Origin of the sequence: Bacillus sp. PS217, from assembly GCF_037963535.1 — a bacterium.
GTDB classification, from domain to species: Bacteria; Bacillota; Bacilli; order Bacillales; family Bacillaceae; genus Bacillus; species Bacillus subtilis.
In genome coordinates this window covers 3,822,781-3,880,451 of the sequence record NZ_CP150157.1, presented here as the reverse complement: position 1 = coordinate 3,880,451, position 57,671 = coordinate 3,822,781, and the positions used below count along the sequence as shown (strand labels likewise).

The window sequence follows — 57,671 nt, the reverse complement described above, 5'->3', positions numbered from 1 at the left end:
GTTCATTGGACGGTGCCGACCGAATATGGCGAACTGGAAATGACTATTAACCTATCAAAGCCTGAAAAGGACCCGAAAGCGATTGCGGCTGCAAAAGAGCAGGAACAGACAAATTATCCGATGTGTTTGCTGTGTAAAGAAAATGTCGGGTTCGAGGGAAGCGTAAATCATCCAGCCCGGCAAAATCACAGAATCATTCCGGTCATCCTTGAGGACGAACAATGGTTCCTGCAATTCTCGCCATATGTCTATTATCCAGAGCACTGCATTGTCTTAAAAGGTGAACATGAACCGATGGAGATCAGCAAAAAAACATTTGAAAGGCTGCTGTCATTTCTCGGGCAGTATCCGCATTATTTTATCGGTTCAAACGCGGATCTGCCGATTGTCGGCGGTAGCATCCTAAGCCATGATCATTTCCAAGGCGGCGCGCATGATTTTCCAATGGCACGTGCAGAAGCAGAAGACGTTTATGAATTAAATGATTATCCCGGCGTGTCGCTAGGCTTAGTGAAGTGGCCGATGTCTGTACTCAGGCTCCAAGGAGACGAACCGGGTCATGTCGCCGAAGCTGCTGACCATATCTTCCGCACGTGGCAGACGTATTCCGATGAAAAAGCCGGTATTGCCGCCTATACAGGCGATACGCCCCATAATACGGTCACACCGATTGCGCGGCGCAGGGGAGACTTGTACGAACTCGATATCGTACTGAGGAACAACCGGACGGATGAGGAGCATCCATTAGGAATATTTCATCCTCATCAAGAAGTCCACCATATTAAAAAAGAAAATATCGGCCTGATTGAGGTCATGGGATTGGCGATATTGCCGGGCCGCTTACAGGAGGAAATGAAAGAAACGGCAGCGGCGCTATGCTCTGCTAATCCAAAAACAGCCTTAGAACAAAATCCGCTCACGGCAAAGCATAGTGAATGGGCTCTTCGGATGATGGAAAAAAGAACCATAACAAAAGAGAATGCAGATCTAGTCATAAAAGAAGAGCTGGGACATGTATTCGCTCGCATTCTTGAACACGCCGGTGTATTTAAGCAGACAGCAGAGGGAAAACAGGCCTTCAGAAGGTTCATCGATCAGTTGGGCGCCAAACCAGTCAAAAGCCTCAACCGCTAGGGTTGAGGCTTTTTCGATTTTTATGGCAAAACAAACACCCAAAGCGCTGACGCTTCGGGTGCTGCTGCTTTTATCCTCTTTTTCTGGTTAACAGGCTTACTAAAAAGACAACAATGGCTGCGCCGATTACCGCTGGAATAATGGCAAATCCGGCTAGGTGCGGCCCCCATGTTCCAAGCAGCCCGTGTCCGATCCAGGCGCCAATAAGACCTGCGATCATAGACCCGATAATTCCTCCGGGCATATCTCCTTTTACAAACAGGCTTCCAAGCCATCCGATAATAATAGCGACGATAAGTGAAATAAGAAAACTCATCATGCAACACATCCTATTTTTTATTTATTTGCTTATATCATTCCTCTTTTTTGTATAAGATAAACAACTGGATGCTCTCATAAAAAATACGGACAATTCAGAGCATATTGGCTCTTCATTGCGCCTTTTCTTTCAATATTTGATGCGTTAAAATGGTAACCGTGTGAAAAGATGCTAGACGAGGAAAAAATAATTCCTATCTAGAAAGTTTAACAAAATGAAATTTTTGATTGACCTAAGTTTTTTATTGTGGTAAACCTTAATTTGTCAGAATTAGTTCTTCATCATCTTTCTTTACTTTATATGCGGAAATAACTAGAAACTTTTCATCTTAAGCGATAGATGTGAATAAAGTTGGAGCAATTTTTGTCGATTTTATGACATTTAAGCGAAAATGGGATGAAGTTTATAAAAAAATAAAGCTAATAAGTGAAGTTTTTGATAGCATAACAAAGTAGAGAAAAGATTTTGAGGAAGTATGCACTTCAGATTTATTACATCAATAGGAAGGATGGTGATCTTCTTGTTCAGAGCATTAAAACCGTTGCTTGTATTAGCGCTGTTAACTGTGGTTTTCGTCCTTGGGGGATGCAGCAATGCTTCAGTACTAGATCCGAAAGGACCTGTAGCTGAACAGCAAAGTGATTTAATCCTGTTATCTATCGGATTTATGCTGTTTATCGTCGGGGTCGTCTTTGTTCTATTTACCATTATTTTAGTAAAATACCGCGACCGTAAAGGCAAAGATAATGGATCTTATAACCCAGAAATTCACGGTAACACGTTTTTAGAAGTAGTCTGGACAGTGATCCCAATTTTAATCGTCATTGCACTTTCTGTGCCAACAGTACAGACGATATATTCGTTAGAAAAAGCTCCTGAAGCAACAAAAGACAAAGAGCCTCTTGTTGTTTATGCTACTTCGGTAGACTGGAAATGGGTATTCAGCTACCCTGAACAGGATATTGAAACGGTCAACTACTTAAACATTCCTGTCGACCGCCCGATCTTGTTCAAAATCTCATCTGCAGATTCAATGGCTTCGCTATGGATTCCTCAGCTTGGAGGGCAAAAATATGCGATGGCAGGAATGCTGATGGATCAATACTTACAGGCTGACAAAGTGGGTACTTACGAAGGCCGCAACGCGAACTTCACAGGTGAACATTTTGCAGACCAAGAGTTTGATGTGAATGCAGTCACAGAAAAAGACTTTAACAGCTGGGTGAAAAAGACTCAGAACGAGGCTCCTAAGCTGACAAAAGAGAAGTATGATGAATTGATGCTTCCTGAAAATGTGGACGAATTAACGTTCTCTTCTACTCACTTGAAATACGTTGATCACGGACAAGACGCTGAGTACGCGATGGAGGCGCGCAAACGCCTTGGCTATCAAGCCGTTTCACCGCACTCTAAAACAGATCCGTTTGAAAACGTAAAGAAAAACGAATTTAAGAAGTCTGATGATACAGAAGAATGATATTGATCAGGAAAGGAGGAAGCCTGCATGAAATTCAAATGGGACGAATTTTTCGTAACTGGTGACCCATTAATTCTGGGCGCACAAGTTTCCATTGCGCTTTCAACCATTGCCATTATTTTTGTACTGACTTACTTCAAAAAGTGGAAATGGCTGTGGTCTGAATGGATAACTACTGTTGACCATAAAAAACTCGGAATCATGTACATTATATCTGCTGTAATTATGTTATTCCGCGGCGGTGTCGACGGTCTGATGATGCGTGCCCAGCTAGCGCTTCCGAATAACAGTTTTTTAGACTCAAACCACTATAATGAAATTTTTACAACTCACGGTACAATCATGATCATCTTCATGGCGATGCCGTTCTTAATCGGTCTTATCAACGTTGTTGTACCTCTTCAAATCGGTGCCCGCGACGTTGCGTTCCCTTACTTGAACAACCTGAGCTTCTGGACGTTCTTTGTAGGGGCGATGCTTTTCAATATTTCTTTCGTTATCGGAGGTTCTCCGAACGCAGGCTGGACGAGTTATATGCCGCTTGCAAGTAACGACATGAGCCCTGGGCCGGGTGAGAACTACTACCTCCTCGGACTTCAGATTGCCGGTATCGGTACCCTGATGACAGGGATCAACTTTATGGTAACAATCTTAAAAATGAGAACAAAAGGCATGACATTAATGCGTATGCCAATGTTCACATGGACAACACTGATCACAATGGTTATTATCGTGTTTGCTTTCCCTGTACTTACAGTAGCATTAGCACTTTTATCATTTGATCGTTTGTTCGGCGCTCACTTTTTCACATTGGAAGCAGGCGGTATGCCGATGCTTTGGGCTAACTTGTTCTGGATTTGGGGACATCCTGAAGTATATATCGTTATTCTTCCGGCGTTTGGTATTTTCTCAGAAATCATCTCAAGCTTTGCAAGAAAACAATTGTTTGGTTACAAAGCGATGGTTGGTTCTATTATCGCCATCTCTGTATTGAGTTTCTTAGTTTGGACTCACCACTTCTTCACAATGGGGAACAGTGCGTCCGTTAACTCATTCTTCTCAATTACGACAATGGCAATCTCAATCCCAACCGGGGTTAAAATCTTTAACTGGCTCTTTACAATGTATAAAGGCCGAATCAGCTTTACAACACCTATGCTGTGGGCGCTTGCGTTCATTCCTAACTTCGTTATCGGCGGGGTTACAGGGGTTATGCTTGCGATGGCAGCAGCGGATTATCAATACCATAATACGTACTTCCTTGTATCTCACTTCCACTATGTGCTGATCGCGGGTACTGTATTTGCTTGTTTCGCCGGATTTATTTTCTGGTATCCAAAAATGTTCGGCCACAAGCTGAACGAAAGAATCGGAAAATGGTTCTTCTGGATCTTTATGATCGGGTTCAATATTTGTTTCTTCCCGCAATATTTCTTGGGGCTTCAAGGCATGCCTCGCCGTATTTACACATACGGACCGAATGACGGCTGGACAACATTGAACTTTATCTCAACAGTCGGAGCTTTCATGATGGGTGTAGGATTCTTAATCCTTTGCTATAACATCTACTACAGCTTCCGTTACTCTACTCGTGAAATCAGCGGAGATTCATGGGGTGTGGGACGTACGCTTGATTGGGCGACTTCTTCTGCGATTCCGCCGCATTACAACTTTGCGGTGCTTCCTGAAGTCAAATCTCAAGATGCATTCCTGCATATGAAAGAAGAAAAAACTGAATTATACCCTGAAAGTAAATTCAAGAAAATCCATATGCCAAGCAACTCAGGCAGACCGTTCTTTATGTCTGTTGCCTTCGGTCTTGCAGGCTTTGGACTTGTCTTTGAATGGTACTGGATGGGCGTAGTCGGATTGATCGGAGTCCTGCTCTGCATGGTTCTGCGTTCATTCGAATACGACAACGGCTACTACATTAGTGTTGATGAAATAAAAGAGACGGAAAGAAAGATTTCCGAATAAGGAGGCGTGAGTTATGGAACATGCAGAACACGGCAATTCTAACGCGCCTATGGAATATCAATCTGAAACCGGCAGACTTAATATTCTCGGGTTTTGGATCTTTTTAGGGGCAGAAATTGTGTTGTTCTCAACACTATTTGCAACCTTCTTCGTTCTTAAAAACAGAACAGCTGGAGGTGTCTTGCCAGACGAACTATTTGAAGTCAATCTGGTAATGATTATGACGTTCTTGCTGCTGATCAGCAGCTTTACCTGCGGGATCGCTGTTCATGAAATGCGCCGCGGAAGTTTAAAAGGCGTAGTCATTTGGACAATTATCACTCTTCTTCTCGGTGCCGGCTTCGTCGGATGCGAGATCAACGAGTTTGTTCACTATGTACATGAAGGAGCGGCTCTCAGTACAAGTGCGTTCTGGTCTGGATTCTTTGTTTTACTTGGAACTCACGGAACTCACGTAACAATCGGGATTTTCTGGATCACAGGAATTCTGATTCAGTTGAAGAAACGCGGCTTAACTCCGCAAACTTCATCTAAAATCTTTATCTCAAGCTTGTACTGGCACTTCTTAGATGTTGTATGGATTTTCATCTTTACAGGTGTCTATCTCATGGGATTGGGGGGTCTGTAAAATGGCAAACAAATCTGCTGAACACAGTCACTTTCCATGGAAACACATTGTAGGTTTTATCCTGTCTATCGTTTTGACCCTGCTGGCTCTATGGGTTGCAGTGTATACTGACCTGAGCTCATCAGCAAAACTTTGGATTATCTTCGGCTTCGCCTTCATTCAGGCGGCGCTGCAGCTTCTCATGTTTATGCATATGACAGAGAGCGAAAACGGCACGATCCAAGTCGGAAACACGCTGTTCGGATTCTTTGGCGCGATCGTTATCGTACTTGGATCCATCTGGATTTTCGCGGCTCACTATCACCATGGTGACCATATGGACGGAAATCCTCCTGGAGGCGCTGAACACTCAGAGCATTCAGGCCATAACGAATAATACAAAAACCCTCTTCATTGGAAGAGGGTTTTTTGCTGTCTTCAGCTGCTTCGCTTTCTGCGAAGATACGGAAGGCCGTAAATGATAAATGCGGCGATATGAGCGACAATGACGTTAACGGCAAACAAGATAATCATGAGAGTGTGTCCAAGTGGAGAAAGGCTTTCTGTTGCGTAAAAGAAGAAGAATACCCACATTAAAATGATTGGCGGAATAGCTGAGAGTGCGACTTTTTTGTTATCAAGCCAAATAAAGAGAGGCGTTGCGCTGGCAACCAATAAGTAAGCAAAAAACATGTCCATCATACCCGTCTCCTTTCATTTTGTGATAACGTTTACAAAAATGAAATAGAGGAACTGAGTTGTGTCTGTTTTGTGATTGTTTTTTGAACATTCTGTTACAATTATTATACCATGTTTTCCAGAAATTGATACGTGTTTTTGCAGAAATGGACTGGATCTATCGTCTTATTTTTTTCGTTTAATGTGCTAGGAGAATGTATGGGCATGGGGCTCTGAATTTTTAGCTATTTCTATATGAGGTATCACATTATTTGGGAACATAACACATTATCGCATTCGTTTTTTAACAAATTCTTTTGGTATGGCGTTTTTTTCATTTGAAAAGTTTTGTGTCAATCGAAACATTTCGGTTTATGATACGTCATATTTCGTGTAGCTGAAAAAGCGCCGCAAATGCTGAAAAAACATAAAAGGAAGCGAGCTTCACGTGTCATCTTGAACGTGGTTCATGTATAATAAACATTAGTGATTTTCCGATGAAAATGTAAGGCGGGATAGAATGAGTCGATATAAGAAACAGCAAAGCCCCTTTTATCAGGGGGATTTGATTTTTATATTTGGTGTGTTTTTTATTATAAGCGTAGTATCAATTTATGCTGCCGGTCAGTTTGGGCAGTATGGGAACACGGATTGGATTCAGCAAATTGTGTTTTATTTTTTGGGGGCTGTTGCCATTACAGTTCTTTTGTACTTTGATTTAGAACAGCTTGAAAAGTTAAGTTTATATATTTTTATCATTGGTATTTTATCTTTGATTATTCTTAAAATCAGTCCCGAGTCTATTGCACCTGTTATTAAAGGGGCAAAAAGTTGGTTTAGGATCGGTAGAATAACAATACAGCCGTCAGAGTTTATGAAGGTTGGTTTAATTATGATGCTTGCTTCAGTTATTGGAAAAGCTAATCCTAAAGGAGTTCGGACGCTTAGGGATGATATCCACTTGTTATTAAAGATTGCGGGTGTCGCAGTTATTCCTGTAGGTCTTATCCTGATGCAGGATGCTGGGACTGCGGGAATATGTATGTTTATCGTTCTTGTAATGGTTTTTATGTCAGGTATAAATTGGAAATTGATTGCGATCATAGCTGGTTCAGGTATCTTACTCATTTCATTAATTTTATTAGTAATGATAAACTTTCCTGACGTTGCTAAATCAGTTGGAATACAGGATTATCAAATTAAGCGGGTCACTTCTTGGGTGTCTGCTTCAAATGAGACACAGGAAGATTCAAATGACAGCTGGCAAGTTGACCAGGCCATCATGGCAATAGGATCTGGTGGTATTTTAGGTAATGGTATTTCTAATTTGAAGGTTTATGTTCCAGAGAGTACGACTGACTTTATCTTTTCTATAATAGGTGAGTCATTTGGCTTTATAGGCTGTGCAATTGTTGTCATCATGTTCTTCTTTTTAATCTACAGGCTTGTCGTTCTGATAGACAAAATACATCCGTTTAACCGTTTCGCTTCTTTCTTTTGCGTTGGCTATACGGCGTTAATTGTGATCCACACATTCCAGAATATCGGAATGAACATCGGCATTATGCCTGTTACCGGGATTCCGCTGCTGTTTGTCAGCTATGGGGGAAGCTCGACACTTTCCACGTTAATCGGATTTGGGATTGTATATAATGCAAGTGTGCAGCTGACGAAATACAGAAGTTATCTTTTTAATTCTTAATATGCAGACAGCCTTTACAGAGGCTGTCTTTTTTTGTTCAGAGCATTTCGCTTTTGAGATCACTTTTTTTCGGATATGATAAAAAGTGATAAGGAGGTTTTTGTGATGAATAACACAATCGAAACCATTTTGAATCATCGGTCAATCCGGTCTTTTACTGATCAGCTTTTGACAGCTGAAGAAATTGATACATTAGTGAAAAGTGCGCAGGCTGCGTCTACATCCAGCTATGTGCAGGCATATTCGATTATCGGGGTTTCTGATCCTGAGAAAAAACGTGAGCTGTCCGTGCTTGCTGGGAATCAGCCTTACGTTGAGAAGAACGGACACTTTTTTGTATTTTGTGCGGATTTGTACCGCCATCAAAAACTGGCTGAGGAAAAAGGTGAACATATTTCTGAGCTGCTCGAGAATACAGAAATGTTTATGGTTAGCTTGATTGATGCGGCGCTGGCAGCGCAAAATATGAGCATTGCCGCTGAATCCATGGGGCTTGGCATTTGCTATATCGGTGGCATTCGGAATGAACTGGACAAGGTGACAGAGGTGCTGCAAACGCCTGATCATGTGCTCCCGCTTTTCGGACTGGCAGTAGGCCATCCTGCGAACCTTTCTGGCAAAAAACCAAGATTGCCAAAGCAGGCCGTTTATCATGAGAATACGTATAATGTGAACACAGACGATTTCCGTCATACTATGAATACGTATGACAAAACCATTTCTGATTACTATAGAGAAAGAACAAACGGGCAGCGGGAAGAAACGTGGTCCGATCAAATACTGAACTTTATGAAGCAAAAGCCGCGTACGTATTTAAATGACTACGTGAAAGAAAAGGGCTTTAATAAAAACTAAAGCAAACCTCTCCGTCTGGAGGGGTTTTTATGTTTCACGTGTAACATATTCCGACAAATAGGGTCATGCTTTCACAAATAAATGGAGAATGATAGGGGACACTGATAAGCAGTGTGAGCGGCTTTGGAGAAAAAATAGGGGATCAGTGATACGATGAGGATGAGGTGGTAGGGATGGTTTCATTAAGTATATTAGATCAATCTCCAGTATCAGAGGGCAGCAATGCAGAAACGGCCTTACAGCAAACCGTTGCGCTTGCCCAAGCTGCTGAGGACCTTGGATATAAGAGATTTTGGGTTTCTGAGCATCACTTTTCAAAAAGGCTGGCAGGGTCCAGTCCTGAGGTGCTAATCAGTCATATAGCGGCGAAAACAAAGCGAATCCGTGTTGGATCAGGAGGAGTCATGCTGCCGCATTACAGTGCTTATAAAGTAGCTGAAAACTTTCGTGTTCTGGAGGGGCTGACACCAGGAAGAATTGACCTGGGGCTTGGCAGAGCACCGGGGGGAATGCCGATTGCATCATGGGCGCTTAATGACGGCGGTAAGCGCAATGCTGATCAGTATCCGCAGCAAATTAAGGAGCTGACCATGTATTTGCATGATTTGGCGGATGACAAACACCGTTTTCCGAATCTGACCGCTGCGCCGCATATTTCAACGGCTCCGGATGTGTGGCTGCTCGGCTCATCTGGAGAAAGCGCGCTGCTCGCAGCTGAATCTGGCGCTGGCTATATGTTTGCCCATTTTATCAATGGAGAGGGCGGAGAGGGTACTGTCAGACAGTATAAGAGACGATTCAAACCGTCTGTGTTAGGAGATACGCCTCGAGCGGCAGTTGCTGTTTTTGTTCTTTGTGCTGACACGGAGGAGAAGGCAGAGGAGCTTGAGGCTGTGCTTGATTTTACACTTTTGGCGGGAGAGCAGGGTATTCCTTTAGAGGGAGTTCCTTCGTATGAAGCTGTTCGGAAAAATACGTATTCTCCTTATGAACAGAGACGAATTGCTGATAATCGAAATCGAATGATTGTTGGTACGAAAGAACAGGTTAAGGAGCGGCTGTTAGCTTTGAGTAAAGCGTATGAAACAGAGGAAATCATGGTGGTGACCATCACGCATCATTTTGAAGATAAGCTCCGATCGTATCGATTATTGCAGGAGGCGTTTGCTGACTGATCTTTAAAAAGCCCTGCCGATTGGGCAGGGCTTTTTCTTATTCAACAGTGAAAGGTTCTTCGGTCAAAACCTGGCTTGACTTGCCTTTGTTCGCGGCATATGCGAGCAAGTAATACTCTCCGGCCGGAAGTTTGGTTCCGCCATTAATCGTGCCATCCCAGTCAAAGTACTGGTAACCTTTATCTTGGTTTTTATAAATGCCGGCTTGGCCGGCGAAATCAAGGTTGCTGTCATAGACGAGGAACGCCAGCTCTTCCGCTCCCGCAGGAAGGTAGGTTTCAATTTGATAGGTGCCTTGTACAGTCCCTTCGCTGACAGAGACAGATGTGACTCTCGGATAATCGGGCTCTTTCACAATCAGCAATGTAGGTACCTTAGCGACTGTTTTTCCGCCTTCTCTGACGATAACCGTTCCTTCATAGGTGCCAGCTTTTGTTTTCTTCGTATTGACCTTTACTTTTGCAGTGGCTTTCCCGGTTTGATGTGCCGGAATCACAACACGGCTTGTGCCGGATGTGGAAATGCCGCTGCCATTAAATGAGTATTCAAGTGTGTATGACTTTCTAATGGAAGATTGATTTTCAATCGTAAACGTTTCATTTTTTGTTTCGTTTCCGTTTTCCTTCAAGAACGTGCCGTATGAATAGCTTCCAGGTGAGACGAGCGAATCGGCTTTGATCGCGTTCATGATTCTTGCGCTGCCTGCGCCTTGAGCGTTATGCGGATATACTTCCCCATCGCTATCCTTTAAAGTGACAGCGGTATTCATGATGGCGGTTTTAATCTGTTCAACGCTCCACTTTGGTTTGGCTTGTTTAATAACGGCAACCGCTCCGGCAATATGAGGCGATGCCATGCTTGTTCCTTGTTTTGATCCGTAGCCGTATGGATGGTCAGGATCGTGTGTTGGGATCGTGCTCACGATATTGACCCCTGGCGCCGAAATATCAGGCTTAATCATCCACGTATCCATAACAGGGCCGCGTGATGAGAAATCAGCCACTTGTTCACCGAGGGCTTTTGAGACCGTCAACTTGAATGTTGTTTTTGTCTCACCAGCTTTCAGGGCGCTGACGAGTTTTTCGCCGTCTTCTAATGAAAGCTTAATCGTTGGGACAGACATGCCTGGCACATTGGCTTCAATTTCTCCAGAGAGATTGTTATACACAACCATGCCGATGGCACCGGCTTTTTTAGCGTTATCCGCTTTATCCACAAATGCAATGCTGCCTCGTTTGACAACGGCGACTTTGCCTGTCAGGTCTTTCCCTTCAAAATCCTTTTCTTCGCCGATTCCCGCTTCGACAAGCTCAACTTCTTTGTTATTGAGCGCTTTGACGTCGTCCTCTTTGTTATAGCCCATCACTTTTGCTGAAGAATAGGAGCCGAAAGTGACGGCGTATTCATTGAGCGGCAGCTGAGTCGCACCGACAGAAATCGCTTCTCTGGATGTGCCCGGCGATCCGACTGTCCAGCCGTTCGGTCCGCTGTTGCCGTTTGAGGTAACAGCGACAACGCCTTCTGACATGGCCCAGTCAAGCGCTGTGCTTGTCGCCCAGTCCGGGTTGTTTAAAGAGTTTCCGAGAGACAGGTTCATCACATCTGCCCCGTCCTGCACTGCACGTTCCACACCGGCGATGACGTTTTCCGATGTGCCGCTTCCGCCAGGCCCTAACACACGATAAGCAAGAAGTGTGGCATCAGGCGCTACGCCTTTAATTGTTCCGTTTGCAGCCACAGTTCCGGCTACGTGTGTGCCGTGGTCAGTCGCTCCGCCCCTCGGATCGCCTGTTGGTGTTTCTTTTGGATCGTAATCATTGTCCACAAAATCGTATCCTTTATATTGTCCAAAGTTTTTCTTCAGATCTGGGTGATTGTATTCAACCCCAGTGTCAATAATCGCCACCTTAATGCCTTTTCCTGTGTAGCCTAAATCCCATGCATCGTTTGCTCCGATATAAGGCGCACTGTCATCCATTTGCGGAGATACGGCGTCTTCGGAGATTGTGACGTCTTTATCCTTCATATTGTCTGTTTTATATGTGACGTTCGGGTACACCGCCTTAACGTCTTTTACCGCGAGAAGTTTTGGAATCTCATTAGCTGGAAGCTTCATAGAGAAGCCTGAGAATACCTGCTCATATTCCCGGTTTACTTTTCCGTTTTTCACCGCTTTGATTGCTTTGTTTTTTGCTTTTGTGCGAGCGGTTTTCAGCTTGCTTTTCGATTGGCTTTCTCCCGCTTCCTTCGCTTCTGCCAAGGATTTTTCTTTTAATTCCACTATAACGGTTGTTTTTTTGCTTGTCGTCATGTCGATATCACCGAATACCTCGGCTTTTTCCAGATCAGCCGACGTTTTTGAAGAAGCCGGAGCTGCCTGGACGCCCGTAATACCTGTGGATAACGCAAAAAATAAGACGAAACTTACAAGCAGAAAGCGAATGATCCCCTTTTTCAATGTGTTTCCCCCTTTGTATTTAGAAAAAATGTGAAAGATCTAGTATATATTTCTTGAAAATTCAAAAAAATCCTTGTGTCATTTGGACCATTTATTGGAGTTTGTTTGTGTATAACGAAGGAGTTATACACAGAACCCTGTGTATAAGTGAATAAACCTGTGTATATATATAGTTAGGAATATACGTTCGTATACAAAATATAGATAGAGTTTGTGGACATGTGGATATCTCTTGTGATTAAGTTGTTCTTATCTTTGGGATAACTTGTGTATAAAGTTTTCAAAGCGGTTCTCCAATTTTCATTTCAATTCTTTCAGCTTTCAACAAAACTTCTAAAAACTAGTTGGTTTTTTCACTCATATTGTGACAAAGAATTCTCTTTCCACGGTCTATCATAGAGTCATGAGTTTTGCTAGAGCCGCTAGTTTGCGAGAAAAGAAATCGGCCGTCTTTTCTTGCGGGCTGCGGCTGAGAAAACGGGCTGCTAAAAAGGCTGCCTGCCAAAAAGAAGCGGAGGGATGTTTTTCTATGAAACGTTTGCTTGTATCTTTACGGGTGTGGATGGTCTTTTTGATGAACTGGGTGACGCCGGACAGAAAAACTGCGGCTGCCGCGGTCTATTCGGCTCAGCGTACATACCAAAGAAAGGCGGCTGTGCAGGCCGCAGGACTCGTTTCGTTTTATGAGTGGCGGATGGCTGTGAATGAGGAAGAAAAGCAGAAAGCGAAAGCCGCCGCGCTTTATAAAAGAAGATGTTTGCAAGCCTTCAAGGAATCGCCAAAGCAGGAGAGAGCGGGCCCGCATCTTTACATGGCGGTCAAAAGGAGGTAAAATCCCAGTCAAAAGCAAATTGGCGGGAGAGATAACCTCTTGAAAATCTATAAAGTATTAAACAACAATGCGGCTTTAATAAAAGAGGATGATCAGGAAAAAATCGTGATGGGACCGGGAATCGCTTTTCAAAAAAAGAAAAATGATCTCATCCCTATGAGTAAAGTGGAAAAGATCTTTGTCGTGCGCGACGAGAATGAAAAGTTCAAACAAATCCTGCAAACACTGCCGGAGGAGCATATAGAAATAGCTGAGGATATCATCAGCTATGCGGAAGGAGAGCTCGCGGCGCCGCTGAGCGATCACATTCATATCGCGCTTTCTGACCATTTGTCCTTTGCGATCGAAAGGATTCAAAATGGGCTGCTTGTGCAGAATAAATTGCTGCATGAGATAAAGGCGCTCTATAAAAAAGAATATGAGATCGGCCTGTGGGCGATCGGACATGTAAAAGAGACATTGGGCGTGTCTCTGCCTGAAGATGAAGCGGGTTATATTGCCCTTCACATCCATACGGCCAAGATGGATGCGGAGAGCATGTATTCGGCGCTGAAGCATACGACCATGATCAAAGAAATGATAGAGAAAATAGAACAATACTTTAATCGAAAGGTGGATGAAAACAGCATTTCCTATCAACGCCTTGTCACGCATTTGCGATACGCGGTCAGCCGGTTGGAATCAAATGAAGCGCTCCATCGTATGGACGAGGAGATGCTTTATTTCATCCAAAAAAAGTATTCATTCGCCTATCAATGTGCGCTGGAGCTGGCGGAGTTTTTGAAAAATGAATATCAATTACATTTGCCGGAATCCGAGGCCGGCTATATCACGCTGCATGTCCAGCGTCTTCAAGATCTCTCGGAATAACCGCTTTGACTTGCAGGGAGTGATCTCTGGAAGTTTTTTTATTGATCAGGATTCAGTGTGTAGTACATCCAGCCCATCATAACTATTCCCGCGGTCAGATTGCCGAGCGTAACGGGGATTAAGTTTCTGACTGCTCCCATCAGTGTCACTGTATCAGGGTGCTCGATCAAAAGCGAGATGGCGAATGTGCACATATTGGCAATGCTGTGTTCAAAGCCGGAAATAAAGAAGCAGAAAACGAATAGCATCATGGTAAAAAGCTTTGCTCCTTCCCCTTTGAGAGACATTGGAATGAAAAAGGCGAGGCATACAAGCCAATTGCACAGCATTCCTCTGAAAAACAATTCGGAAGCCGGCGGCTCTATTTTGTGCTCTGCCAAATGAATCAAAAAGGAATGAACAGAAGGCTCCTCAAAAAGTCCCGTCGCGCTGATCAGGATGGCAAACAGAATGGCGCCGATTAAATTGCCGGCATAGCTTGACATCCACAAGTACAGGGTGTTGCGCCAGCTGAGTTTTTTCCGGAGCGCGGTATAGGTGAAATAAAAGGTGTTGCCGGTAAATAAATCTCCGCCTCCGTAAGCAATCATCAGAATAGCGGCCCCGAAAGTGACAGCGGCTGCCGGAAAGGCAAACGGAGAATCAGCCATAAAGAAATAGCTGCCTGTTTTGCTTGCGGCTGTAATGCCAAAACCAATAAACATACTGGCCAAAATGGACCGAAGCACATAACGGATTTTGCTTGAAGCGAATATGTTTTGTTTTTTCAAAGCATACTGTTCAACCTTTTGTAATGCTTGAGTTTCCATTGTCTTTTCCTGCTTTCTTTCATGATTGAGCATAGTATAGCACGATATTGTGAAGTATTTCACAATTAATTTTTACGAATTTTTGTCTACATGTTTTATCAAACTATTTAACTAAAAAAATAGTTGACGAAAACGCTGTCATGATTTATGATGAAAGCGTATTCTTAATCTGAATAAGCGGGATTGTGACTGGTAAAGCAGGCAAGACCTAAAATTTGCGTAAATGAAAAAGGATCGCTGTGTCCTTTATTCGTTGGCGAATTTTAGGTCTTTTTTGTTTAAATAAAAGGGGGAGAAATAGATGGATTACAAAGAGACTGCAAAACGCCTCATTGAGCTTCTCGGAGGGAAAGAAAATATTATCAGCGCGGCTCATTGTGCAACAAGACTGCGTTTAGTGATGAAAGATGAATCAAAGATAGATCAAGCACAAGTAGAAGAGCTTGATGGCGTCAAAGGGGCTTTCAGCAGCTCTGGCCAGTACCAGATCATTTTCGGAACAGGCCTTGTGAATAAAGTATTCGATGCCTTTTCTAAAGAAGCTGATATCGAGCGTGAAGAACACGTCAATCATCAGGATGCGGCAAAAGAAAAGCTGAATCCCGCTGCGAGATTTGCGAAAACGCTTTCTAATATTTTTGTCCCAATTATCCCGGCTATTGTGGCCAGCGGCCTGTTAATGGGATTGCTGGGTATGATCAATGCGTTTCATTGGATGAGCAAGGATTCTGCGCTTTTGCAGCTGCTTGATATGTTTTCAAGTGCAGCATTCATTTTCTTGCCGATTCTAATCGGGGTCAGCGCTTCAAAAGAGTTTGGCAGCAATCCATACTTGGGAGCGGTCATCGGGGGAATCATGATTCATCCGTCTCTTTTAAATCCATGGGGATTGGCGGAAGCCACACCTGATTATATGCATCTTTTCGGATTTGATATCGCGCTTCTAGGCTATCAGGGAACTGTCATCCCTATTCTGCTGGCGGTTTATGTAATGAGCAAGGTAGAGAAATGGACAAGAAAAGTGGTTCCGCATGCGGTAGACTTGCTTGTTACACCTTTTGTTACTGTAATTGTCACCGGGTTTGTTGCTTTTATCGCGATTGGCCCTCTGGGAAGAGCCCTTGGCTCCGGGATTACGGTTGCTTTAACTTATGTGTATGACCATGCCGGTTTTGTTGCAGGTTTGATTTTCGGGGGCACGTATTCACTCATCGTGCTGACAGGTGTTCATCACAGCTTCCATGCGATTGAGGCGGGGTTAATTGCAGATATAGGCAAAAACTACTTGCTGCCTATCTGGTCAATGGCGAATGTCGCACAGGGCGGGGCAGGCCTTGCCGTCTTCTTTATGGCGAAAAAGGCAAAGACAAAAGAAATCGCGCTTCCGGCAGCATTTTCCGCTTTTCTCGGCATTACTGAGCCCGTCATATTCGGAGTCAATCTTCGCTACCGAAAACCGTTTATCGCCGCGATGATCGGAGGCGCATTGGGTGGGGCATATGTCGTCTTTACACATGTAGCTGCAAACGCTTACGGGTTAACGGGAATTCCGATGATCGCCATTGCGGCTCCGTTTGGCGTCAGCAACTTGATTCACTATCTGATTGGCATGGCGATTGCAGCAGTGTCAGCGTTCATTGCAGCATTTGTCATGAAGATTAATGAGGATGAGGAGAGGAAAAAATGACAGCACATGACCAGGAGCTTCGTCGCCGGGCTTATGAAGAAGTGGAGAAAAAAGAGCCCATCGCTAACAGCGATCCGCACCGCCAGCATTTTCATATCATGCCGCCGGTTGGGCTGCTGAATGACCCGAATGGCGTGATTTATTGGAAGGGCAGCTATCATGTATTCTTTCAGTGGCAGCCGTTTCAGACGGGGCACGGCGCAAAATTTTGGGGGCATTATACGACACAGGATGTTGTGAATTGGAAGCGGGAAGAGATTGCGCTGGCTCCGAGTGATTGGTTTGATAAAAACGGCTGCTACTCGGGCAGCGCTGTCACGAAAGACGATCGGCTCTATCTGTTTTACACAGGAAATGTCAGGGATCAGGATGGAAATCGGGAAACGTATCAATGCCTTGCTGTTTCTGACGACGGGCTGTCCTTTGAGAAAAAGGGTGTCGTCGCCCGCCTTCCGGAAGGATATACGGCGCATTTTCGCGATCCGAAGGTATGGGAGCATGAAGGCACATGGTATATGGTGATTGGTGCGCAAACAGAGAATTTGAAAGGGCAGGCTGTATTGTTTGCTTCTGATAACCTGAGTGAGTGGAGATTTCTTGGCCCGATAACCGGCGCGGGCTTCAACGGGCTGGACGATTTTGGATACATGTGGGAATGCCCTGATTTGTTTTCCCTTCAAGGATCGGACGTGCTGATTGTTTCGCCTCAAGGGCTTGAGGCTGACGGTTTCCGTTATCAGAACGTATATCAATCAGGTTATTTTGTCGGCCGTCTTGATTATAACAAGCCTGAACTGAAGCATGGTGAATTTATGGAGCTTGATCAAGGTTTTGATTTTTACGCGCCGCAAACACTTGAAGATGATCAGGGCAGACGAATTTTGTTTGCATGGATGGCTGTGCCTGACCAGGATGAAGGATCTCATCCGACGATTGACTATCACTGGATTCACTGCATGACGCTGCCGAGACAGCTGACAATATCAGGCGAGAAGCTGATTCAGCAGCCGCTGCCTGAGCTAAAAGCCATGCGCAGAAATGAGAAAAAAATACACATCAACATGCATGGATCATCTGGTACGCTTCCAGTGGAAAAACCTGAAAGAACTGAGATTCTGCTGGAAGACATTCATACAGAGTCAGGCTTTTCAATCAGTATCCGCGGAACGGCTACGTTTTCCTTCCATAAAGACAAGGGGAATGTTACGCTGGAACGAAAGGGCTTTGACGGAAAAAGAACAGAAGCGAGACATTGCCGCATCAAGGATTTGCATACCGTGCACATGTTTATCGACGCATCCTCTGTTGAAATCTTTATCAATAACGGAGAAGAGGTCTTTAGTGCGAGATATTTTCCTTTCCCGGGAAATCATGAAGTAACAGCCAGTTCGACCGGGAAATCTGAAATGAATGTCAGAATTTGGACACTTATGTAGAAAATCCTTCTATTTTCTTATGTGAAATCTGAGCCATCTGTGCTATTCTTCAACGATAACCTACTATTTTTTTCTGTAAAAGGAGTTGTTTTCTTGAATATAAATGAACAGAAGATAACACCGGAATGTTTGGAAAAGGCTGCTAACCAAGTTGAAGATAAGCGGGAAGAATATAAGGATGTGCTGCTTCAGCTGAAAAAAATGCTTGGCGGAACAACGCCGCACAGTGAAACGGCGGAAATTCTCACGCGGGCATATGAACAAATGAAGGAATATGCACTTTTTGTTCAGTCGATAGAAACATTTTTGAGGAAATCTGCAAACAATTTAAAAATCAAATAAACAGGCTGCCGATGGGATCGGCAGTTTTTTCTGTGAAAAGTCTTCGGTGATTTAAAAAGGGCTGCCTCTTTGTTAGGCAGCCCCTTTTGTTTATGATTGTTGATTCAGGCGCAGTGCAGAATGCTTCGTAGGACCAACATACTGGTTTAGCGGGAAGGATTCTTTAATAGCCGCTGTGATGAATTCTTTCGCTGCGTAAATGGCTTCTTTGACTTCCGCACCTTTGGCGAGCTCCGCTGTCACGGCTGCTGAGAATGTACAGCCTGCGCCATGTGTATAAGGCGTATCGATCATTTCGCTTTCAAGGACTTCTGCTGTTTCTCCGTCATAGAGAACATCAACGGCTTTCTCATGTTTGAGTTTGCCTCCGCCTGTAATGACGACATATTGAGCGCCGAGTGCGTGAATTTTTTTCGCGGCTTCGATCATATCGTCAACTGTTTTTAGTTCATCCATGCCGCTGAGCTGGCTGGCTTCAAACAAGTTGGGCGTAATGACAGTGGCTAGCGGAGCCAATTGCTCACGCAGGGCTTGGGCGTGCTCCGGATAAAGGACTTCATTAGCACCTTTGCAAACCATAACCGGGTCAATTACCACATTTTTTAATTGTTTTTCTTTGATCGTTTTTGCCGCAAGCTCGATAATGTCAACGGTTGGCAGCATTCCTGTTTTCATGGCGTCCACGCCGATGCCGTCCGTAATTGTTGCAAGCTGGGCGCGGATTGTATCAGTATCGATCGGGAATACCTGATGGTCCCAGCTGTTGTTTGGGTCCATCGCAACGATCACCGTTAAGGCGGTCATCCCGTATACGTTTTTTTCTTGAAATGTTTTTAAATCAGCTTGAATCCCAGCACCGCCGCTGGAATCTGAGCCGGCAATGGTGAGTGCTTTATGCATAGACATGTCTTGAACCTCCATCGTGTTTTGTCTTTCATTATAGTTAGATTTTCTCTGTATCACAATATAGAAGGCTTAGCAAATCATCTGGTATTCTCAAGGTCTCCTTTCCTGTTTCAGTAGGATATTCCCACTGATCTCCCGTCCAATATATGTTTTAATAGTACATGACTATGAAAATGAGAAGGAGAGCATCATGAAGATTTCTATCGTAATTGTGACCTATAATCGGATTCCGGCTCTGTGTGAGCTTTTGGAGTCGATTTCCCGCCAGACCTTGAAGCCGTATGAAATTATTATTGTGAATGATGCCGGGGAATCGGTCGTGCCGGTCAAAGCACTTTATCCGGAGCTGCCGATTGCTGTCATCAATTTAGAAAAGAACTCGGGGCATGTGGCTGCGAGAAATGCCGGTGTAAAAGAGGCGTCTGGGGATTGCATTATGCTGTGTGATGACGATGATTTCTTTACGCCAGGGCATATCGAGAAAATGGCAAAGGAAATAGAAACGGCAGACTTCGTTCATTCTGATGCGGAAATAGTTTCGTTTGAAGAGAAAAACGGAACAAGGTATCCAGTGTCACGGAAATTGTTTGCTTATACCGCTGACTATGAGGATATGAGAGTGTTTTCTACATACGTACCGTCGGGCAGCATGTACAGACGTTTTCTGCATGATGAAATCGGGTATTTCGATGCTGATGTGCACAATTACTGGGATTGGGATTTTTATCTGCGCGCAGCCAAGGATTACCGGGTGAAGCGTGTCCCTTGCGCCAGTGTGATTTATGCCTTCAGTGACGCGGGAGACAATCAGTCTGCGGACCTTGGCGCCAAGCGGAAGCAATATTTGGATCGTTTAAGTGAAAAGCACGGACTCGGGGAGCTGCCGACGAAAAACTTTGCCGTCCTGCTTGAAGAGCCTGAGATGAAGAGGCGGGAAGCAAAAAGTGAAATGGTTTGGGATGGCGAGCCTGTCTATTCCAGACTTCATCGTTCGTAAGGGGGCCTGAATCTTGAAACAGCTTTTACAAGACAGCTGGTGGAATCAGCTAAAGGAAGAGTTTGAGAAACCGTATTATCAAGAGCTCAGAGAGATGCTGAAGAGGGAATACGCGGAGCAAACGATTTATCCGGACAGCCGGGATATTTTCAACGCGCTGCATTATACATCATATGATGATGTCAAGGTCGTCATTCTGGGTCAAGATCCGTATCACGGGCCGGGACAGGCTCAAGGTTTAAGCTTCTCTGTCAAGCCCGGTGTAAAGCAGCCGCCTTCGTTAAAAAATATTTTTCTTGAACTGCAGCAGGACATCGGGTGCAGCATCCCGAATCACGGGTCGCTTGTGAGCTGGGCAAAGCAAGGCGTTCTTTTGCTGAATACTGTGCTGACAGTAAGGCGCGGACAGGCGAATTCCCATAAGGGAAAAGGCTGGGAGCGACTGACGGACCGAATTATTGACGTGCTGAATGAAAGGGAGCAGCCGGTTATCTTTATTTTGTGGGGACGGCATGCTCAAATGAAAAAAGAACGGATCGACACGTCCAAGCATTTTATCATTGAATCGACGCATCCCAGCCCGTTTTCGGCGAGAAACGGATTTTTCGGGAGCAGACCGTTTTCCCGGGCGAATGCCTATTTGGAGAAAATGGGAGAGGCGCCGATTGATTGGTGTATTAAGGATTTGTAAAAAGCGCAGATACTCTGCGCTTTTTTATTTGAGTATTTTTCGAATCATTCGCAGCCCATTTTTGGAGGAAGGATAACGAAATGCGAAGTCGAAGCGGTTCGTTTGTTTGACGACGCTTTTTTTGTGCGTAAATGTGTTAAAACTGTCAAACCCGTGATAGCTGCCGATGCCGCTTTCCCCGATGCCGCCGAATGGCAAATACGGCGTCGCCACATGCATTAACGTATCATTGACACAGCCCCCGCCAAACGACAGATTTCCTAAAACAGCGCGCTCAATTTCTTTGTTTGTGGTGAAGAGGTACAGGGCGAGCGGCTTAGGGCGCGATTGGACTTTTTCAATGACTTCCCCGATATCGTGGTATGTAAAGAGCGGAAGAATCGGCCCGAAAATCTCCTCCTGCATCACTTGAGAGTCATCTCTCACTTGTTCGAGAATGGTCGGCGCAATTTTGTGATGATCGGGATCAGATTGTCCGCCTGTGAGCAGGATGCCGTCATTCAGAAAGCTGAGCAGCCGCTGATAGTGGCGCTCACTGACGATTTTGCCGTACTGTGAATTCTGTTCCGGCTGAGGGCCGTAAAATTCTCTGATCGCACGCTTCATTTCTTCTGTGAGCTTCGTTTTGATGTCCTCGTGGACAAATAAATAATCCGGTGCGATGCAGGTTTGTCCCGCATTTGTAAATTTCCCGAAGACGATGCGTTTGGCGGCAAGCTGAATGTCAGCATCTTTATGGACGATGCAGGGGCTTTTGCCGCCGAGCTCCAAGGTTACGGGAATTAATTGTTTGGCGGCGGCCTCCATGACGATTTTTCCTACAGCTACACTGCCTGTAAAGAAAATGTAGTCAAAGGGCTGCTGTAATAATGCTGTGCTGACATCGGGCCCGCCTTCTGCCATAGCGACATAATCAGTAGGAAAAACGCTGCTGATGAGTTTGGAAAGAATAGCAGAAACAGCCGGCGTATATTCTGATGGCTTGAGAACGACCGTGTTCCCCGCCGCAATGGCTCCAATCAACGGAGAAAGCGCCAGCTGCAAGGGATAGTTCCAAGGTGCAATCACCAAAACGGTTCCATACGGCTCAGGAATGATGATGCTTTTGGAGCCTAGATGAGTCAGCGGCGTTTTGACTCGTTTCGGCTTGGACCATTTTTTCAGCCGTTTCATGACAAAGCTGATTTCCTCCAAGACGATTCCGATTTCTGTTGAGTATGCTTCTTGCTCGGATTTGTGGAGATCCTGGTAGAGAGCGGCTATGAGATCGGCTTCATGAGTTCTGACGGCTTGTTTCAGCTTTCGCAAAATGTTCAGTCTCGATTCAAGCGGTCTCGTATGTCCCGCCGCAAAATAGGCTTTATGCTTGCTGATGATAGAGGGGATGCTGTTCATTCCGTTTCTCCTTTTTGTAATGTATGGTGATTTATTATGTGAAAAATCTCTTCTGCTTGTCAATCGCGCAAGGTTTGTCAGAAAAAATAACAAACTCATATCTGCGTTTACAGCAGGAATTTGATAAAATGCAGGAAGACAACATTTATTTTTTTGGAGGGTGCTTCATGAACATTCATATATCTGCATTAATTCAAAAGATGGAAGAGGAGCTGAAAAAAGCAAAAACAGCTGAACGGGATGAGGAGCTGAAGCGTTATGTAGCGGTTGTCCGTTCTCTGTGTGATGTCGTGCTTGATCAGCCGGAGAACGCGAGCGCGCCCCGCATACAGCCGAGCGTTACGCCAAGTCCCGCCGCGCCGCCATCGACAGACCAGCTGATGATGGAAAAAATGATGGGGAGCGCGGGATTAAACAAATATCGAAAGCAAGAAAAAGAGAAGCAGGAAGAGGATGGAAACGGAGAGTCTTTATTTGATTTTTAAAGAGAGAGGTTGAGCTTACGTGAAATTGGTTCTTGGCGCGCTGCAATGGACAGCGTTTATTATTGCTGCGGCGATTGTTGTTCCGGTGGCGGTTGCCCAGTCGTTTCATCTGGATCACTCAGATTCTGCAAGATTGATTCAAAGCACTTTTTTTGTACTGGGAATTGCCGCCGTCATTCAGTGTTTGAAAGGCCACAGACTGCCGATCAATGAAAGCCCAGCCGGCTTGTGGTGGGGAGTGTATACGATCTACGCAGGGCTGACGGGAACTGTGTTTGCGACATATGGAGACACACTGCGGGGGTTGCAGGGAGCTCTTCTTGTAAGCGCTGTATGTTTCTTTTTGTTAAGTGTTTTCAAGGTCATTGACAGACTTGCAAAATTGTTTACTCCGGTTGTAACGGGCGTCTATTTATTGCTTCTTGTCATGCAGCTGAGTCAGCCCATTATAAAAGGAATTCTCGGAATCGGTTATCGACAGGACGGGGTGGACGGTCTTGTATTTGGCCTGGCGCTTGTTGTGATCGCTGCCGCTTTTATAATGACAAATTCGAACATCATGTTTTTTAAGCAATATTCTATTTTATTAGCCTTGTTCGGCGGGTGGGTGCTGTTTGCGGCTGCCGGAGCGGCAAAGCCGATTGAAATGCCGGACCGGCTGTTTCAGCTGCCTTCCCTGTTTCCTTTTGGGACACCGTTATTTAACAGCGGCCTGATCATCACTTCTATTTTTATTACCATCTTGCTGATTGTGAATATGCTGGCGAGCATGAAGGTTGTGGACATCGCCGTGAAAAAATTCAGCAAACAGCCTGATGGAAAGCATCATGAACGCCATGCCGGTTTTGCCGCTTCATTCAGCCATCTGCTTAGCGGTTTGACGGGAGCTATTGCGCCTGTTCCGATTTCGGGAGCCGCGGGTTTTATTGAAACGACCAAAATGCCTTCTAAAAAACCGTTTATGCTCGGCAGTATTTTGGTTATCGTGATCAGCGTAATCCCGTTTTTTATGAATACGTTTGCGAGCCTGCCGTCACCCGTTGGATTTGCGGTGAATTTTGTTGTGTTCTCCGCAATGGGCGGTCTGGCCTTTGCCGAATTTGATTCGTATGAGAAAGAAGAATCAAAAAGGGTGCGGTCTATCATCGGCATCTCACTGCTGACAGGGGTCGGTATCATGTTTGTTCCTGAAACTGCGTTAAAGGGATTGCATCCGGTATTTATTTCTCTATTAAGCAACGGGCTCGTATTAGGGACGCTTGCTGCAATAGCAGCTGACCAGTTCCAGCTTTGGCGCAGGAGAAAATCCGACAATCTCGTGTCAACGGAGAACAAACATTGAATTTTGGTGCAGGTGCGATAAGATAAATGATATGAGTTTAACGAAAAGGCGGGAGAGATAGATGAAAGTTTTTATCATATTAGGGGCTATTAACGCCCTGCTTGCCGTGGGACTCGGAGCATTCGGCGCTCACGGATTAGAAGGGAAAATACCTGATAAATATCTTCAGGTTTGGCACACAGGCGTGCAGTATCATATGTATCACGCCCTTGGGTTATTCGTTGTCGCGTTTCTGGCTGATAAATTATCCGGCATAGGCAGTGTCACGACAGCCGGATGGCTGATGTTTGCGGGAATTGTACTGTTTTCCGGAAGCTTATATATTCTAAGTGTGACGCAAATCTCCATTCTTGGAGCGATCACCCCGCTCGGCGGTGTGGCGTTTATTATTTCTTGGATTATGATCGTTGTCGCAGCCGTCAAATATCTATAATCAAAAAAGCCAATCCTCATCATATGAGTGATTGGCTTTTTTCTTATCTTGGCGAATAGGACGCCATGGAATATGGATACGTATAAGCAATTTCTTCATCAAATGTAATGTAATCGAGGTAGATTGTCAGGAGCAGGTAGCGTGTTCCTGATTTCGGGTCGCTGATAATAATGTGATCCCGGCCCGCAGCTTCGATGACGCCGCGAAAAATCTTCGAGCCCCATTCCTTGCTGTTTTCAAATGTCATATAAATGGTGGCCGTTTTTCCCCGATTCAGGCGCAAAATATTCTCGATGTAAGATTCCTCAACAGGCAGCATGCCGGGAACGCTTTGGCCCGGTCCTGACGGTGTAGGCCCCGATGGAATTTGAAAACCGCCGCCCTGCTGCTGGCCCGGGAATCCAAATCCCTGCTGTCCTTGTTGTCCTTGCTGTCCCTGCTGCATTGGCATCATTGGCTGCATCCCCATTGGCTGCATTTGTGAGCCTTGGCCTTGCTGCGGGTACGGGTTGGCGCCAAACTGAGGCTGATACCCCTGCATATTATCAAATGCCTGCATTTGCTGATATTGATTTTTTTTCGGTTTCATATCGTTCCTCCTTTTTATGAAAACCATTCAAAACATGTTCTGGATGTATAGGTGAACGCTCCGCGATGACTCACCTCCGATGGAAAACGATCTTAGTCGCTGGTGCGATTTTTATCTCTTTCACCTTATGAGGCTGATGCTTGGATTATGCTGAAAAAGAACAGCGGACCGATCAGATTTCGCTCTAGGCAGCCGCTGTTTTTCAGAGACATACACAAACTTTTCGCATATTGGTTTGTATCCCTAGCGCAACTTGAGCATAAGCAACATAAGATAACGATAGTTTCAGGTGTGAAGTTCCAAGAAGGAGGTGTAGGATTTGCCTAAAGTATCAGTCATTATGACGAGCTATAACAAAAGCGATTATGTGGCAAAGTCCATTTCTAGCATACTCTCACAAACGTTTTCAGATTTTGAATTGTTTATTATGGATGACAACTCCAATGAAGAGACGCTGAATGTAATCCGTCCTTTTTTGAATGATAACCGAGTGCGTTTTTATCAAAGCGATATATCTGGAGTGAAGGAAAGAACAGAAAAAACGAGATACGCGGCACTGATCAATCAGGCGATTGAGATGGCGGAGGGTGAATATATCACCTATGCGACGGATGACAACATCTATATGCCGGACCGCCTCCTGAAAATGGTGCGGGAGCTCGATACCCATCCTGAAAAGGCTGTGATTTACTCAGCCTCCAAAACCTATCATTTAAACGAGAATCGCGACATTGTAAAAGAAACTGTCAGGCCTGCCGCTCAAGTGACATGGAACGCACCGTGCGCAATTGATCATTGCTCGGTGATGCACAGGTATTCGGTGCTTGAGAAGGTAAAGGAGAAGTTTGGCTCCTATTGGGATGAAAGCCCGGCGTTTTACCGTATAGGAGATGCCCGGTTCTTTTGGAGAGTCAATCATTTTTATCCGTTTTACCCGCTGGATGAGGAGCTGGACCTGAATTATATTACCGACCAATCAATTCACTTTCAGCTGTTTGAATCAGAAAAAAATGAATTTGTCAGAAACCTTCCTCCTCAGCGAAATTGCCGAGAGCTGCGTGAATCATTAAAAAAGCTTGGAATGGGGTGAGAGCTTGTCGGCCTATTTAAGCAATTATTGGGTGCTGTACCGGAAGTACGTGGAGCTTTTTGACAAACTTCGCTACAAAGGGATTCCGCTTGGGCTTATCAGTAATTTTTATCAATACATCAGCCCTGAGCTGAGGGTGATGATGGAAGAAGAACCGGAATTATTCGGATCGGTGGATCAGCATATCGATGAGGGACAGATTCAGCCGTTTTTTGAAGAAAGAATCCAAAACATCGTTAAAACAAATGACAAACCTGTTAAAGGGAAAGTCATTTTGCACTTTGATTACCTGCGTTTTTCAAACGGAAATTACTATCAATTTGATCCTGAAAAAACGGCTGTTTTGGCCAGATGGAGTTTGCCGCATTATTGTGATCTGCCTGTAATTAGCAAGCGGGAGATAGCGGATTCATGCCAAAAAGGCGATTCGAAGCAGTATCTCGAAACAGCCTGTTCGCTTCTCGCCCCTTATGATGATCACCCGGCATTTGGTGATCAAGCGTTTCGCGACCGGCTTTTCAAAGATATTCCTTTATTTATAGAGGCCATTGATACAGTTGATGCGCTGTTTGAACAGGAAAAGATTTCAGCTGTTATTGTCGGAACGGCAGAAGACATTTATAGCAGGGTGCTCGCTCTCATGTGTCAAAGAAAAGGGGCCGTCAGCATTTGTCTTCAGCATGGCGCATTGATGGGAGATGAAGCCTTCATTCCTGTTTTTACAACCTATCAAGCTGTTTTTGGTGCGTATGAAGCAGAGTGGTTCATACGAAAAGGCTGTAAACCCGAGCAGATTCTCGTAACGGGACATCCCCGCTTCGATCAGATTTTTAACAGAACGCCTATGGATATGTCCATATTCTATCGAAAACTTGCTTTTCAGCCGACTAAAAAAATTGTGCTCATTGCCACTCAGCCCTTTTCAGAAGACTTTTATTCCGGTGTGCTGCAGGGGCTTTCTGATCAGAAGCAGCTGCAGATTATTATCAAACCCCACCCGTGGGAAATCGGAAAAAACAAGCTTGATCTGTATCACGAGGCGGCGAAAAAACATAAAGCATGCAGAGTCATCAAAAAGGAGCTGGAGCTTTATGATTTGCTGCCGTATGCTGATGCCGCAGTGACGCAGACCTCGACAGTCGGTCTTGAAGCCATGCTGTTTCAAAAGCCTGTGCTGATCGGAAAATCGTCCGGAAATCGCTCGTATCCGTATTATGAGTCTCTTGGCGATTTTATGTTTGACCAGCCGGATGAACTAGCGCACACCTTGGTTGAAGTTCTTCGAAGTCCCGACGTGCATCAAAAAGCAGAAGAGGCGCGCCTGGCATTCATAGCGGCTAATTATCCGGTGGCAGAATCAACAAATGCTTTATTTGCAGAACTGAAAGCCAAAACAGGGGTTGATTACAGGCGGGAAGATACTGAATAAAATGATAGGAGCGCAAAGAAATGGTGCAAAAGAGAAATCATTTTCTCCCTTACTCATTGCCGTTAATCGGTAAGGAAGAAATTCAGGAGGTTACAGAAACGCTTGAATCGGGATGGCTCTCTAAAGGCCCGAAGGTTCAGCAGTTTGAAAAAGAGTTTGCCGCGTTTGTCGGGGCGAAGCACGCCGTGGCGGTAAATTCATGTACCGCAGCTTTATTTTTGGCTTTGAAAGCAAAAGGGATCGGGCCCGGGGACGAGGTCATTACCTCTCCGCTTACGTTCAGCTCGACTGCCAATACGATTATTCATACGGGAGCGACGCCTGTGTTTGCGGATATTGACCAAAACACGCTCAATATTGACCCGGTAAAGCTTGAGGCGGCCGTCACACCGCGAACGAAAGCAGTTGTGCCCGTCCACTTTGGCGGGCAGTCCTGCGATATGGATGCAATATTGGCTATTGCCCAAAATCATGGTTTATTCGTGCTGGAGGATGCGGCACATGCGGTATATACGACTTATAAGCAAAGAATGATCGGTTCTATCGGGGATGCAACGGCATTCAGCTTTTACGCCACCAAAAACCTTGCGACAGGGGAAGGCGGCATGCTGACGACTGATGATGAGGAGCTTGCCGATAAGATCCGGGTGCTAAGCCTTCACGGCATGAGTAAAGCTGCATGGAACCGTTATTCTTCAAATGGCAGCTGGTACTATGAAGTCGAATCGCCCGGCTATAAGATGAATATGTTTGATTTGCAGGCGGCCCTCGGACTTCATCAGCTGAAACGGCTGGATGATATGCAGAAACGGAGAGAAGAGATTGCCGGCCGCTATCAAACCGCTTTTCAGCAGATTCCTGGGCTGATCACGCCGTTTGTCCATGATGACGGCAGGCACGCCTGGCATCTATATGTTCTGCAAGTTGATGAAAAAAAGGCCGGGGTTACGCGCAGCGAAATGATTACGGCTTTAAAGGATGAATACAATATCGGCACTAGCGTTCATTTTATTCCAGTACACATTCATCCGTATTATCAAAAGCAATTTGGATATAAGGAAGCGGACTTTCCGAATGCCATGAATTACTATAAACGAACCCTTTCTCTCCCGCTCTATCCATCAATGTCTGACGACGATGTAGATGATGTCATTGAAGCTGTGCGGGATATCGTAAAAGGGGCTGATTAAATGTATACGGTAAAAGAAAATGTCTCCAAAGAGGCAATTGAGGAATTTCTCCAAAGCAGAAAGCTTACACTGGATGTTCCGTATCAATTTTCCCTCGGCCTTTTTGAAAACAGCAGGCTCCAAGGCGTATTGCTTTACGAAGATTCTTTGTGGGAAAGCAAGGTGCTTCAGAAGAAAGTCATGAACGTCAAACTTCTTGCGGCAAATAGTACCGGGCAGCTAAAGAGGCTGTTTGAAGCTTTTTATACTGTACGCCAAATGGATGAAACGGATTTTATCTTTGTCCGCGTTCCGGCTGAAGATATCGGAGCCGCGCATGTGATACAGCAGCAGCCATCCTCTTACTTTGTCGGGAGTTTGCTGAAGCTGGCGATGCCTCCGTCTTTTTATGACAAAACACCGCCATTTTTTGAACTGGGGCCGCCTGAGCCCGGAGACACAGAAGCGATATGTGAGCTGGCCCGAGACTCGTTTACAAAAAGCAGATATTTTCAGGATCCTCATCTCAGCCGCGATGCGGCAAACAAAATATTTCAGGAGTGGACACGAAACAATTTGAATGGAAGGGCGGCGGTCAATATTGTCGCTAAACACAATGGCGAGGTCATCGGCTATCTTCAGGGCTTATCAAGAGATGATGAGTGCATTCTCGATTTGATGGCTGTAAAGCCGGGATTTGAAGGAAAACGTATTGCGTTTCATTTATTGGCGAATCTCATAGAACAACCGGAGACCCAGAAGCATAGAACGGTAACAGCGGGGACGCAGCTTCACAATGTAAGGGCGATCCGCCTTTATGAACGAATGGGCTTCACCGCTGAACAATCGTATTACTATTATCATATTTGGCCGGGCAAGGAGGCGAAATAATGGCAGCGTTTCAGATCGCGAATAAAACTGTAGGCAAAGACGCTCCTGTTTTTATTATTGCTGAGGCGGGGATTAATCATGACGGGAAGCTTGATCAGGCTTTTGCGCTGATAGACGCCGCGGCGGAAGCGGGAGCGGATGCCGTGAAATTTCAAATGTTCCAAGCTGATAGGATGTACCAGAAAGATCCTGGTTTGTATAAGACGGCAGCGGGCAAGGACGTCTCTATTTTTTCTTTGGTTCAATCTATGGAAATGCCTGCTGAGTGGATTTCACCGCTATTGGATTACTGCCGCGAAAAGCAGGTGATCTTTTTAAGTACGGTATGTGACGAGGGGTCAGCTGATTTGCTTCAGTCTACCTCGCCGAGCGCTTTTAAAATCGCATCCTATGAAATTAACCATCTCCCGCTGCTCAAATATGTCGCCCGGCTGAACAGGCCGATGATTTTCTCGACAGCCGGAGCTGAAATCTCTGATGTTCACGAAGCTTGGCGCACCATCAGGGCAGAGGGAAACAATCAAATTGCCATAATGCATTGTGTGGCGAAATACCCAGCACCGCCGGAGTACAGCAACCTCAGCGTCATTCCGATGCTTGCCGCCGCTTTTCCTGAGGCGGTAATCGGCTTCTCCGATCATAGCGAGCATCCGACAGAAGCGCCGTGTGCCGCGGTTCGGCTCGGAGCAAAACTGATAGAAAAGCATTTTACGATCGATAAAAATCTGCCGGGTGCCGACCACTCGTTTGCATTAAATCCGGATGAATTGAAAGAAATGGTCGATGGCATCAGGAAAACGGAAGCTGAGCTGAAACAGGGGATCACAAAGCCGGTCTCTGAAAAACTGCTTGGCAGTTCATACAAAACAACAACCTCCATCGAAGGAGAAATCAGAAACTTTGCATACAGAGGCATTTTTACAACAGCTCCGATTCAAAAAGGTGAAGCCTTTAGTGAAGACAATATCGCAGTGCTTCGGCCCGGACAAAAGCCGCAGGGGCTGCACCCGAGATTTTTTGAATTGCTGACCAGCGGTGTTCGGGCTGTAAGAGACATTCCGGCCGACACAGGCATTGTCTGGGATGACATTTTACTGAAGGACAGCCCGTTTCATGAATGATATTCTCTTTATCATTCAGGCAAGAATGGGTTCAACAAGGCTTCCGGGAAAAGTGCTTCGGCCGCTCGGATCGAATCGTTTACTTGACATTCTCGTTCACCGTGTCCGGCAAAGCGCGTTTTACCAAAAGGATCGGGATAATCTTGTCATCGCCACGTCTGACAAAGAAACTGACGACATATTAGAAGCGCACTGTATCAAACAAGGCTTTCGTGTTTTCCGCGGGAGCGAAGAACGTGTCCTCGATAGGTTTGTGAAGGTCATAGAAGCTGTTAAACCGTCAGTCATCATCCGATTAACGGGTGATAATCCGTTTGTCGATCCTGAGCTGCTCGATGTAATGATTCAGGCGCATTTTGATCAAGGCTCGGATTATACGTATATCCTGAATGCCCCATTAGGGATTTGCGGCGAAGTGGTCAACGCCAACCTGTTAATTGACATCAGCCGTATTCAGAATATGGAGGATCAATATCAGGAGCATGTCACGTTATATATAAGGAATCATCCAGCTCTTTATCGTGTTCAGTTTTTAGAGGCGCCGGAACGATTCCGCTCCCCTCAATATCGGCTGACCATTGATACAAAGGAAGACTATGAATCGATAAAGGCCCTCTATCAAAAAGCAGGCGAGCGCCCCGATGTATCCGCCTCAGAGCTTATCACCCTTCTGAACCGGGACCCCGATACGGCAATCGAACGAGAGGCTGAATAGCCATGCATGTTGGGATCTTCGCAGACGGCGGCTATGAAAAGGGAATGGGCCATGTTGTCCGGATGAAGAGACTTGCGGAAGAACTCAAACAGAGCTGCTTGATTACGTTTTACACGAATCAGGAGTCTGAAGCGTTTCTTCATGAAGAGCATTGGCGTGTCATCGTAAAGCCGGAGCTGCAGCAGCACGAATTTATTCTCCGGGAAATAAAAAGCAAGAAGCTTGATTTGCTTTTGTTTGATATTCTAGGCGCGCCTGCAGAGCTGTTAAAGAAAATAAAGACGGAGACAGATGCGAAAATTGTTCTTTTTGAAGAGAAAAACGGTAAATCGATTCAATATAGTGACGCAGTCATTAACGGAATTTACGGTGACATCAGAGGCAGGGTGTACATTCAGGGAAACACACGCATCTATGAAGGCCCGGACTATCTTATTCTTCACCCCGCCTTTCAGGCCGCAAGAGAGGATTACACACTTAAGAAAGACTGCCGCAATATCCTTGTTGCATTAGGAGGAAGTGATCCGAAGCAGCTTATTTTTAAAGTGCTGGCTGCCGCTGATCAAGTCCCCGACATAAAAGACAAAAACATAATGTTTGTAATGGGGAGCGCTTCACCGCATCAAGAGGCAGTCCGAAAGCGGATCGAAAAGAAGCCGCAGTACAAGATGATCGAACAGACAAATGATATGGCAGGTTTGATGAAACAAGCGGACGCAGCCATTGTCGCCGGCGGCATCTCTCTATATGAAGCCATTTGCATCGGCGTGCCGTGCCTTGTTCTTTCTCAGGTTGAGCATCAAACGGCTACAGCCAAAACATTTGCTGACCAAGGCGCCGCTCTTGATCTTGGCTTAGGTGAGCTTGTACCGGATGAAACACTCATCTATCAGATGTCGCGCATTATGAGCAGCTATCCTCTTCGCCTTTCTTTGCACAAGGGAGGAAGGCCGCTCGTGGATGGCAAAGGCATTATGCGGGTAACAGCTATTCTTCAAGATTTATATGAACAAAAGATATAAAAATGCATGTAAGGAAGTGTTAATGTGAAAGGTGTTATTTTAGCCGGAGGAAACGGCTCACGCCTTATGCCCTTAACGAAAGCCGTCAACAAGCATTTGCTTCCTGTAGGCCCGTATCCGATGATATACTGGTCGATTATGAAGCTGGAGGAAGCCGGAATAAAAGACATTTTACTCATCAGCCAAAAGGAGCATATGCCGCAATTTTACAAACTGCTTGGGAACGGCGAAGAGCTTGGCGTTACTATCACTTATCAAGTACAGCCGGCAGCATCGGGCATTTCGGATGGGCTGTCTTATGCAAAGCGCTTTACGAAAAAAGAGTCTTTCATTTTATTATTAGGTGATAATATATTTGAAGATTCATTAAAGCCTTATACAGAACGCTTTGAACAGCAGGGGAAAGGAGCAAAAGTGCTTCTGAAAGAAGTTGATGACCCGGAACGCTTCGGGATTGCTGAGATTGATGAGAAAAACAAGCGGATTCGTTCCATCATCGAAAAGCCCGAACAGCCACCGACCAACCTTTGTGTTACCGGTATTTATATGTATGATGCAGAGGTGTTTTCATATATTGAACAAATATCACCATCAAAGCGCGGCGAGCTGGAAATCACCGATGTGAATAATCTATACATCGAAAACAGCCAGCTTACGTATGATGTGTTATCAGGCTGGTGGGTAGATGCCGGAACTCACGAATCGCTTTATCTCGCTTCCCAGCTTGTACACCAGGCTTTACGGAAAGGACAGGACGAAAAGTGATGGCAAAATCATATTTAATTACAGGCGGTGCCGGCTTCATCGGGCTCACGTTTACAAAGCTCATGCTGAGGGAAACGGATGCGCGCATTACCGTTTTAGATAAACTGACGTACGCCAGCCACCCGGAGGAAATGGAAAAATTAAAGCAAAACAGCCGTTTTCGCTTTGTAAAAGGGGACATCAGCGTTCAGGAGGATATCGACCGCGCGTTTGATGAGACCTACGATGGCGTCATTCACTTCGCAGCAGAATCGCATGTGGACAGAAGCATTTCTCAAGCAGAGCCGTTTATCACCACAAATGTAATGGGGACATACCGATTGGCGGAAGCGGTCTTGAAAGGAAAAGCCAAGAAGCTGATTCATATTTCAACAGATGAGGTATACGGGGATTTAAAAGCGGATGATCCCGCGTTTACAGAAACGACGCCGCTTTCTCCTAATAACCCATACTCAGCCAGCAAAGCAAGCTCTGATTTGCTCGTGTTGTCTTATGTGAAAACCCACAAGCTTCCGGCCATCATTACACGATGCAGCAACAATTACGGACCTTATCAGCACAGCGAAAAAATGATTCCGACGATTATCCGTCATGCGAAGCAGGGCCTGCCTGTTCCGCTGTATGGCGATGGACTCCAGATCCGAGACTGGCTGTTTGCGGAGGATCATTGCCGCGCGATCAAGCTGATTTTAGAAAAAGGGACCGACGGCGAGGTGTATAACATCGGCGGCGGAAATGAACGCACGAATAAAGAGCTGGCGAGTGTCATTTTGAAGCATCTGGGCTGTGAGGAATTGTTCGCCCACGTGGAAGACCGAAAAGGGCATGACCGGCGCTATGCGATCAATGCATCAAAGCTGAAAAACGAACTGGGCTGGCGGCAGGAAGTGACGTTTGAAGAAGGCATTGCGCGTACGATTCAGTGGTATACAGACAATGACCGATGAGAAGGTGATCTGATTGACAAAGGTATTGGTGACTGGGGCGGGAGGACAGCTTGGCTTGGAACTATGCCGCCAGCTGAAGCAAGCCGGATATGAGGTCATTGCGTTAACAAAGAAGATGATGAACATTGCTGACCAGCGCTCAGTACGGCATTCGTTTGGCCATTATCAGCCGGATATCGTGGTCAATAGCGCCGCGTTTACGTCGGTTGATCAATGCGAGAAAGAGCTTGATAAAGCGTACTTGATTAACGGAATCGGCGCTTATTATACAGCGCTTGAGTCAACCCGCATCGGAGCTCAATATGTTCATATCAGCACGGACTATGTATTCAATGGGAAAGGAACCCAGCCATATAGGGAAGACGATCCCCTCGATCCGAAAACCATTTATGGCAAAAGCAAAAGGCTCGGAGAAGAACTGATACGATTAACGACAAAAGACAGCACGATCATCAGGACATCGTGGGTGTACGGACATGGCGGCAGTAATTTCGTTGAAACCATGCTGAAACTTGCTGAAACGAAACAAGAGCTTCGGGTTGTCAGCGATCAAATTGGTTCGCCGACTTATACGAAGGATTTAGCAGAAGCGGTCATCAAGCTGTTCAGCCATCCGCCGGGCATCTATCATGTCAGCAATTCAGGCATATGCAGCTGGTATGAGTTTGCGACGGCAATTATGGAAGAAAGCGGGCTGGAAACAGCCATTTTGCCTGTAACGACAGAGGAATACGGGAACAAAACGCCCCGTCCGGCATACTCTGTGCTGAGCCATCGGGCTATTGAAGAAGCCGGCATCCGCCCCCGCCACTGGCGGGAAGCGTTACGAGAGTATTTGCAGGAAAGGAGCAGTGCGTGTGATTGATGGAGTCAAGGTGAAAAAATTGATGAAGCATAGCGATGACAGAGGCTTTTTTGCTGAGCTGGTCCGGGACGATGAGAATCTCCTTGAGCATTTTGGGCAGGCCTCTTGGTCGAAAAGCTATCCGGGTGTGATTAAGGCATTTCATTATCATGAGAAGCAGGATGATCTCTGGTTCTTCCCAACCGGCCACGCTCAGGTTGTCCTATACGATCTTCGAGAGGATTCAAAGACAAAAGGAGAAACGGACGTCTATTATATGGGCGAAGACAACCCGATGCTGTTATTAATCCCAAAAGGGGTGGCTCACGGATATAGAGTGCTGGGAGAGACGCCGCTGACAATTATCTATTTTACCACCATGTCGTATAACCCGGATCAGCCTGATGAAAAAAGAATTCCGTGGGATGATGAGACGATCGGTTTTAACTGGAACACTGAATTCAGATAAAAATAGGAACGTGATCAATCGAAGAGCAGAGGCATCTTCGACTTTTTTTGCCCTTTTTTAAAATAGGATAAAAGATAGGAAATGTCAGGTATATGTTACTAGAAAAAGAGAGAGGAATCGTCCATTTGAACCTTGTATAAACAGGAAGGAATTCTCATTGAATTCCAAGTGTTAATATTCCTTAAATAACATTTACTTCCATGGAAAATGATGATAGATTAATTTTTAAGAAAAAGAACTGGTAATTCGCGAATTATGAAAAAGCGCTTTTTCTGCAGAGGACGCTCTGGCCAAATTTCAACAATCAATTAGGGGGAAATGTCATGCTAAAAAGAACTTCATTCGTATCTTCATTATTCATCAGTTCAGCTGTTTTACTATCAATCTTACTTCCTTCGGGCCAAGCTCATGCACAGTCTGCATCAATCGAGGCAAAAACAGTTAACAGCACGAAAGAGTGGACCACTTCTGATATTGAAGTGACATATAAACCAAATGCGGTGCTTTCTCTTGGAGCGGTAGAATTTCAATTTCCTGACGGGTTTCATGCTACGACAAGAGATTCAGTGAATGGAAGAACACTGAAAGAAACACAGATTTTAAACGATGGAAAAACAGTCAGACTCCCGCTTACGCTTGATTTGTTAGGCGTATCCGAATTTGACCTCGTCATGGTGCGCAAAACGCTTCCTCGCGCAGGCACTTACACGATTAAAGGCGATGTAGTAAACGGTTTGGGAATCGGCAGTTTTTATGCTGAAACGCAGCTGGTGATTGATCCCCGTTAATCGATAGATTTGTAGTCAGAGACTGAGATGTTTTCAGTCTCTTTTTTTGTGGATTCAAAAGCTGGTACGGATCTTGCATGATGATAAGGGTGAATCCAATGCAGAAAGGAATTGGCGGGCTGATTTTTTTAAAGCGCTTACATTACAGCCGGCCAAAAAAACAATGAGGTGAAAAAGATGTCAGCAATGCAAGTCTCGAAAGATGAAGAAAAAGAAGCTCTTAACTTATTTCTGTCTACCCAAACAATCATTAAGGAAGCCCTTCGGAAGCTGGGTTATCCGGGAGATATGTATGAACTCATGAAAGAGCCGCAGAGAATGCTCACTGTCCGCATTCCGGTCAAAATGGACAATGGGAGCGTCAATGTGTTCACAGGCTACCGGTCACAGCACAATGATGCTGTCGGTCCGACAAAGGGGGGCGTTCGCTTCCATCCAGAAGTTAATGAAGAGGAAGTAAAGGCATTATCCATTTGGATGACGCTCAAATGCGGGATTGCCAATCTTCCTTACGGCGGCGGGAAGGGCGGTATTATTTGTGATCCGCGGACAATGTCATTTGGAGAACTGGAAAGGCTGAGCAGGGGGTATGTCCGTGCCATCAGCCAGATCGTCGGTCCGACAAAGGATATTCCAGCTCCCGATGTGTACACCAATTCGCAGATTATGGCGTGGATGATGGATGAGTACAGCCGGCTGCGGGAATTCGATTCTCCGGGCTTTATTACAGGTAAACCGCTTGTTTTGGGAGGATCGCAAGGACGGGAAACGGCGACGGCACAGGGCGTCACGATTTGTATTGAAGAGGCGGTGAAGAAAAAAGGGATCAAGCTGCAAAACGCGCGCATCATCATACAGGGCTTTGGAAACGCGGGTAGCTTCCTGGCCAAATTCATGCACGATGCGGGCGCGAAGGTGATCGGGATTTCTGATGCCAATGGCGGGCTCTACAACCCGGACGGCCTTGATATCCCTTATTTGCTCGATAAACGGGACAGCTTCGGTATGGTCACCAATTTATTTACTGACGTCATCACAAATGAAGAGCTGCTTGAAAAGGATTGCGATATTTTAGTGCCTGCCGCGATCTCCAATCAAATCACAGCCAAAAACGCACATAACATTCAGGCGTCAATCGTCGTTGAAGCGGCGAACGGACCGACAACCATTGATGCCACTAAGATCCTGAATGAAAGAGGCGTGCTGCTTGTGCCGGATATCCTGGCGAGTGCCGGCGGCGTTACGGTTTCTTATTTTGAATGGGTGCAAAACAACCAAGGATATTATTGGTCGGAAGAAGAGGTTGCAGAAAAACTGAGAAGCGTCATGGTCAGCTCGTTCGAAACGATTTATCAGACAGCGGCAACACATAAAGTGGATATGCGCTTGGCGGCTTACATGACGGGCATCAGAAAATCGGCAGAAGCATCGCGATTCCGCGGATGGGTCTAATTTGAGAAGCCTCCGCAAAATAATTTTGCGTTTGTTTTTTGCCTAAAGAGCAAAAATCGCAAAATAAATTTGCGTTCAAGATCGGAAATAGAGAAAGATGATCACCTGTTAGACAAATTTCTGTTCGATTCAACAAGTTTTTTCAGCAAAAGACAAGAAAATGGCATGATTCTTGCATTTTTATTCATATGCGAAGATATATTTCATAACACGAGGGGGACTACATATGACAGTCACATACGCACACGAACCATTTACCGATTTTACGGAAGCAAAGAATAAAACTGCATTTGGGGAGTCACTGGCCTTTGTAAACACTCAGCTCGGCAAGCATTATCCGCTTGTCATAAATGGAGAAAAAATTGAAACGGACCGCAAAATCATTTCTATTAACCCGGCAAATAAAGAAGAGATCATTGGGTACGCGTCTACAGCAGATCAAGAGCTTGCTGAAAAAGCAATGCAAGCCGCATTGCAGGCATTTGATTCCTGGAAAAAACAAAGACCGGAGCACCGCGCGAATATTCTCTTTAAGGCAGCGGCTATTTTGCGCAGAAGAAAGCATGAATTTTCAAGCTATCTTGTGAAGGAAGCGGGAAAACCGTGGAAAGAAGCAGATGCGGACACGGCTGAAGCGATAGACTTTTTAGAGTTCTATGCGCGCCAAATGTTAAAGCTCAAGGAAGGGGCTCCGGTGAAGAGCCGTGCTGGCGAGTTCAATCAATATCATTACGAAGCGCTTGGCGTGGGCATCGTCATTTCTCCATTTAATTTCCCGCTTGCGATTATGGCGGGAACAGCGGCGGCAGCGATTGTGACAGGAAATACGATTCTCTTAAAACCGGCTGACGCAGCCCCGGTAGTGGCAGCAAAATTTGTCGAGGTCATGGAGGAAGCGGGTCTGCCAAACGGCGTTCTGAATTACATTCCGGGAGATGGAGCGGAGATCGGTGATTTCTTAGTTGAGCATCCGAAAACACGGTTTGTCTCATTTACAGGTTCCCGTGCAGTCGGCTGCCGGATTTATGAGCGAGCCGCCAAAGTGCAGCCGGGCCAAAAATGGCTCAAACGGGTAATTGCAGAAATGGGCGGAAAAGACACAGTGCTTGTCGACAAGGACGCTGATCTTGACCTTGCTGCATCCTCTATCGTGTATTCAGCATTTGGATATTCAGGACAGAAGTGTTCTGCGGGCTCCCGCGCGGTCATTCATCAGGATGTGTATGATGAAGTGGTGGAAAAAGCTGTGGCGCTGACCAAAACGCTGACTGTCGGCAATCCAGAAGATCCTGATACGTATATGGGTCCCGTGATTCATGAAGCATCCTACAACAAAGTGATGAAATACATTGAAATCGGCAAATCTGAAGGCAAGCTATTGGCCGGCGGAGAAGGCGATGATTCAAAAGGCTACTTTATTCAGCCGACGATCTTTGCAGATGTTGATGAAAACGCCCGCTTGATGCAGGAAGAAATTTTCGGCCCAGTTGTTGCGATTTGCAAAGCGCGTGATTTCGATCATATGCTGGAGATTGCCAATAACACGGAATACGGATTAACAGGTGCGCTTCTGACGAAAAACCGTGCGCACATTGAACGGGCGCGCGAGGATTTCCATGTCGGAAACCTATATTTTAACAGAGTATGTACCGGAGCAATTGTCGGCTATCAGCCGTTCGGCGGTTTTAATATGTCAGGAACAGACTCAAAAGCAGGCGGTCCCGATTACTTAATTCTTCATATGCAAGCCAAAACAACGTCCGAAGCTTTTTGATTTGAGAGAAATAAAATCGTGCGATTCTTTAGCGGATCGCACGATTTCAACTTTTTGATCAGGAGGACAATTTATGCAGTATACAAAAATCAGTCACATGAATCCGGCTGAAAGAGTGGAGGCGCTGACAGCATCTCTGGTCAGCCTCAGCAGCGTGAACGGCACCGTTGGAGAAGGGACAAAAGCAGATTTCATCAAAGAAGTGATCACGAGCTATCCTTATTTTCAGGAAAACCCCAGTCATGTGTGGGAACAGGCCATTCCCAATGACCCATACAATCGCAAAAATATTTTTGCGTTTATTAAAGGACATGGAGAAAGCCGTAATACAGTCATTTACCATGCCCATCTGGATACAGTTGGAATCGAAGATTTCGGCCCTTTAAAGGATATCGCTTTTGATTGTGAGAAATTGGCCGAGTATTTCAGCCGCTATGAGTTCGATCAGGATGTTCAGCGGGATGCCAAATCAGGCGAGTGGATGTTCGGAAGAGGATCTGTCGATATGCAAAGCGGCATCGCCGTGCATTTAGCCAATCTCCTGCATTTTTCGGAGAACCTTGAGACGTTGCCGGGAAATGTATTGTTTATGGCCAATCCCGATGAGGAGAGCCAGCATTCGGGCATTCTTGCCAGCATTTCAGAGCTGAACCGGCTAAAAAAAGAAAAACAGCTTCACTATTTGGCTGCTATTAATACGGATTTTATTACCCCGCTTTACGATGGTGATCAGACAAGATATATCTATACCGGAGCCGCGGGAAAACTGCTGCCTTGCTTTTACATTTACGGGCGTGAAGTCCATGTTGGCGATACACTGGCAGGAATTGACCCAAATTTCATTTCATCTGAAATCACAAGCCGTCTCCACAATAACATCCATCTGGCAGAAAAGGTTGAAGGGGAGTTGGTTCTGCCCCCATCCTGTTTGTATCAGCGTGATAACAAGGAATCCTATAATGTGCAAACGGCTGTCAGCACCAGCTTGTACTTCAATTGTTTTATTTATGAAAGAACAGCAAAAGAAATGATGGATTTGCTTATTGAAGTCACTGAGGAAGCATGCCAAGAGACAGAACAAAAATTATCAGATTATTATGAAGAATATGTAAAAAGAGCCAACCTGCCAAAGAAACATTTATCATGGGGCATTCAAGTGTATAGCCTGGAGCAATACTTAGAAAAGCTGAGAAACCGGGGGATAGATCCCGAGCAGTGTATCGAGCAGACATTCAAAGCCAACGAGCACCTTGAACTTCGCATGAGATGCTTTCAGGCAATCGAAGAGCTTCAAAAGCTTGACCCCGATCAAGGCGCAAAAGTCATTCTATTTTACGCACCTCCTTACCTGCCGCATAACTATTTGAAAGAAGATAGCGCAAGAGATCAGCTTTTGCAGCATGTGATTAAAGAAGCGGCTGACAAAACCGCTGAATCGACAGGCGAAACATTTGTCTTCAAAAAGTTTTTCCCCTACTTGGCAGACGGCAGTTTTTTATCACTGCACGAAACCGATGGCGAAATTGATTCTTTTATCAGGAACTTCCCTGGGTGGAATATGATTGGAACCATTCCGTTCAAAGACATACGCAAGCTGAATATTCCATCCATTAATATGGGCGTGTACGGAAAAGACGGCCATAAATGGACGGAACGAGTCTATAAACCGTACACATTTCATGTATTGCCTCTCCTCATACAGCAAACCACCGTTCATCTTTTGCAAAGCTACCGGATGACCATCACGGCAAAAGAACCAAAGGGGGAAGGATGATGCAGAATCATAAAAATGAATTGCAGCGCAGCATGAAAAGCAGGCATTTGTTTATGATTGCTTTGGGAGGGGTGATTGGCACTGGGCTGTTTCTAGGCTCTGGCTTTACCATTAGCCAGGCGGGACCGCTCGGCGCCATTGCCGCGTATATCATCGGCGGATTTTTAATGTATCTCGTCATGCTTTGTTTAGGAGAATTGGCTGTTGCCATGCCGGTGGCCGGATCGTTTCAGGCCTACGCCACTAAATTTCTGGGACCGTCGACAGGCTTTATGATTGGCTGGCTGTATTGGTTCAGCTGGGCGAATACAGTGGGGTTAGAGCTGACGTCAGCAGGCATTTTGATGCAAAGGTGGCTGCCCTCCGTTCCGATCTGGATATGGTGCCTCGTGTTCGGCATCGTCATCTTTTTGATTAATGCGCTCTCTGTCAGAAGCTTTGCAGAAATGGAATTTTGGTTTTCAAGCATCAAAGTGGCGGCGATCATATTATTTATTGTGATTGGCGGAGCCGCTGTGTTTGGCTTGATTGACTTTAAAGGCGGACAGGAGACACCCTTTTTGTCTAACTTTATGACTGATAGAGGGCTTTTCCCTAATGGGCTGCTGGCCGTTATGTTTACGCTGGTCATGGTAAACTTCTCGTTCCAGGGAACGGAGCTTGTCGGCATTGCGGCAGGGGAAAGTGAAAGCCCGGAAAAAACACTGCCAAAGTCCATTCGAAATGTCATTTGGCGTACGCTGTTTTTCTTTGTGCTCGCTATGTTCGTCTTGGTTGCCATCCTTCCGTACAAAACGGCGGGGGTGATTGAAAGCCCGTTTGTAGCGGTACTCGATCAAATTGGCATCCCATTTTCGGCAGATATCATGAACTTTGTCATCTTAACAGCCATTTTATCTGTTGCTAATTCGGGGTTGTATGCGGCGTCACGTATGATGTGGTCACTTTCATCAAATCAAATGGGTCCATCCTTTCTCACCAGACTGACAAAACAAGGCGTGCCGATGAATGCTCTGCTGATTACGCTAGGCATTTCAGGCTGTTCGCTGCTGACAAGTGTCATGGCCGCAGAAACAGTGTATTTATGGTGTATCTCAATCTCGGGCATGGTGACAGTTGTCGCGTGGATGTCCATTTGTGCGTCGCAATTTTTCTTTCGCAGACGTTACCTGGCTGAAGGCGGAAATGTGAATGATCTGGAGTTCAGAACGCCGCTTTATCCGCTAGTCCCGATTCTCGGATTTTGTTTATATGGCTGCGTGTTGATCAGCCTTATTTTCATTCCGGATCAAAGAATTGGCTTATACTGCGGTGTGCCGATCATTATTTTCTGCTATGCATACTATCATCTAAGCATCAAAAAGCGTATAAATCATGAACCGATTGAAAAAGAGCAGACAGAGGCGCAATAGAAAAAGCTCTCCGGGAGGCCGGAGAGCTTTTTTTACGTGTTACATCCTCATGTATTTTTAGAATGAAATATAGAAATATATAATGTGATTTAAATGAAAATAATAAAAGTTATAAAGATTTCGTTCGAATTGTAAATAGTGAAAAAACAATGCTAAACTATAATGCAACTTTATGATAAGAAGATTATGGAAGAGGTGTTTGAGAAAGAATGAACAGCAATCAAAACAATGACATCAAAACAAAACATCATTTTCCGTTATTGTTGGCACTGGCTTTAACGATGGGGGTATTTGCAGCCGGATCTGAAGAGCTTGTGATCTCACCGCTGCTGCCGGATTTAGCAAAAGCCTTCAGCTCAGATGTCAGTGTCCTTGCATTATCTATCAGTATTTACGGCATTATGATTTTTATCGGTGCGCCGCTTTTGGTTCCATTAGGCGATAAATACTCCAGAGAACTGAGTTTATTGGCCGGGCTTATGATCTTTATCATAGGAACGGTGATATGCGCTTTGGCTCAAAATATTTTTTTCTTCTTTTTAGGCCGGGCGCTTTCGGGATTGGCTGCGGGAGCGTTTGTTCCGACCGCTTACGCAGTTGTCGGTGATCGTGTTCCTTATACATACCGGGGCAAGGTGATGGGACTGATCGTTTCAAGCTGGTCGCTGGCGCTGATTTTCGGAGTGCCGCTCGGATCATTTATCGGCGGCGTCCTGCATTGGAGATGGACGTTTTGGATTTTCGCCTTGATGGGCGTTTTAGTTGTCCTGCTGATTCTCCTTGAAATGCGCCGCCATGCCCAACATAAAAACAGCGGCAAGGAAGAAATAGAAGAGCCGGCAGGAACATTCCGGGATGCGCTGAAAGTCCCTCGTGTACCTGTTTATATCACGATAACCTTTTGTAATATGATTGGTTTTTACGGTATGTATTCCTTTTTAGGCACCTATCTTCAGGACGTTTTTACCGGAGGAAACACGGCTGCGGGCTTATTTATCATGATTTATGGAATCGGGTTTTCCATGAGTGTGATTACAGGAAAGATAGCCGACCGCATCGGAAAAATGCGCTCCCTTTTGATTGCGCTGGGGGTCATCAGCGTTCTGCTGGCGTGTTTACCATATGCGCCGGCGTCTATGTTTCTGTTAATCGCCAGCCTATTTATTTGGGGATTAATGCAAAGTTTGACGGTGACGCTGCTCAGCACCATTTTGAGTGACTGCTCAGAGCGTCATCGCGGAAAAGTCATGGTATTTTACAGCCTCGCCTCGAATCTGGCCGTGACATTAGGTTCTGCTTTAATGGGACCCGTCTATGTGGCATACGGCTATGCAGCTGTCGGATTGATTTGCGCAGCCATCACAGTCCTCGGATTTGTGCTCAGTGTATTCGCATATAAAAAGTACGGCAAACTTGAGCAGAAGGCCGATCAGTCCTTATCTCAATAAACAAAGTTTCTAAATTCCTATAATTAAAAACCCTTTTTAAAGGGTTTTTTTGTTTGTATGGGAATAATTATCAATATTTTCAAAAAACATTGACAGTTCAATTTCCGCTGGATAAAATTTACTTAAAATTTTAAAAGATTGGTTGGTGCTCATGATTATATTGGATAATAGCATTCAGACAAAAAAAAGAACTGATTCACTATCCAAACTCATTACAGTCAACACGCTCGGCCCTGAGGGGACAAGCAGTGAGTACGCAGCAAAGCATTTCATTTCCAATTTTACTCTTCTACAAGGGCTGAACAGTAAATTGTCCTTGCATGATACTTTTGAATCGTGCATCGAAAGGACGCTCCAAAGCCCGCTGGAATATACCATCGTCCCACATGCTTACGATGGCATTAAGCATTTCTACATGAGGCCGGATTTGCAGCTATTGCAGATCTTCAGGTGCGATACACCGATGTACGGCCTGGCTGTTCGTCCTGATTTTGAATTCAGAGACGATATGCTTGATACATCTGTTATTGTTTCACATCCTTCACCTATTAATTTAATAAAATATTTTACCCGCAAAGATGTTCGTTTCAAACTAGTCAATTCAACCAGTCAAGCCGCAAGAAAAGTAAAAGAAGGTTTGTATGACATTGCCTTAACCAATGAGCTTGCACGGCAAAAGTACGGGCTAACCTTTGTAAAAACATTCAAAAGCATTCCAATGAGCTGGTCATTATTTGGAAAAGGAGACGTTGATGATGAAAACTAAAGAAGATATGCAGGAGCTTTATTTCCCGACACCGAAATTAATTGAATGGGAAAACGGAGTGAGGCAGTATTCAACCGTACGAGGGGATACTGAAGTATTAATGTCTTACGTCCCGCCGCATACCAATGTTGAACCCCATCAGCATAAGGAGGTCCAAATCGGCATGGTCGTTTCTGGCGAGCTGATGATGACTGTCGGAGATGTGACAAGAAAAATGACAGCCTTGGAATCTGCCTATATCGCGCCGCCGCATGTGCCTCACGGGGCAAGAAACGACACAGACCAAGAAGTGATTGCTATTGATATCAAGCGGCTGAAAGCTGATGAAACATATACAAGTCCTGAGGACTACTTTTTGGATATTTTCAAAACAAGAGACCTGCTGCCGGGCATGGAAGTCACGTTCTTTGTTGAGGATTGGGTAGAAATTATGCTTGCCAAAATCCCTGGAAATGGCGGAGAAATGCCTTTCCATAAACATCGGAATGAACAAATCGGCATCTGCATCGGCGGCGGCTATGACATGACGGTCGAAGGCTGCACAGTCGAGATGAAATTCGGCACAGCCTATTTCTGTGAGCCTCGTGAAGATCACGGTGCCATCAACCGTTCGGAAAAAGAATCAAAATCGATTAATATCTTCTTCCCGCCGCGCTACAACAGAGCAAAAGCAAAAAAAATGAAGGCGGATGAATGATCATGAACCTCACCGATAAAACCGTCCTCATAACAGGAGGCGCATCAGGCATTGGTTATGCTGCGGTTCAGGCTTTTTTGGGCCAGCAGGCCAATGTGGTTGTGGCGGATATTGATGAAGCGCAGGGAGAAGCAATGGTACGAAAAGAAAATAATGACAGGCTGCACTTTGTGCAAACGGACATCACAGACGAAGCTGCCTGCCAGCACGCAGTTGAATCGGCGGTTCATACATTTGGCGGGCTCGATGTCTTGATTAATAATGCAGGCATCGAAATCGTGGCGCCTATTCACGAGATGGAGCTCAGAGATTGGAACAAGGTGCTGCAAGTCAATTTGACCGGCATGTTTTTAATGAGCAAACATGCACTCAAGCATATGCTGGCCGCCGGCAAGGGCAACATTATTAATACGTGCTCTGTCGGCGGACTCGTGGCATGGCCTGATATTCCTGCCTATAACGCCACCAAAGGCGGGGTTTTGCAGCTGACTAAATCAATGGCTGTTGATTATGCGAAGCATCAAATTCGCGTGAACTGCGTATGCCCAGGGATCATCGACACACCGCTGAATGAAAAATCATTCCTTGAAAATAATGAAGGCACACTTGAAGAGATCAAAAAAGAAAAGGCGAAGGTAAATCCGCTGCTGAGGCTTGGGAAACCTGAAGAAATAGCAAACGTGATGCTGTTTTTAGCCTCGGATTTATCAAGCTATATGACCGGAAGCGCCATCACCGCAGACGGAGGATACACCGCACAATAGAGAAGGAGTGTTTTACATATGGAGAGAAAAACAGTATTGGTCATCGCTGATCTTGGAGGCTGCCCGCCGCACATGTTTTATAAAAGCGCTGCTGAAAAATATAACCTGGTCAGCTTTATTCCAAGACCTTTTGCAATTACAGCCTCCCATGCAGCATTGATTGAAAAATACTCGGTCGCGGTCATAAAAGATAAAGACTATTTTAAGAGTTTAGCTGATTTTGAGCATCCTGATTCCATTTATTGGGCGCATGAGGATCATGACAAGCCTGAGGAAGAGGTCGTCGAGCAAATCGTCAAGGTTGCCGAAATGTTTGGGGCGGATGCCATCACAACAAACAATGAATTATTCATTGCTCCGATGGCGAAAGCCTGTGAACGTCTGGGCCTGAGAGGTGCCGGCGTGCAGGCAGCCGAAAATGCCAGAGATAAAAATAAAATGAGGGACGCTTTTAATAAGGCCGGAGTCAAATCGATCAAAAACAAACGAGTCACAACTCTCGAAGATTTCCGTGCTGCTCTTGAAGAGATCGGCACACCTCTTATCTTAAAGCCTACATACTTAGCGAGTTCAATCGGTGTAACGCTGATTACGGACACTGAGACGGCAGAAGATGAATTTAACAGAGTCAATGACTATTTGAAATCAATTAACGTGCCAAAGGCGGTTACGTTTGAAGCGCCGTTTATCGCTGAAGAATTTTTACAGGGTGAGTACGGAGACTGGTATCAAACAGAAGGGTACTCCGACTATATCAGTATAGAAGGCATCATGGCTGACGGTGAGTATTTCCCGATCGCCATTCATGATAAAACGCCGCAAATCGGGTTTACAGAGACATCCCACATTACGCCGTCCATTCTGGATGAAGAGGCAAAAAAGAAAATTGTCGAAGCTGCCAAAAAGGCAAATGAAGGGCTTGGCCTGCAAAATTGCGCAACACATACAGAGATCAAGCTAATGAAAAACAGAGAACCGGGTTTAATTGAATCGGCAGCCAGATTCGCCGGCTGGAATATGATCCCCAATATTAAAAAGGTCTTTGGCCTTGATATGGCGCAATTATTATTAGATGTCCTCTGTTTCGGAAAAGATGCCGATCTGCCGGACGGATTATTGGATCAAGAGCCTTACTATGTCGCCGACTGCCATTTGTACCCGCAGCATTTCAAACAAAATGGCCAGATTCCAGAAACCGCTGAGGATTTGGTCATTGAAGCGATCGATATTCCGGACGGGCTTTTAAAAGGGGATACTGAAATCGTTTCTTTTTCGGCCGCAGCACCAGGCACTTCAGTTGATTTGACATTGTTTGAAGCTTTCAATTCCATTGCTGCATTTGAACTGAAAGGCAGTAATTCACAGGATGTGGCTGAATCAATCAGACAAATTCAGCAGCATGCAAAGCTGACGGCAAAGTATGTGCTGCCAGTATGAAACAGCTGAAACCCAACTCTAAATACTTGCTTTACGGGCAGGCGCTATCGTTCATGGGAGACTATTGTGTTCTCCCTGCCCTGCTCATTTTGTCTACATATTATCACGATTATTGGGTGACGTCCGGGGTCATCGTGGTCAGAAGCATTCCGATGGTGTTTCAGCCGTTTTTGGGTGTTCTGGTCGACCGGTTAGACAGAATTAAGATCATGCTGTGGACGGATATCATCAGAGGCATCATCTTTTTGGGGCTCACATTTCTTCCAAAAGGCGAGTATCCGCTGATTTTTCTGGCCCTGCTGTTTATTTCTTATGGAAGCGGCGTGTTTTTTAATCCCGCCCGTCTCGCTGTCATGTCGTCCTTGGAATCAGATATTAAAAGCATCAACACGTTATTTGCAAAAGCGACAACCATCTCCATTATCGTCGGGGCGGCTGCCGGAGGGCTCTTTCTGTTAGGCGGATCTGTAGAGCTGGCTGTTGCCTTTAACGGTGTGACATACCTGGTTTCGGCATTTTTCATCAGCCGTATCAAGCTGCAATTTGTGCCGATTCAATCTGAAAACATAAAAGAGGCCTTTCAGTCTTTTAAGGAAGGACTCAAGGAAATCAAAACCAATGCATTCGTATTAAACGCCATGTTTACGATGATTACAATGGCTTTGCTGTGGGGAGTTGTGTACAGCTATTTTCCGATTGTCAGCCGCTTTCTGGGTGACGGGGAAATCGGCAACTTTATTCTCACGTTCTGCATCGGCTTCGGCGGCTTTATCGGAGCGGCGCTTGTCGGCAAATGGGGCTTTAACAACAATAGAGGCCTGACGTACTTTACCGTTTTATCCATTGTCTCGCTGGCGCTGTTTTTATTCACGCCGATTTTCGCTGTTTCTGTCATCGCGGCGATCCTCTTTTTCATCGCGATGGAATACGGTGAAGTGCTTGCAAAAGTGAAGGTTCAGGAAAATGCGGCAAACCAGATTCAAGGGCGCATTTTTTCAGTGGCCGAAGCGTCTATCGGATTATGCATTTCTATTGGTTCAATGTTCATTAACATCCTAAGCGCTCCGGTCATTATGGGGCTGATTGTCGTGATCGTATGCGGTTTGTTTCTGCATACGAAGCTCGTCAACAAATCGTTTTTGGAACGGGATAACAAAACGGAGCAAAAAGGAGTCTTTTAGATGGAAATAACACCGTCCGATGTCATCAAGACACTTCCAAGGCAGGAGTTTTCTCTCGTTTTTCAAAAGGTAAAGGAAATGGAAAAAACGGGAGCCCATATCATTAATCTCGGACAGGGGAACCCTGACCTTCCCACTCCGCCGCATATTGTGGAGGCTTTGCGGGAGGCTTCTCTGAATCCTTCGTTTCATGGATACGGCCCTTTCAGGGGCTATCCTTTTTTAAAGGAAGCGATCGCTGCTTTCTATAAAAGGGAATACGGCGTGACAATCAATCCTGAAACGGAGGTCGCGCTTTTCGGAGGCGGGAAAGCCGGTTTGTATGTGCTGACACAATGCCTGCTCAATCCGGGAGACATCGCTTTAGTCCCGAATCCAGGCTACCCTGAATATTTATCAGGGATTACGATGGCGCGAGCTGAGCTTTACGAAATGCCGCTGTATGAAGAAAATGGCTATCTGCCGGATTTTGAAAAGATTGATCCAGCCGTGCTGGAAAAAGCGAAGCTTATGTTTTTAAACTATCCGAACAACCCCACTGGAGCTGTGGCTGATGCGGCTTTTTATGCAAGAGCTGCTGCTTTTGCGAAAGAGCATAACATCCATTTGATTCATGATTTTGCATACGGCGCGTTTGAATTCGATCAAAAACCGGCCAGCTTTCTTGAGGCAGAGGATGCCAAAATTGTCGGAGCAGAGCTTTATTCATTTTCGAAAACATTTAACATGGCCGGCTGGAGAATGGCGTTTGCGGTTGGGAACGAAAAGATCATTCAGGCCGTCAATGAATTTCAGGATCATGTATTTGTCGGCATGTTCGGCGGGCTGCAGCAGGCAGCGAGTGCGGCGCTTTCTGGAGATCCGGAGCATACGGAATCGTTGAAACGAATTTATAAGGAACGAATTGACTTTTTTACGGCGCTTTGTGAAAAGGAACTGGGCTGGAAGATGGAAAAGCCAAAAGGAACCTTTTACGTATGGGCTGAAATTCCGAATACGTTTGAGACATCTCACCAATTTTCCGATTATTTGCTGGAGCATGCCCATGTCGTAGTCACACCGGGCGAAATTTTTGGAAGCAACGGAAAAAGGCATGTCAGAATCTCAATGGTGTCGAAGCAGGAGGATCTGCGGGAATTTGTCACGCGGATTCAAAAGCTGAACCTGCCGTTCGGGTCATTACAAGAAACATCCCGCTAAAAAGCGGGATGTTTTTATATGCTTTTCATGCTGCCGCCGTCAGCGGAAATTTGTTGCCCCGTGATGTAGGAGGCTTCCTCAGAGGCAAGAAATGCGGCGAGCGCTGCGGTTTCTTCGGCTGATCCGACCCGTTTCATCGGAATCCCGGAAGCAATCTGTTCTTCTGCTTTCTGTTTGGATATGCTGTTCTTTTTCATCACATTTTCCACAAATTGATGATAACGGTCTGTAGCGATAAAACCAGGATTCAGACAGTTGACAGTAATGTTGTGAGGAGCAAGCTGGATGGAAATATTTTTACTGGCGTTAATTAAAGCGGCATTCATCATACTGTTTGTGAACATGTTGGCGCCGGGTTCTTTCCACAGATTTCCGACAATGTTGATGATTCTGCCAAACTCGTTTTGTTTCATCAGTGAGGAAGCACGCTTGATTGCGTCAATATAGGCAACGGTCTTTTGAGTGAACGTGGCCGTCATATCCTCTATATTGCAGTTATCAAATGTGTCAGGCGCGCCGCCCGGGATATTATTAATCAGAACATCAAGCCGTCCGCATTGAGATTCGATTTTCTGAAAAATGCCTGCTCTCGTATGCTGGTCAGACATATCGCCCGCAAGGACAATGACGCTCGCCTCAGGATGCTTGGCCAAAATGTCTTCTTTGACAGATTCAATATTATCCAAATTTCGCGAATTAATGACGAGGGAAAAGTGCTGGTCTGCTAATTTCAGAGCGATTGCTTTCCCGATCCCTTGACTGGCTCCCATAACAAATGCGGTTCGTTTTGACAAATAACTGCACCCCTTTGAAAAAATTGGATTATTATCTACATCGTAAGAAAAAACGAAGAAAATAGCAAATTTTATTTAAATTCTGATAAAGGAGGATTGAAAAACTCCCGCCGGATAGGGCGGGAGGGGATATTATACATATAGGAATTGAGGAAGTGTATCAAGCGAAAGGTGATTGCCGACAAAGAATGAACCAAATTCGCCATAGCGAGCGCTGACTTCGTCAAAACGCATTTCGTACACTAGCTTCTTGAATTGAAGGACATCATCGCTGAATAATGTAACGCCCCACTCGTAATCGTCAAAGCCGACAGAGCCGGTGATGATCTGTTTGACTTTGCCCGCATAGCTGCGGCCGATTAAACCGTGGCTTCTCATCAAGTTTCTGCGTTCCTCCATTGAAAGCATATACCAGTTGTCATTGCCGGATCTTCTTTTATCCATTGGATAGAAGCATACATATTTTGATTCCGGCAGTTCAGGGTAAAGGCGAGCGCGCACATGCGGATTTTCATAAGGATCGCCGTCACCGCTTGCCAAGTAGTTGCTCAGCTCTACCACTGATACGTAGGAGTATGCCGGAATGGTGAACTCAGCAAGTCTTGATTTGTTGAATTCAAGCTCAATTTGATTTAATTCTTCCATTGTAGGACGAAGGATCATCAGCATAAAATCAGCTTTTTGGCCGACGATGCTGTAAAGAGTTTGCGATCCTTTTCCTTCTTTTTGGGCTACGCCCCATTTTTCAAGCAACCCGGTGAATTCATGTATGATAGATTGGCGCTCATCACTGGACAGCAGCTTCCAGGAAGCCCAATCCATTGTGCGGAAATCATGAAGCGCATACCAGCCGTCAAGCGTTTTTGCCGCTTCATTCGTCATTTGCTGTTCACTCATTTATCTTCACTCCCATTATCTTTTCATGATTGCCTTCACTATACCATAGTTTATCCGATTCTACTGTGGAGAAACCTTGAACATCCCTTCCGTATAACTCCATCAAAATAGAAGAACCTATAAGGGAAGATTGAGTCACTTAAATTAGTTAGAAAAATAAGATTTTTTTATGAAAGCGCTATAATGAAAGTTGGCTGTTTGAATTTGATTGGAAGAAGAGTATGCTAGTAAAAGAAAGCGTTTTTGTAACTTTTTGAGGAGGTTTTATTGTGGCAGATTTATTTTCAACAGTGCAAGAAAAAGTAGCTGGAAAAGACGTTAAAATTGTATTTCCTGAAGGCTTAGACGAGCGTATTTTAGAAGCGGTCAGCAAGCTTGCAGGAAACAAAGTGCTGAATCCGATTGTGATCGGCAATGAAAATGAGATCCAAGCAAAAGCAAAAGAATTGAACCTTACGCTGGACGGCGTTAAGATTTATGATCCTCATACATATGAAGGCATGGAAGACCTTGTACAAGCATTTGTAGAACGCCGCAAAGGCAAAGCGACAGAAGAACAGGCTCGCAAAGCGTTATTAGACGAGAACTACTTCGGTACAATGCTGGTGTATAAAGGCCTTGCAGACGGACTTGTAAGCGGAGCTGCTCACTCGACAGCTGACACTGTCCGCCCGGCTCTTCAAATCATCAAAACAAAAGAAGGCGTGAAAAAGACTTCAGGCGTGTTCATCATGGCTCGCGGAGAAGAGCAATACGTATTCGCAGATTGCGCGATCAACATTGCGCCTGACAGCCAAGATCTTGCCGAGATTGCGATCGAAAGTGCCAATACGGCAAAAATGTTCGACATTGAGCCTCGCGTGGCAATGCTCAGCTTCTCTACAAAAGGCTCAGCAAAATCTGATGAAACAGAAAAAGTAGCGGATGCAGTGAAAATCGCGAAAGAAAAAGCGCCTGAACTGACACTTGACGGCGAATTCCAATTTGATGCTGCATTTGTTCCATCTGTAGCTGAGAAAAAAGCGCCGGATTCCGAGATCAAAGGGGACGCTAACGTATTCGTATTCCCAAGCCTTGAAGCAGGAAACATCGGCTATAAAATCGCTCAGCGTTTGGGCAACTTTGAAGCTGTAGGACCAATCCTGCAAGGTTTAAATATGCCTGTAAACGACCTTTCAAGAGGATGTAACGCTGAAGATGTTTACAATCTCGCATTAATTACAGCGGCGCAAGCACTGTAATAAAAATGAAGACGATGGCAGCTCTCGACCGAGGGCTGCCTTTTTTGCGCTTCTGTATAGCCTTCTTTACCAAGACGGATGATATGAGTACAATAAAGAAAACTAATCATAACCATATATTTCATTAATGACAGGGGTGGGGTTTTTGTATTACGACGTGCTGAAAACGTTTATAGCGGTGGTAGAAGAAAAAAACTTCACAAAAGCGGCAGAAAAGCTGATGATCTCCCAGCCCAGCGTCAGTCTGCATATCAAAAATCTTGAGAAAGAATTTCAAACGGCTCTTCTGAACAGGTCGCCAAAACACTTTACGACAACGCCGACAGGAGACATTTTATATCAAAGAGCAAAGCAAATGGTGTTTCTCTACGAACAAGCCAAGGCTGAAATCTATGCGCATCATCACTATGTGAAGGGCGAATTGAAAATAGCTGCAAGCTTTACAATTGGTGAGTATATTCTTCCGCCGCTATTGGCCCAGCTGCAAAAGCTGTATCCAGAGCTGAACCTCGATGTCATGATTGGCAATACAGAGGAGGTCAGCGAGCGTGTGCGTATGCTTCAGGCTGATATCGGGCTGATTGAAGGACATACAAACGAGAATGAGCTGGAAATTGAACCGTTCATGGAGGATGAAATGTGCATTGCCGCTCCAAATCAGCATCCGCTCGCCGGGCGGAAAGAGATTTCGATCAGCGATTTGCAGAACGAAGCGTGGGTGACAAGAGAGAAAGGCTCCGGGACGAGAGAATATCTCGATCATGTACTCAGTTCAAATGGACTTCGGCCGAAATCAATGTTTACCATCAGCAGCAATCAAGGTGTAAAGGAAGCGGTGATTAACGGCATGGGACTTTCGGTTCTATCCAGAAGCGTGCTGCGTAAGGATTTGATCCACCGCGAAATTTCAATTCTGCATATTAATAATTTCTCGTTAAAGCGCAAGCTGTCTTACATTCATTCTCCTCTCATGGAGAATACAAAAAATAAAGAAATTTTTATTACGATGCTGAAAAGCAATTATCAATCACAGCTGCTGAAATGATATAATAGTTTTCGTTCAATAAGCCTAACATGAAAGGGTTTTACATAGATGGCAAACCAACCGATTGATTTACTGATGCAGCCGAAATGGAGAGTCATTGACCAATCCAGTCTCGGCCCTTTATTTGATGCGAAGCAATCCTTCGCAATGGATGATACGCTGTGCATGTCCGTCGGAAAAGGCGTGTCGCCGGCGACAGCGCGCTCATGGGTGCACCACGATACAATTGTCCTTGGAATACAGGATACACGCCTCCCGTTTTTGCAGGATGGCATCTCCTTGCTGGAGAGCGAAGGATACCGTGTGATCGTACGCAATTCCGGCGGTCTTGCCGTCGTATTGGATGACGGTGTTTTAAATATCTCTCTCATATTCGAGGACGAAAAGAAAGGCATCGATATAGACAAAGGATATGAAGCGATGGTCGAGCTGATGAGACGAATGCTGAGACCGTATAACGCAAAGATCGAAGCCTATGAAATTGAAGGGTCTTATTGTCCCGGCAGCTATGACCTCAGTATAAATGGCAAAAAGTTCGCCGGCATCTCTCAGAGACGCGTTCGCGGCGGAGTCGCTGTTCAAATTTATCTCTGTGCGGATAAAAGCGGCAGTGAAAGGGCCGACTTGATCAGACGATTCTATCAAGCGGCGCTGAAAGACAAACAAAACGATAAAAAAGGCGTCTATCCGGAAATACGTCCGGAAACGATGGCGTCCTTAAGTGAGCTTCTGCAAAAAGACATCTCCGTACAAGACTTAATGTTCGCTTTATTGACGGAATTAAAAGCGTTAACCACTCATCTTTATTCAGCTGGACTGTCCACTGATGAGGAAATGGAATTTGAGAAAAACCTCGTCCGGATGGCTGAGCGGAATGCAAAGGTATTTGGGTGAACGTTCTTCGCATGCCGGCTGTATATGCCGGCATGCATTTTTTATCTCAAGCGGCATTTTACCCCAATAATCTTATTTTCAGATAAATCCTTCTTACATACAGATAACCACGACAAAAAGAAAAACGATAAAATGACATCAGCATCCATATTAAAGGGGAGAGGCAGATGAAGGGGAATATTTACAGCCTTTTTGTATTGATGGCGGCTTTTTTCTGGGGAACTACGGGAACCGTTCAGGCGTTGGCTCCAGAAAGCGCCACACCACTGGCATTTGGAGCGTTCAGGTTATTAATAGGAGGAAGCGCCATGCTGCTTGCGGTTTGGATCAGCCGGGAGCTTCACGTGAAAAATTGGTCATGGCCGCTCGTATTTTTAGCCGCTGTTTGTATGGCGTGTTACCAGCCGCTGTTTTTCACAGCGGTTAAAGAAACGGGAATTGCAGTGGGAACTGTGATTGCCATCGGCAGTGCGCCTATCATTGCCGGGACCCTCGAATGGGCCGTATTGAAGAAACGCCCGCGAAACTCTTGGTGGATTGCGACTGTGCTGGCTTTAACGGGTTGCTGGCTTCTGTTTTCCGACAGTTCCAATGTTCGGATTGATGTGGCTGGTGTTCTTATGGCGCTTGGAGCGGGTGCTTCTTTTGCAGGCTATACGCTCATCAGTAAAGCGATGATGAAAACCCAGCCTCCTCGAGCGACCTCCGCCGTTGTATTCATGATCAGCGCCATCTTACTGACGCCGCTATTATGGCAGTCAGATATCTCGTGGATATGGACCCCTAGAGGACTGGGAACAAGCCTTTACATCGGGTTAATTGCAACATGTGCCGCATACTTTTTGTTTGCGAAAGGGCTTACCGGGGTTCCGGCCTCGGCGGCGGTCACGCTGTCTTTAGCGGAACCGCTGACGGCTTCATTGCTTGGCGTGTTTTTCATAGGGGAAATGCTTTCGCCTTTCTCGTGGCTGGGCATTGCGCTTATGATGCTGGGGCTTTTGGTCATTTCTGCTGCGCCTCGGAAACAAAAAACGGCCGAGGCAGCTCACATGTCTTAATAGATTCACATAAGCTTGGCCTCATTTTACAAGAATAGCTGATCCGGCTGCAAAATGAGGAAATTCTCTTTTCTCAATAGAAAAGAGGATTTTGTACATGGCGAAAATCCCAAAACAGCTGCCCGTTTTGGGATTTTTCTATGTCATTCCGCTAATTTTTCTAAATTGCCGTTCCGGTCCATTTTGAAGGACGGAGAGGCATGTTCATCTTCTTCAAATAAAACTAGCTTTCTGGCTCTGTTCATAATTTTCACCAAGGTTTCATAATCTTCTTGGATCGTTTTTTGGTCTTTTTCAAGCTTTTGAACTTCTGCCTCTAGCTGCTCTGTTTTGTTTTGCAATTCCTGATTTTCTTTCTTTAAACGCTCGTTTTCCATTTTTAATGCTGATGATTGCTCGTGATTGCCTTCGTAATTCTGCAGGAAGCGGATCACATCATTCATCGTCATCTCAGGCGCAGCTGCAGGTGTTTGAGGAGACAATAAGTGTGATAGACTAGCTAACTCTTCCTTAAAGCTTTCATCAACAAAAGGCATATGTTCGCCAGACATTAAAGGTTGCTCATTTTCGACAGATGGTGTTTCCGTTTTAACCGGCTCTTCTGCAGCGGTTTCTTGAATGATTTCAGGATCAACGGCAGGAGGCTGATATAATAATCTTTTTTTCGCGGGCTGCCCGTTTCCGAGCGCTCTCATCCGCTGTTTTCGTTGTTTCTTCGCAAGCTGAAGCGCTTTTTCATATTGATGGCGGACCACTGCGTTCCATCTGAATCCGCAGGCTGCGGATGTCCGGTTTAATTTATCGCCGACTTCTTCAAAGGCGTTCAGCTGAGTGCTGCCCTCCCTCACATGCCGAAGCACTGTTTCGGCTAAAAGCAGATCGTTTTCCTCTGACCAAGCGTCTTGTCGCTGTTTTGTCATTTATCTCAACTCCCATTTTTCTTTTCATGGTATTAGAATGTCCAGGTTGGAAAATATTTATACAAATTGGCTGAAAGAATAGGAGATACGAAGGATGGAGCGGCTTGCAGGAACAGTCGAATCCTTGTAAAATGAAGAGTGATGTGATTTTTTTTGAAACGTGATTTTAGGTTATTCACATAGATGAACATAGAAATGAAGGGAAGCGTACGTCATGGCTAATGAATTTCGAGTGTGTGATGATTGCCAAGCCACTAATATCAAAACATTGCTGCCGCGTTTGAAAGAAGTGGACCCGGACGCAAAGGTTGAGGTAGGATGCCAATCTTATTGCGGGCCCGGACGGAAAAAATCATTTGCTTTTGTGAACAATCGCCCGCTGTCAGCTCCGACAGAGGATGAGCTGATTGACAAAGTAAAAAAGAAAATAAAAAAGTAAAAACATATTTTTTCTTAGCCTCGGCCCTCAGG

The 57,671-nt window shown here is 45.3% G+C and carries 56 protein-coding genes (1 of these 56 running past the window's edge); 46 read left to right on the top strand and 10 right to left on the bottom strand.

Features of this window, described 5'->3' with window-relative positions; all coding sequences use genetic code 11:
- Positions 1-1,134 carry the 3' portion of a UDP-glucose--hexose-1-phosphate uridylyltransferase gene (galT, locus tag NSQ83_RS20105; protein WP_198878413.1) on the top strand. Its footprint begins 408 nt before the window's first position, so only the last 1,134 of its 1,542 coding nucleotides appear in the window; its start codon lies off the left edge, out of view; its stop codon occupies positions 1,132-1,134.
- A 70-nt stretch (positions 1,135-1,204) separates the two neighbouring features.
- On the opposite strand, the gene NSQ83_RS20100 is transcribed toward galT, so the two are convergent.
- Positions 1,205-1,450 carry a GlsB/YeaQ/YmgE family stress response membrane protein gene (locus NSQ83_RS20100; RefSeq protein WP_009968363.1) on the bottom strand — a complete coding sequence of 82 codons (246 nt, stop codon included), beginning with the start codon at positions 1,448-1,450 and terminating at the stop codon, positions 1,205-1,207.
- 514 nt (positions 1,451-1,964) lie between these two features.
- Here NSQ83_RS20100 and qoxA point away from each other — a divergent pair.
- Genes qoxA through qoxD form a run of 4 tightly spaced genes read left to right on the top strand, consistent with a single transcriptional unit; the run spans position 1,965 to position 5,911 of the window.
- Positions 1,965-2,930 carry a cytochrome aa3 quinol oxidase subunit II gene (qoxA, locus tag NSQ83_RS20095; protein WP_010886637.1) on the top strand — a complete coding sequence of 322 codons (966 nt, stop codon included), beginning with the start codon at positions 1,965-1,967 and terminating at the stop codon, positions 2,928-2,930.
- 27 nt (positions 2,931-2,957) lie between these two features.
- Positions 2,958-4,907, top strand: coding sequence for a cytochrome aa3 quinol oxidase subunit I (gene qoxB, locus NSQ83_RS20090; RefSeq protein WP_003227407.1), 1,950 nt, complete (start codon positions 2,958-2,960; stop codon positions 4,905-4,907).
- Between the two features lie 13 nt (positions 4,908-4,920).
- Positions 4,921-5,535 (top strand): cytochrome aa3 quinol oxidase subunit III, encoded by a 615-nt coding sequence (qoxC, locus tag NSQ83_RS20085; RefSeq protein WP_003227409.1) that lies wholly within the window; start codon positions 4,921-4,923, stop codon positions 5,533-5,535.
- Between the two features lies 1 nt (position 5,536).
- Positions 5,537-5,911 carry a cytochrome aa3 quinol oxidase subunit IV gene (gene qoxD / locus NSQ83_RS20080; RefSeq protein ID WP_003227410.1) on the top strand — a complete coding sequence of 125 codons (375 nt, stop codon included), beginning with the start codon at positions 5,537-5,539 and terminating at the stop codon, positions 5,909-5,911.
- A gap of 41 nt (positions 5,912-5,952) precedes the next feature.
- On the opposite strand, the gene ywcE is transcribed toward qoxD, so the two are convergent.
- A complete protein-coding gene (gene ywcE, locus NSQ83_RS20075) occupies positions 5,953-6,216 on the bottom strand; it encodes a spore morphogenesis/germination protein YwcE (RefSeq protein ID WP_003227411.1) in 264 nt (87 codons plus the stop codon).
- Positions 6,217-6,712: 496 nt separating this feature from the next.
- Here ywcE and rodA point away from each other — a divergent pair, with 496 nt between their 5' ends.
- The 3 genes from rodA to NSQ83_RS20060 all read left to right on the top strand — a co-directional run bounded on the left by rodA (position 6,713) and on the right by NSQ83_RS20060 (position 9,924).
- Complete coding sequence (gene rodA, locus NSQ83_RS20070) at positions 6,713-7,894, top strand: cell shape-determining peptidoglycan glycosyltransferase RodA (protein WP_015250943.1); 1,182 nt, start codon at positions 6,713-6,715, stop codon at positions 7,892-7,894.
- A 105-nt stretch (positions 7,895-7,999) separates the two neighbouring features.
- A complete protein-coding gene (gene nfsA, locus NSQ83_RS20065) occupies positions 8,000-8,749 on the top strand; it encodes an oxygen-insensitive NADPH nitroreductase (protein WP_017696211.1) in 750 nt (249 codons plus the stop codon).
- A 173-nt stretch (positions 8,750-8,922) separates the two neighbouring features.
- Positions 8,923-9,924, top strand: coding sequence for an LLM class flavin-dependent oxidoreductase (locus tag NSQ83_RS20060; protein WP_198878414.1), 1,002 nt, complete (start codon positions 8,923-8,925; stop codon positions 9,922-9,924).
- A 37-nt stretch (positions 9,925-9,961) separates the two neighbouring features.
- Here the strand turns inward: NSQ83_RS20060 and vpr are convergent, their stop codons facing one another.
- A complete protein-coding gene (gene vpr / locus NSQ83_RS20055) occupies positions 9,962-12,382 on the bottom strand; it encodes a serine protease Vpr (protein WP_197196301.1) in 2,421 nt (806 codons plus the stop codon).
- A gap of 529 nt (positions 12,383-12,911) precedes the next feature.
- Here vpr and NSQ83_RS20050 point away from each other — a divergent pair.
- Entirely contained in the window at positions 12,912-13,214 is a 303-nt protein-coding gene (locus tag NSQ83_RS20050; RefSeq protein ID WP_003222155.1) for a hypothetical protein, read from the top strand.
- Positions 13,215-13,253: 39 nt separating this feature from the next.
- Positions 13,254-14,084 (top strand): sac operon transcriptional antiterminator SacT, encoded by an 831-nt coding sequence (gene sacT / locus NSQ83_RS20045; RefSeq protein ID WP_119899917.1) that lies wholly within the window; start codon positions 13,254-13,256, stop codon positions 14,082-14,084.
- 38 nt (positions 14,085-14,122) lie between these two features.
- On the opposite strand, the gene NSQ83_RS20040 is transcribed toward sacT, so the two are convergent.
- Positions 14,123-14,893 (bottom strand): formate/nitrite transporter family protein, encoded by a 771-nt coding sequence (locus NSQ83_RS20040; RefSeq protein WP_033883421.1) that lies wholly within the window; start codon positions 14,891-14,893, stop codon positions 14,123-14,125.
- A 301-nt stretch (positions 14,894-15,194) separates the two neighbouring features.
- Between NSQ83_RS20040 and scrA the strand changes: the two genes are divergently transcribed.
- From scrA to NSQ83_RS20025, 3 genes are all read left to right on the top strand, one after another.
- On the top strand, positions 15,195-16,580 hold the full coding sequence (scrA, locus tag NSQ83_RS20035; protein ID WP_160221890.1) for a PTS system sucrose transporter subunit IIBC: 1,386 nt from the start codon (positions 15,195-15,197) through the stop codon (positions 16,578-16,580).
- A complete protein-coding gene (gene sacA / locus NSQ83_RS20030) occupies positions 16,577-18,016 on the top strand; it encodes a sucrose-6-phosphate hydrolase (RefSeq protein ID WP_160221889.1) in 1,440 nt (479 codons plus the stop codon). Before scrA ends, sacA begins: the two co-directional genes overlap by 4 nt.
- Positions 18,017-18,109: 93 nt before the next feature.
- A complete protein-coding gene (locus NSQ83_RS20025) occupies positions 18,110-18,358 on the top strand; it encodes a hypothetical protein (RefSeq protein ID WP_088327213.1) in 249 nt (82 codons plus the stop codon).
- A 90-nt stretch (positions 18,359-18,448) separates the two neighbouring features.
- On the opposite strand, the gene NSQ83_RS20020 is transcribed toward NSQ83_RS20025, so the two are convergent.
- A complete protein-coding gene (locus NSQ83_RS20020) occupies positions 18,449-19,264 on the bottom strand; it encodes a bifunctional hydroxymethylpyrimidine kinase/phosphomethylpyrimidine kinase (protein WP_014665830.1) in 816 nt (271 codons plus the stop codon).
- A gap of 190 nt (positions 19,265-19,454) precedes the next feature.
- Here NSQ83_RS20020 and NSQ83_RS20015 point away from each other — a divergent pair, with 190 nt between their 5' ends.
- Positions 19,455-20,261: a glycosyltransferase family 2 protein gene (locus tag NSQ83_RS20015; RefSeq protein WP_015250953.1), complete on the top strand. Its 807-nt coding sequence runs from the start codon at positions 19,455-19,457 to the stop codon at positions 20,259-20,261.
- 13 nt (positions 20,262-20,274) lie between these two features.
- Positions 20,275-20,952 (top strand): uracil-DNA glycosylase, encoded by a 678-nt coding sequence (locus NSQ83_RS20010; protein ID WP_015384978.1) that lies wholly within the window; start codon positions 20,275-20,277, stop codon positions 20,950-20,952.
- 24 nt (positions 20,953-20,976) lie between these two features.
- Here the strand turns inward: NSQ83_RS20010 and NSQ83_RS20005 are convergent, their stop codons facing one another.
- Entirely contained in the window at positions 20,977-22,347 is a 1,371-nt protein-coding gene (locus NSQ83_RS20005) for an aldehyde dehydrogenase (protein WP_198878415.1), read from the bottom strand.
- Positions 22,348-22,514: 167 nt separating this feature from the next.
- Between NSQ83_RS20005 and NSQ83_RS20000 the strand changes: the two genes are divergently transcribed.
- From NSQ83_RS20000 to NSQ83_RS19990, 3 genes are all read left to right on the top strand, one after another.
- The gene (locus tag NSQ83_RS20000) at positions 22,515-22,832 is read left to right on the top strand and encodes a YwdI family protein (protein WP_003243806.1); all 318 of its coding nucleotides are present in this window, start codon (positions 22,515-22,517) and stop codon (positions 22,830-22,832) included.
- Between the two features lie 19 nt (positions 22,833-22,851).
- A complete protein-coding gene (locus tag NSQ83_RS19995; RefSeq protein ID WP_015384975.1) occupies positions 22,852-24,174 on the top strand; it encodes a purine/pyrimidine permease in 1,323 nt (440 codons plus the stop codon).
- A 61-nt stretch (positions 24,175-24,235) separates the two neighbouring features.
- Positions 24,236-24,607 (top strand): DUF423 domain-containing protein, encoded by a 372-nt coding sequence (locus NSQ83_RS19990; protein WP_003227446.1) that lies wholly within the window; start codon positions 24,236-24,238, stop codon positions 24,605-24,607.
- A gap of 43 nt (positions 24,608-24,650) precedes the next feature.
- Here the strand turns inward: NSQ83_RS19990 and gerQ are convergent, their stop codons facing one another.
- Positions 24,651-25,196: a spore coat protein GerQ gene (gene gerQ / locus NSQ83_RS19985; protein ID WP_014481253.1), complete on the bottom strand. Its 546-nt coding sequence runs from the start codon at positions 25,194-25,196 to the stop codon at positions 24,651-24,653.
- A gap of 319 nt (positions 25,197-25,515) precedes the next feature.
- Here gerQ and spsA point away from each other — a divergent pair, with 319 nt between their 5' ends.
- The 23 genes from spsA to bacF all read left to right on the top strand — a co-directional run bounded on the left by spsA (position 25,516) and on the right by bacF (position 50,351).
- Positions 25,516-26,286: a spore coat dTDP-glycosyltransferase SpsA gene (gene spsA / locus NSQ83_RS19980; RefSeq protein ID WP_015250957.1), complete on the top strand. Its 771-nt coding sequence runs from the start codon at positions 25,516-25,518 to the stop codon at positions 26,284-26,286.
- 4 nt (positions 26,287-26,290) lie between these two features.
- Positions 26,291-27,715: a CDP-glycerol glycerophosphotransferase family protein gene (locus NSQ83_RS19975; protein WP_014481250.1), complete on the top strand. Its 1,425-nt coding sequence runs from the start codon at positions 26,291-26,293 to the stop codon at positions 27,713-27,715.
- Between the two features lie 20 nt (positions 27,716-27,735).
- Entirely contained in the window at positions 27,736-28,905 is a 1,170-nt protein-coding gene (locus tag NSQ83_RS19970) for a DegT/DnrJ/EryC1/StrS family aminotransferase (RefSeq protein WP_029318671.1), read from the top strand.
- Entirely contained in the window at positions 28,906-29,775 is an 870-nt protein-coding gene (locus NSQ83_RS19965; protein ID WP_003227457.1) for a GNAT family N-acetyltransferase, read from the top strand.
- Positions 29,775-30,896, top strand: coding sequence for an N-acetylneuraminate synthase family protein (locus NSQ83_RS19960; RefSeq protein WP_076457443.1), 1,122 nt, complete (start codon positions 29,775-29,777; stop codon positions 30,894-30,896). The genes NSQ83_RS19965 and NSQ83_RS19960 overlap by 1 nt, the downstream gene beginning before the upstream one ends.
- Positions 30,889-31,611 carry a spore coat protein gene (locus tag NSQ83_RS19955; protein WP_085185486.1) on the top strand — a complete coding sequence of 241 codons (723 nt, stop codon included), beginning with the start codon at positions 30,889-30,891 and terminating at the stop codon, positions 31,609-31,611. The genes NSQ83_RS19960 and NSQ83_RS19955 overlap by 8 nt, the downstream gene beginning before the upstream one ends.
- 2 nt (positions 31,612-31,613) lie before the next feature.
- Positions 31,614-32,633: a PseG/SpsG family protein gene (locus tag NSQ83_RS19950; RefSeq protein ID WP_128441935.1), complete on the top strand. Its 1,020-nt coding sequence runs from the start codon at positions 31,614-31,616 to the stop codon at positions 32,631-32,633.
- A 24-nt stretch (positions 32,634-32,657) separates the two neighbouring features.
- Complete coding sequence (locus NSQ83_RS19945; protein ID WP_014478328.1) at positions 32,658-33,398, top strand: sugar phosphate nucleotidyltransferase; 741 nt, start codon at positions 32,658-32,660, stop codon at positions 33,396-33,398.
- A complete protein-coding gene (rfbB, locus tag NSQ83_RS19940; protein ID WP_003244201.1) occupies positions 33,398-34,345 on the top strand; it encodes a dTDP-glucose 4,6-dehydratase in 948 nt (315 codons plus the stop codon). Before NSQ83_RS19945 ends, rfbB begins: the two co-directional genes overlap by 1 nt.
- Positions 34,346-34,358: 13 nt before the next feature.
- Positions 34,359-35,210, top strand: a complete 852-nt coding sequence (rfbD, locus tag NSQ83_RS19935; protein WP_015250965.1) for a dTDP-4-dehydrorhamnose reductase — start codon at positions 34,359-34,361, stop codon at positions 35,208-35,210.
- On the top strand, positions 35,203-35,658 hold the full coding sequence (locus tag NSQ83_RS19930) for a dTDP-4-dehydrorhamnose 3,5-epimerase family protein (protein WP_003242881.1): 456 nt from the start codon (positions 35,203-35,205) through the stop codon (positions 35,656-35,658). The genes rfbD and NSQ83_RS19930 overlap by 8 nt, the downstream gene beginning before the upstream one ends.
- Positions 35,659-35,981: 323 nt before the next feature.
- Positions 35,982-36,446, top strand: a complete 465-nt coding sequence (gene bslB, locus NSQ83_RS19925; RefSeq protein WP_046160968.1) for a biofilm surface layer hydrophobin BslB — start codon at positions 35,982-35,984, stop codon at positions 36,444-36,446.
- A gap of 177 nt (positions 36,447-36,623) precedes the next feature.
- Positions 36,624-37,898: a glutamate dehydrogenase gene (gene rocG, locus NSQ83_RS19920; protein WP_114523613.1), complete on the top strand. Its 1,275-nt coding sequence runs from the start codon at positions 36,624-36,626 to the stop codon at positions 37,896-37,898.
- A 226-nt stretch (positions 37,899-38,124) separates the two neighbouring features.
- Complete coding sequence (gene pruA / locus NSQ83_RS19915; protein WP_198878418.1) at positions 38,125-39,672, top strand: L-glutamate gamma-semialdehyde dehydrogenase; 1,548 nt, start codon at positions 38,125-38,127, stop codon at positions 39,670-39,672.
- Positions 39,673-39,745: 73 nt separating this feature from the next.
- Positions 39,746-41,446, top strand: coding sequence for a M20/M25/M40 family metallo-hydrolase (locus NSQ83_RS19910; RefSeq protein WP_198878419.1), 1,701 nt, complete (start codon positions 39,746-39,748; stop codon positions 41,444-41,446).
- Positions 41,446-42,858 carry an amino acid permease gene (locus tag NSQ83_RS19905; RefSeq protein WP_198878420.1) on the top strand — a complete coding sequence of 471 codons (1,413 nt, stop codon included), beginning with the start codon at positions 41,446-41,448 and terminating at the stop codon, positions 42,856-42,858. Before NSQ83_RS19910 ends, NSQ83_RS19905 begins: the two co-directional genes overlap by 1 nt.
- 209 nt (positions 42,859-43,067) lie before the next feature.
- Positions 43,068-44,306: an MFS transporter gene (locus NSQ83_RS19900; protein WP_122895621.1), complete on the top strand. Its 1,239-nt coding sequence runs from the start codon at positions 43,068-43,070 to the stop codon at positions 44,304-44,306.
- Positions 44,307-44,457: 151 nt separating this feature from the next.
- The gene (gene bacA / locus NSQ83_RS19895; protein WP_009968341.1) at positions 44,458-45,072 is read left to right on the top strand and encodes a prephenate decarboxylase; all 615 of its coding nucleotides are present in this window, start codon (positions 44,458-44,460) and stop codon (positions 45,070-45,072) included.
- Positions 45,062-45,769 (top strand): 3-((4R)-4-hydroxycyclohexa-1,5-dien-1-yl)-2-oxopropanoate isomerase, encoded by a 708-nt coding sequence (gene bacB / locus NSQ83_RS19890; protein ID WP_003244300.1) that lies wholly within the window; start codon positions 45,062-45,064, stop codon positions 45,767-45,769. The genes bacA and bacB overlap by 11 nt, the downstream gene beginning before the upstream one ends.
- Before the next feature lie 2 nt (positions 45,770-45,771).
- Positions 45,772-46,533 (top strand): dihydroanticapsin 7-dehydrogenase, encoded by a 762-nt coding sequence (gene bacC, locus NSQ83_RS19885; RefSeq protein ID WP_120363589.1) that lies wholly within the window; start codon positions 45,772-45,774, stop codon positions 46,531-46,533.
- An 18-nt stretch (positions 46,534-46,551) separates the two neighbouring features.
- Positions 46,552-47,970: an alanine--anticapsin ligase gene (bacD, locus tag NSQ83_RS19880; protein WP_038429808.1), complete on the top strand. Its 1,419-nt coding sequence runs from the start codon at positions 46,552-46,554 to the stop codon at positions 47,968-47,970.
- Complete coding sequence (gene bacE / locus NSQ83_RS19875) at positions 47,967-49,151, top strand: bacilysin exporter BacE (protein WP_019712823.1); 1,185 nt, start codon at positions 47,967-47,969, stop codon at positions 49,149-49,151. Before bacD ends, bacE begins: the two co-directional genes overlap by 4 nt.
- Positions 49,152-50,351: a transaminase BacF gene (gene bacF, locus NSQ83_RS19870; RefSeq protein ID WP_032722710.1), complete on the top strand. Its 1,200-nt coding sequence runs from the start codon at positions 49,152-49,154 to the stop codon at positions 50,349-50,351.
- Positions 50,352-50,365: 14 nt separating this feature from the next.
- Here the strand turns inward: bacF and bacG are convergent, their stop codons facing one another.
- Together bacG and hemQ are read right to left on the bottom strand one after the other, a co-directional pair.
- Entirely contained in the window at positions 50,366-51,145 is a 780-nt protein-coding gene (gene bacG / locus NSQ83_RS19865) for an NADPH-dependent reductase BacG (protein WP_003244095.1), read from the bottom strand.
- A gap of 132 nt (positions 51,146-51,277) precedes the next feature.
- Positions 51,278-52,042: a hydrogen peroxide-dependent heme synthase gene (hemQ, locus tag NSQ83_RS19860; protein WP_003242896.1), complete on the bottom strand. Its 765-nt coding sequence runs from the start codon at positions 52,040-52,042 to the stop codon at positions 51,278-51,280.
- A 269-nt stretch (positions 52,043-52,311) separates the two neighbouring features.
- Here hemQ and pta point away from each other — a divergent pair, with 269 nt between their 5' ends.
- From pta to NSQ83_RS19840, 4 genes are all read left to right on the top strand, one after another.
- Positions 52,312-53,283 (top strand): phosphate acetyltransferase, encoded by a 972-nt coding sequence (gene pta / locus NSQ83_RS19855; protein ID WP_003235941.1) that lies wholly within the window; start codon positions 52,312-52,314, stop codon positions 53,281-53,283.
- Between the two features lie 145 nt (positions 53,284-53,428).
- Positions 53,429-54,328, top strand: coding sequence for a cysJI operon transcriptional regulator CysL (cysL, locus tag NSQ83_RS19850; RefSeq protein ID WP_003243173.1), 900 nt, complete (start codon positions 53,429-53,431; stop codon positions 54,326-54,328).
- Positions 54,329-54,376: 48 nt separating this feature from the next.
- Positions 54,377-55,222 carry an octanoyl-[GcvH]:protein N-octanoyltransferase gene (gene ywfL, locus NSQ83_RS19845; protein WP_198878421.1) on the top strand — a complete coding sequence of 282 codons (846 nt, stop codon included), beginning with the start codon at positions 54,377-54,379 and terminating at the stop codon, positions 55,220-55,222.
- A gap of 167 nt (positions 55,223-55,389) precedes the next feature.
- A complete protein-coding gene (locus NSQ83_RS19840) occupies positions 55,390-56,280 on the top strand; it encodes a carboxylate/amino acid/amine transporter (protein ID WP_198878422.1) in 891 nt (296 codons plus the stop codon).
- 143 nt (positions 56,281-56,423) lie between these two features.
- On the opposite strand, the gene rsfA is transcribed toward NSQ83_RS19840, so the two are convergent.
- Positions 56,424-57,200: a prespore-specific transcription regulator RsfA gene (rsfA, locus tag NSQ83_RS19835; RefSeq protein ID WP_003243464.1), complete on the bottom strand. Its 777-nt coding sequence runs from the start codon at positions 57,198-57,200 to the stop codon at positions 56,424-56,426.
- 214 nt (positions 57,201-57,414) lie between these two features.
- On the opposite strand from rsfA, the gene NSQ83_RS19830 reads away from it, so the two are divergent.
- On the top strand, positions 57,415-57,639 hold the full coding sequence (locus NSQ83_RS19830) for a DUF1450 domain-containing protein (RefSeq protein WP_003222050.1): 225 nt from the start codon (positions 57,415-57,417) through the stop codon (positions 57,637-57,639).
- Positions 57,640-57,671 lie beyond the last annotated feature (32 nt).

Excerpts from the sequence above, each read along its gene's own strand:
- NSQ83_RS20100 (WP_009968363.1), bottom strand. The coding sequence starts at position 1,450 with ATGAGTTTTCTTATTTCACTTATCGTCGCTATTATTATCGGATGGCTT.
- qoxB (WP_003227407.1), top strand. The coding sequence starts at position 2,958 with ATGAAATTCAAATGGGACGAATTTTTCGTAACTGGTGACCCATTAATT.
- qoxC (WP_003227409.1), top strand. The coding sequence starts at position 4,921 with ATGGAACATGCAGAACACGGCAATTCTAACGCGCCTATGGAATATCAA.
- qoxD (WP_003227410.1), top strand. The coding sequence starts at position 5,537 with ATGGCAAACAAATCTGCTGAACACAGTCACTTTCCATGGAAACACATT.
- ywcE (WP_003227411.1), bottom strand. The coding sequence starts at position 6,216 with ATGATGGACATGTTTTTTGCTTACTTATTGGTTGCCAGCGCAACGCCT.
- rodA (WP_015250943.1), top strand. The coding sequence starts at position 6,713 with ATGAGTCGATATAAGAAACAGCAAAGCCCCTTTTATCAGGGGGATTTG.
- nfsA (WP_017696211.1), top strand. The coding sequence starts at position 8,000 with ATGAATAACACAATCGAAACCATTTTGAATCATCGGTCAATCCGGTCT.
- NSQ83_RS20060 (WP_198878414.1), top strand. The coding sequence starts at position 8,923 with ATGGTTTCATTAAGTATATTAGATCAATCTCCAGTATCAGAGGGCAGC.
- NSQ83_RS20050 (WP_003222155.1), top strand. The coding sequence starts at position 12,912 with ATGAAACGTTTGCTTGTATCTTTACGGGTGTGGATGGTCTTTTTGATG.
- NSQ83_RS20040 (WP_033883421.1), bottom strand. The coding sequence starts at position 14,893 with ATGGAAACTCAAGCATTACAAAAGGTTGAACAGTATGCTTTGAAAAAA.
- scrA (WP_160221890.1), top strand. The coding sequence starts at position 15,195 with ATGGATTACAAAGAGACTGCAAAACGCCTCATTGAGCTTCTCGGAGGG.
- sacA (WP_160221889.1), top strand. The coding sequence starts at position 16,577 with ATGACAGCACATGACCAGGAGCTTCGTCGCCGGGCTTATGAAGAAGTG.
- NSQ83_RS20020 (WP_014665830.1), bottom strand. The coding sequence starts at position 19,264 with ATGTCTATGCATAAAGCACTCACCATTGCCGGCTCAGATTCCAGCGGC.
- NSQ83_RS20015 (WP_015250953.1), top strand. The coding sequence starts at position 19,455 with ATGAAGATTTCTATCGTAATTGTGACCTATAATCGGATTCCGGCTCTG.
- NSQ83_RS20005 (WP_198878415.1), bottom strand. The coding sequence starts at position 22,347 with ATGAACAGCATCCCCTCTATCATCAGCAAGCATAAAGCCTATTTTGCG.
- NSQ83_RS20000 (WP_003243806.1), top strand. The coding sequence starts at position 22,515 with ATGAACATTCATATATCTGCATTAATTCAAAAGATGGAAGAGGAGCTG.
- NSQ83_RS19990 (WP_003227446.1), top strand. The coding sequence starts at position 24,236 with ATGAAAGTTTTTATCATATTAGGGGCTATTAACGCCCTGCTTGCCGTG.
- gerQ (WP_014481253.1), bottom strand. The coding sequence starts at position 25,196 with ATGAAACCGAAAAAAAATCAATATCAGCAAATGCAGGCATTTGATAAT.
- NSQ83_RS19970 (WP_029318671.1), top strand. The coding sequence starts at position 27,736 with ATGGTGCAAAAGAGAAATCATTTTCTCCCTTACTCATTGCCGTTAATC.
- NSQ83_RS19965 (WP_003227457.1), top strand. The coding sequence starts at position 28,906 with ATGTATACGGTAAAAGAAAATGTCTCCAAAGAGGCAATTGAGGAATTT.
- NSQ83_RS19960 (WP_076457443.1), top strand. The coding sequence starts at position 29,775 with ATGGCAGCGTTTCAGATCGCGAATAAAACTGTAGGCAAAGACGCTCCT.
- NSQ83_RS19955 (WP_085185486.1), top strand. The coding sequence starts at position 30,889 with ATGAATGATATTCTCTTTATCATTCAGGCAAGAATGGGTTCAACAAGG.
- NSQ83_RS19950 (WP_128441935.1), top strand. The coding sequence starts at position 31,614 with ATGCATGTTGGGATCTTCGCAGACGGCGGCTATGAAAAGGGAATGGGC.
- rfbB (WP_003244201.1), top strand. The coding sequence starts at position 33,398 with ATGGCAAAATCATATTTAATTACAGGCGGTGCCGGCTTCATCGGGCTC.
- bslB (WP_046160968.1), top strand. The coding sequence starts at position 35,982 with ATGCTAAAAAGAACTTCATTCGTATCTTCATTATTCATCAGTTCAGCT.
- rocG (WP_114523613.1), top strand. The coding sequence starts at position 36,624 with ATGTCAGCAATGCAAGTCTCGAAAGATGAAGAAAAAGAAGCTCTTAAC.
- pruA (WP_198878418.1), top strand. The coding sequence starts at position 38,125 with ATGACAGTCACATACGCACACGAACCATTTACCGATTTTACGGAAGCA.
- NSQ83_RS19910 (WP_198878419.1), top strand. The coding sequence starts at position 39,746 with ATGCAGTATACAAAAATCAGTCACATGAATCCGGCTGAAAGAGTGGAG.
- NSQ83_RS19905 (WP_198878420.1), top strand. The coding sequence starts at position 41,446 with ATGCAGAATCATAAAAATGAATTGCAGCGCAGCATGAAAAGCAGGCAT.
- NSQ83_RS19900 (WP_122895621.1), top strand. The coding sequence starts at position 43,068 with ATGAACAGCAATCAAAACAATGACATCAAAACAAAACATCATTTTCCG.
- bacA (WP_009968341.1), top strand. The coding sequence starts at position 44,458 with ATGATTATATTGGATAATAGCATTCAGACAAAAAAAAGAACTGATTCA.
- bacB (WP_003244300.1), top strand. The coding sequence starts at position 45,062 with ATGAAAACTAAAGAAGATATGCAGGAGCTTTATTTCCCGACACCGAAA.
- bacC (WP_120363589.1), top strand. The coding sequence starts at position 45,772 with ATGAACCTCACCGATAAAACCGTCCTCATAACAGGAGGCGCATCAGGC.
- bacD (WP_038429808.1), top strand. The coding sequence starts at position 46,552 with ATGGAGAGAAAAACAGTATTGGTCATCGCTGATCTTGGAGGCTGCCCG.
- bacE (WP_019712823.1), top strand. The coding sequence starts at position 47,967 with ATGAAACAGCTGAAACCCAACTCTAAATACTTGCTTTACGGGCAGGCG.
- bacF (WP_032722710.1), top strand. The coding sequence starts at position 49,152 with ATGGAAATAACACCGTCCGATGTCATCAAGACACTTCCAAGGCAGGAG.
- hemQ (WP_003242896.1), bottom strand. The coding sequence starts at position 52,042 with ATGAGTGAACAGCAAATGACGAATGAAGCGGCAAAAACGCTTGACGGC.
- ywfL (WP_198878421.1), top strand. The coding sequence starts at position 54,377 with ATGGCAAACCAACCGATTGATTTACTGATGCAGCCGAAATGGAGAGTC.
- NSQ83_RS19840 (WP_198878422.1), top strand. The coding sequence starts at position 55,390 with ATGAAGGGGAATATTTACAGCCTTTTTGTATTGATGGCGGCTTTTTTC.
- rsfA (WP_003243464.1), bottom strand. The coding sequence starts at position 57,200 with ATGACAAAACAGCGACAAGACGCTTGGTCAGAGGAAAACGATCTGCTT.
- NSQ83_RS19830 (WP_003222050.1), top strand. The coding sequence starts at position 57,415 with ATGGCTAATGAATTTCGAGTGTGTGATGATTGCCAAGCCACTAATATC.